Below are 57396 nucleotides of genomic sequence, written 5' to 3'. Positions count from 1 at the left end.
GGCAGCAGCACCACGAGGCCGGACATGCGCAGCCACTTGCGCTCGCCCGAGGAGATGAACTGGTCGAACACCACCTGCGCGCCGTTCGCGAAGTCGCCGAACTGGGCTTCCCAGAGCGTCAGCGCCTTCGGCTCGGCGAGCGAGTAGCCGTATTCGAACCCGAGCACGGCCTCTTCGGACAGCATCGAGTTGATGACCTCGTAGCGCTCCTGGCCCGGCTGGATATTGTTCAGCGGGATGTAGCGCTCCTCGGTCTCCTGATCGAACAGCACCGAATGGCGCTGGGAGAAGGTGCCGCGCTCCACGTCCTGGCCGACGAGGCGGACGGGATTGCTCTCGGTCAGCAGCGCGCCGAACGCCAGCGCCTCGCCGGTCGCCCAGTCGATGCCCTCGCCGGTCTCGATCATCTTGCGACGATTGTCGAGGAAGCGGCCGATGGTCTTGTGGATGTTGAAGCCTTCCGGCACCTGCGTCAGCGACAGGCCGATGCGCTTCAGTTCGTCCATGGCGACGCCGGTGCGGCCGCGGCGCGGATCGTCGCCGGTTTCGGCCTGGCGCATGCCCTGCCAGCGACCGTCGAGCCAGTCCGCCTTGTTCGGCGCATAGTGCTGGCCGGCGGCGAACTCCTCTTCCAGCTTCGCCTTCCACGCCGCCTTGGCCTCGTCGATCTCCGCAGCCGTCATCAGGCCCTCGGCGACGAGCTTGTCGGCGTAGATCTGCAGCGTGGTCGGATGGCTGCGGATCTTCTTGTACATCAGCGGCTGGGTGAAGCCCGGCTCGTCGCCCTCGTTGTGACCGAAGCGGCGATAGCAGAACATGTCGATCACGACGGGCTTGTGGAAGGCCTGCCGGAACTCCGTCGCGATCTTGGCGACATAGACCACCGCTTCCGGATCGTCGCCGTTCACGTGGAAGATCGGCGCCTCGATCATCTTGGCGACGTCCGACGGATAGGGCGAGGACCGCGAATAGCGCGGGTTGGTGGTGAAGCCGATCTGGTTGTTGATGATGACGTGGATCGAGCCGCCGGTGCGGTGGCCCTTCAGGCCGGACAGCCCGAGGCACTCGGCCACGACGCCCTGGCCGGCGAACGCGGCGTCGCCGTGGATCAGGAGCGGCAGGACGGCCGTGCGCGAGTGATCCTGGAGCTGGTCCTGCTTGGCGCGCGCCTTGCCGAGCACGACGGGATCGACGATCTCGAGATGCGACGGGTTCGCGGTGAGCGACAGGTGGACCTTGTTGGCATCGAACTCGCGGTCAGACGAGGCACCGAGATGGTACTTCACGTCGCCGGAGCCGGCCACGTCGTCGGGGGCGTAGGAGCCGCCCTTGAACTCGTGGAACACCGCGCGATGGGGCTTGGCCATCACGTTGGTGAGGATGTTGAGGCGGCCGCGATGGGCCATGCCGAGCACGATCTGCTTCAGGCCGAGCTGACCGCCGCGCTTGATGATCTGCTCGAGCGCCGGGACGACGGATTCGCCGCCGTCGAGGCCGAACCGCTTGGTGCCGGTGAACTTGAGATCGAGGAAGCGCTCGAAGCCTTCCGCCTCGATCAGCTTGTTCAGGATCGCCTTCTTGCCCTCGGGCGTGAAGGAAACCTGCTTGTCCGGTCCCTCGATGCGCGACTGGATCCACGCCTTCTCGGCCGGATCGGAGATGTGCATGAACTCGACGCCGATGGTCGAGCAATAGGTGCGCTTCAGGATGTCGAGCATTTCGCGCACGGTCGCGAACTCGAGGCCGAGCACGTTGTCGATGAAGATCTTGCGGTCGTAATCGGCCTCGGAGAAGCCGTAGGACGAGGGATGCAGCTCCTCGTGGTCGCCGGTGTCGAAGCCGAGCGGATCGAGGTCGGCAAACAGGTGGCCGCGCATCCGATACGCGCGGATCATCATGATCGCGCGGACGGAATCACGGGTCGAGCGCAGGATATCCGCCTCGGAGGGGGCGGGAACCGCGCCCTTGCTCTCCTTGACCGTCTTCTCGGCCTTGGCCTTGATCTTGTCGCCGAGCGACTTCTCGAGATAGGCCCAGTTGCCGTCGAGGACGGCGACCATCTCGCCGTTGGCCACGACCGGCCAGTCCTCGCGCTTCCAAGGCGCGCCCTGCGCCTCGCGCTTGACCACCGCGGGGTCTTCTTTCAGGGACGAGAAGAAATCACGCCATTCCGGATCGACAGAGGCGGGGTCGGTCTCGTAACGCCCGTAAAGGTCCTCGATATAGGCCGCGTTGCCGCCATAGAGGAACGAGGTCAGAGCGAACGCCTCGTTTGAATCCTGCCGTGCCATCGGTTTCGACCGGCGTCGGGCGCCGGCCTCCCTGCTGGTTGATTGACTGACGGATTGCCGACCGCGGTTAGCCGCGCCGCCGCTCCGCTCCCCCCGTTAGAGGGCTCCCGCACCGGGAAACCGCGGGGCGGCTTCCGGGCGGCGCGGGCCGCACGTGCATCTATATAGGACAAATTCCAACATGGCGCCGCCTTGTTGCCCGTGTCTTCTTCAAGACCCGTTCAAGTCAGCCATGCTTGAAACGAACAGCTCGCGAGGATGTTTCCATCCCCGCGAGCCGGAAATCTCAGCCCTTCAGGACTTCGACGAGGGTCTTGCCGAGGCGCGCCGGCGAGGGCGAGACGCGGATGCCCGCGGCTTCCATCGCGGCGATCTTGGATTCGGAACCGCCCGAACCGCCGGAGATGATGGCGCCGGCATGGCCCATGCGGCGGCCGGGAGGGGCGGTACGGCCGGCGATGAAGCCGACCATCGGCTTCTTGCGGCCGCGCTTGGCCTCGTCGGCGATGAACTGCGCCGCCTGCTCCTCGGCGTCGCCGCCGATCTCGCCGATCATCACGATCGACTCGGTCTTGTCGTCGGCGAGGAACAGCTCGAGGATGTCGATGAACTCGGTGCCCTTCACCGGGTCGCCGCCGATGCCGACCGCCGAGGTCTGGCCGAGGCCTTCCTGCGAGGTCTGGAACACCGCCTCGTAGGTCAGCGTGCCGGAGCGCGACACGATGCCGACCGAGCCCTGGCGGAAGATCGAGCCCGGCATGATGCCGATCTTGCACTCGCCCGCCGTCATCACGCCCGGGCAGTTCGGCCCGATCAGGCGCGACTTGGAGCCGACGAGGGCGCGCTTCACCTTCACCATGTCGAGCACCGGAATGCCCTCGGTGATGCAGACGATCAGCGGGATCTCAGCCGCGATCGCCTCGCAGATGGCATCGGCCGCGCCCGGAGGCGGCACGTAGATCACGCTGGCGTCGGCGCCGGTCGCCTCCTTGGCCTCGGCGACGGTGTCGAACACCGGCAGGCCGAGGTGGGTGGAACCGCCCTTGCCCGGCGACGTGCCGCCGACCATCTTGGTGCCGTAGGCGAGCGCCTGCTCGGAGTGGAACGTACCGGTCTTGCCGGTGAAACCCTGGGTGATGACCCGGGTGTTGCTGTCGATCAGAATGGACATCAGGCGTTCCCCTTCACGGCCTTCACGATCTTGGCCGCGGCGTCGTCGAGATCGTCGGCGGCGATGACGTTGAGCCCGGATTCGGAAATGATCTTCTTGCCGAGTTCGACATTGGTGCCCTCGAGGCGCACCACGAGGGGAACCTGCAGGCCGACGTCCTTCACCGCCGCGATCACGCCTTCCGCGATGATGTCGCAGCGCATGATGCCGCCGAAGATGTTGACCAGGATGCCCTTCACGTTCGGATCGGCGGTGATGATCTTGAACGCCGCCGTCACCTTCTCCTTGCTGGCGCCGCCGCCGACATCGAGGAAGTTCGCCGGCTCCTCGCCGTAGAGCTTGATGATGTCCATGGTGGCCATCGCGAGGCCGGCGCCGTTGACCATGCAGCCGATTGTGCCGTCGAGCGCGATATAGGAGAGGTCGTACTTGGAGGCCTCGATCTCCTTGGAGTCCTCCTCGGTCAGGTCGCGCAGCGCGACCATGTCCGGGTGGCGGTAGAGCGCGTTGGAGTCGAACGACACCTTGGCGTCGAGGCACTTGAGCTGGCCGTCGGTGGTGACGATCAGCGGATTGATCTCCAGCATCGCCATGTCCTTGCCGGTGAAGGCGGCGTAGAGCTGGGCGGCGAGGGTGCCGGCCTGCTTGGCGAGGTCGCCGGTCAGGCCGAGGGCCTTCGCGATGGTGCGGCCGTGATGGGGCATCAGGCCGGTCGCCGGGTCGACCGAGAAGGTCACGATCTTCTCGGGCGTGTCGTGGGCGACGGTCTCGATGTCCATGCCGCCTTCCGTCGAGACGACGAAGGCAACGCGTCCGGTGGCGCGGTCGACTAGCATCGAGAGGTAGAACTCCTTCTCGATGTCGGAGCCGTCCTCGATATAGAGGCGGTTGACCTGCTTGCCGGCGGGGCCGGTCTGCACGGTCACGAGGGTGGCGCCGAGCATCTGGCCGACGAAGGTCTTGACCTCGTCGATCGACTTGGCGAGGCGGACGCCGCCCTTCTCGCCGGCGCTGGCTTCCTTGAACTTGCCCTTGCCGCGGCCACCGGCGTGGATCTGCGACTTCACGACCCAAAGCGGGCCGCCGAGGCTGGTGGCGGCGGCTTCGGCCTCGTCGACCGAGAACACGGCGACGCCGCGCGAGACCGGCGCGCCGAATTCCTTCAGGATCGCCTTGGCCTGGTATTCATGAATGTTCATCGAGCGTCTCCGATTTCATGTCCGGGCGCTTCGGAGCAGGGCCTCTTTCGAAGGCCGTGCTCCGGCAACGGGGAGGCTCCGGGTGCTCAGGCGAGCGCCGGCTGGATGGCCTTGCAGGCGTCGATGAGGCCGGCGACCGAGGCGACCGACTTGTCGAACATCGCCTTCTCGGCCGCGTCGAGCTTGATTTCCATGATGCGTTCCACGCCGCCCGCGCCGATCACGATCGGAACGCCGACATAGGTGTCGCTCACGCCGTATTCGCCGGACAGGTAGGCCGCGGCCGGCAGGACGCGCTTCTTGTCCTTCAGGTAGGACTCGGCCATGGCGATGGCGGAGGCCGCCGGGGCATAGAAGGCCGAGCCGGTCTTGAGCAGGTTGACGATCTCGCCGCCGCCCTTGCGGGTGCGCTCGACGATTGCGTCGACCTTCTCCTGGGTGGTCCAGCCCATCTCGATCAGGTCCGGCAGCGGCACGCCGGCAACGGTCGAATAGCGCACCGACGGCACCATGTCGTCGCCGTGGCCGCCGAGCACGAAGGCGGTGATGTCCTTCACCGACACGCCGAATTCCTCGGAGAGGAAGTAGCGGAAGCGCGAGGAATCCAGCACGCCGGCCATGCCCACGACCTTGTTGGTCGGCAGGCCGGAGAACTTCTGCAGCGCCCACACCATCGCGTCGAGCGGGTTGGTGATGCAGATCACGAAGGCGTCGGGCGCATTGGCGGCGATGCCCTTGCCGACCTGCTCCATGACCTTGAGATTGATGCCGAGCAGGTCGTCGCGGCTCATGCCGGGCTTGCGCGGCACGCCGGCGGTGACGATCACGACGTCGGCTCCGGCGATGGCCTCGTAGGAATTCGCACCCGACAGCGCGGCGTCGAAGCCGTCGACCGGCGAGGACTCGGCAAGGTCGAGCGCCTTGCCCTGGGGAGTGCCTTCGGCGATGTCGAACAGGACGATGTCGCCGAGTTCCTTGAGGCCGGCCAGATGGGCAAGCGTGCCGCCGATCTGTCCCGAGCCGATCAATGCGATCTTGTTGCGCGCCATTTTAGGTGTTTCCCTTTACGTAAGCTGCAACCTAGAACCTTCGCTCCGGTGGTCGTCACTACCCCTTTTGCGGGGTAGGTTCAAGCCGACCGGCGCCGAATTCGCCGTTACCCGGGCGTTTCCGCGGGTACCTGCCGTGCACGTCATCCCTTGGTCTAATCCGGCGGCGAAGCGTGGCTGCGCTGCCGGGCGAAGGCCCCTGCGGACAGGAGCCGGCGGGGGCATGTTCCATGCGTTCGACTTCGTGTCGATGACGCGGCTGAAGCCGCGTCTCTCTCGGTCGTCCGCCGGTCTCCGCGGCCGGAACGCGTTTCGGCCGGCATCATGTCATCGGCGGTCCTTCGACGCTCGCGACATAGGCGGCCGAGCGCATCTCGATCAGCCGCGAAGCGGTGCGCTGGAACTCGAACGCCTCGGTCGAATCCGAGCCCGCGAACAGGGCCTGGGGCTCGGCCGCGGCCGAGAGCACGAGACGCACGTGGCCGTCATAGAGCGCATCGATCAGGATGATGAAGCGCTTGGCCTCGTTGCGGGTGTCGGGGCTCATCACCGGCACGCCGGAGAGCACCACGGTGTGGAACCGCCGGGCGATGGCGAGATAATCGTGGGCGCCGAGGGCGGCGACGCAGAGATCGCGGAAATGGAACCGGGCGACGCCGCCGACCGCCTCCGGCACGACGAGCTTGCGGCCGTCGACGTCGAGGGTTTCCGGCGCGCCGCGCGCCTTGCCGGTGAGGGCGAGGAACAGGCGGTCGAGCGCGACCTCGGCGGTGGAATCGAGCGGGGTGAAATAGAGCGGCCGGCCCGCCAGCTTCTCAAGCCGGTAGTCTTCCCGGGCGTCCAGACGGCAGACATCGACATGGCGCTTCAAAAGGGCGACGAAGCCCATGAAATGGCCGCGGTTGATGCCGTCGCGATAGAGATCGTCGGGGGCGACATTGGAGGTCGCGACCAGGACGACGCCGCGGGCGAACAGCTCGGTGAACAGCCGGCCGAGGATCATGGCGTCGGCGATGTCGGTGACGGCGAACTCGTCGAAGCACAGTACCCGGGCTTCGGCGGCGAGTTCCTCCGCTACCGGGGGAACCGGGTCGTCGCCCTTGAGCGTGCCCTCGGCGATGGCGGTTCGCACCTTGTAGATGCGGGCGTGGACGTCGGCCATGAAGCCGTGGAAGTGGATGCGCCGCTTGGCGGCGATCGGCAGGGCGTCGTGGAACAGGTCCATCAGCATGGTCTTGCCGCGGCCGACCTCGCCCCAGACATAGAGCCCTTTCACCGGCTCGGCGCCAGCGCCGGCCCGGTTGCGGCCGAACAGCCAGCCGAGCGCGCTTTTCTTGGTGGCGAGCCTCGCCTCGCCGAGGCGGTCGATCAGGGCGTCGAGCTTTTCCGCCACGGCGAGCTGGGCCGGGTCGCTGGCGATCTCGCCGGACGCGACCTTCGCCATGTAGCGGTCCTTGACGCCGGGCTTGCGGATGAGCCGCTCGGTCACGGGGAAACCTGTTCGGATGGCAGCGCCGGAGAGGCGCCGGGGACGATGCGGACGTGAGGCTCAAGCTCCGGCGGGTTTCCGGCCGGACGGAAATCCCCGGCCATCCGGAAAGCGCTTTGGAGCATGACGTTGCAGCCCGCATCGGGCGATCCGGGCGGGACATGCTCTAGACGATTTCGGGCGCCGGCGGAACCGCCTGCCGGCGGGTTCCAGCCCCGCGCGCAACGCCATGCCGCCGGAAAGGGCCGAAAGGCCCGGATCGGCGGCCTCAGCGCGCGCGGAAGCGCGGCAGCCGCACGAGGGGGCCGAGCTGGACAGTCACCAGGGCCAGGAACAGGAGCGTGCATCCCGCCCAGCCTGCCGTTGTGAGCCGCTCGCCGAGCAGGAGGGCGGCGAACAGCGCCGCGAACAGCGATTCCGCCATCAGGAGCACCGCGGCATCCGGTGCCGGCGTATATTGCTGGCCGATCGCCTGAAGCAGGAACGCGACGCCACCGGACAGGATGCCCGCATAGGCGAGTTCCGGCAGGATCGCCATCACGGCGTTCCAATCGATCGGCTCGAACACCGCGCCCGCGCCGAGCCCGATCGCCACGCAGACGAGCGACTGCCCGAGCGCGGCGGCCACCGGCCGGCCCGTCGCCCGCACATAGCGGTCCATCAGGATGATCTGGACCGCGAAGCAGAGCGCGGCGACGATGGTGAGGATGTCGCCGAGCATCAGTCCGTCGAGCCCGCCGCCCAGCAGCCAGGTGCCGGCGAGTGCCGAGAGGGCGGCCGGGATCACCAGAAAATGCGGCGGGCGGCGGAACACCACGAGTTCGAGGACCGGCACGAACAGCACGTAAAGCCCGGTGAGAAAGCCGACATGCGTGACGCTCGTCGTGACGACGGCGATCTGCTGCAGGAGCGTGCCCGCGGTGAACGACAGGCCGAGCGGAATGAGCGAGAGCCAGTTCCGCCGCGTCAGCGGCCGCGCCGCCCGCCGGCTTTCGATGAGGCCGAGCGGCAGCACCACCAGGAAGGCGGGAATGAAGCGCAGCCCCGTGAACCAGGCCGGCCCGACATGGGCCATGGCATTGGCCTGGGCGACGAAGGCGCCACCCCAGATGGCGGCGGCCAGGAGAAGCAGGGCATTGGCGGAAAGGCGCGACATGATGGCGGATGATCCGTTCGGTTCCGCCCCACGCGATGAAAAATTGGGCAGACGGCGCCTGCCATAGCATCGAACCGAACCCGCTTTGAAGAGGCGCCCTGTCCCTTCCGCGCTCGCGACCGGCGGGAAGGCACGATGGCAAGTGCGCGCGAGGCGTCGAGATCGTGGTGGTTTCGACACGCCGGTCATCGGCGGCGACGGCATCGTGACGCGGGCGGAGAGGCGCGCCAGCGCCGGATGCTCGCCGAATGCCGCCCGCTGCCGGCGCCGCGGCCGGCCTTCGTCCTGACGGTGCACCGGGCCGCGCCCGATCGGCCGTGACGGCAAATGTTGCGGCCGGATGGCAAACCCCGTCTTGCCAACGGCGTCCGCCTCGACGATATAGAGGACGGGAGGTTGGTGGTGGACGAGCCACTCGCCAACCGGGTCAGGTCCGGAAGGAAGCAGCCCCAACGAGATGCGGCACGGGTCATCGTGCCAGCCTCCCACCCTTCGATTCATGTCTGAAACGCTGACCGGGCTCGGTTGATGGACGGAGACGGCTCGAACCTTCTTGGCGATGCGGGTGCCGGCAGGTCACCTGCCCGGGAAGGGTCGCAAGCCTCTGCGAAGGACCAAGCCGCCGCGAAGGACGAAGCCGCGTACCCCGCGCTCGATGCCGCCGGCCTGTTCGTCGACGAGGACGGCATGCCGCCGCCCCCCTCCGCGACCGCCGCCGCCCCCTACCGCGTTCTCGCCCGTAAATATCGCCCGCGCTCGTTCGACGACCTCATCGGCCAGGAGCCGATGGTGCGCACGCTCTCGAACGCGTTCGAATCCGGCCGCATTCCGCAGGCCTGGATGCTGACCGGCGTGCGCGGCGTGGGCAAAACCACGACCGCCCGCATTCTCGCCCGCGCCCTCAACTATGTCGTGCCCGGCGCCATCGACCGCCCCACGGTCGACATGAAGGTGCCGGGGCTGCACTGCGACGCGATCATGGAGGGCCGCGACGTCGACGTCATCGAGATGGACGCGGCGTCCCACACCTCGATCAACGACATCCGCGAGATCACCGAGGCATCCCGCTACAAGCCGGTTTCCGCGCGCTACAAGGTCTATATCGTCGACGAGGTGCACATGCTCTCGACGGCGGCGTTCAACGGCCTGCTGAAGACGCTGGAAGAACCGCCCGAGCACGTGAAGTTCGTGTTCGCGACCACCGAGATCCGCAAGGTGCCGGTCACCGTGCTGTCGCGCTGCCAGCGGTTCGACCTGCGCCGCGTCGAGGCCGACGTGCTGGTGCGCCATCTCGCCGGCATCTCCGCCAAGGAAGGCGTCGAGGTCGAGGGCGAGGCGCTGGCGCTGATTGCGCGCGCGGCCGAGGGTTCGGTGCGCGACAGCCTGTCCCTGCTGGACCAGGCCATCGCCCACGGCGCCGGACGGGTGAATGTCGAGGAAGTCCGCGCGATGCTCGGCCTTGCCGACCGCGCCCGCGTCGTCGACCTGTTCGAGCATGTGCTGCGGGGCGACGCCGCCGCGGCGCTGAAGGAACTCGCCGCGCAATACGAGATCGGCGCCGATCCTTCTGTGGTGCTGTCGGACCTTGCGGCCTTCGTCCATCTCGTTACCCGGCTCAAGATCGTGCCCGAGGCGGCGAACGACGCCACGCTCACCGAGATCGAGCGCAAGCGCGGCACCGCGTTCGCCGCGCAGCTTTCGGTGGCGGTGCTGACGCGGGCGTGGCAGCTTCTCCTGAAGGGCATCCCCGAGGTGCAGGGTTCGCCCCGTCCGCTTGCGGCGGCCGAGATGGTGCTGGTGCGGCTCGCCTATGTCGCCGACCTGCCGACGCCGGAGGAAGCGATCCGCGCTTTCCGCGACGGCGGCGGGGCTGGAACCACGGCAGCGGGTTCGCCGTCGCCCTCACGGCCGGGTCCGTCCGGCGGTTCATCCGCGACCGCTGGCGGCGGCGGCGGGCCGGCGCCCGCGGACGCGGTCGGCGGCCGGTCGCTCGCGGCCAGCGGCGATGCCGGCGGCCGTCCTGCCCTGCGTATCGCGGCGCCGTCCCATGGCGCGGCCGCTCCCGCCGTGCCGAGCCCCGTTGCCGAACCCGCGCCGAAGCCGGCCGCGCCCGAAGCAGGCCCGTTCCGGTCGCTGGAAGACATCGCCGCCGCCTGTGCCGAGCGGCGCGACATCCGCCTCAAGTTCGCCGTCGAGCGGCAGATGCGGCTGGTGCGGCTGGAGCCGGGCCGGATCGAGTTCGAGCCGACGCCGGACGCCGCGCCCGATCTCGCCGGCGATCTCGGCCGCAAGCTGACCGACTGGACCGGCACGCGCTGGGTGGTGACGGTCACGCGCGGCGGCGGCGCGCGCACGCTGTACGAGGAACGCCAGCAGGCCGACGCGCAGCGGCGCTCCGATGCCGAGACCGATCCGCTGGTGCTGGCGGTGATGGCGCGGTTCCCGGGCGCGAAGATCGTCAATGTCAGCATCCGCAATGGCGAGGATGCGGCGGGCGGGTTCACCCCCGCACCGGTGGAAGACACCGACGGGTTCGAGGACGATCCGGTGCTGGCCGATCCCGGCGGCGCGGACGACCGGGCGTTCGACGACGATTTCGACTTCGACAGCCTGTAGCCCCCGCTCCCCGGGCCGGCGAACCCGCCGCACCCGACGGGCGCCGCATCCGCAAGGAAACGCGCCGCGAGGGTTGCGCCGGAGCCCCCGGCGGACGATATCTGCGGCTTGAGCCTTGTGCCCGCCGGTCGCGCCGACCTTGCCGGGCCCCCAAATCCCATCGAGAGGACCGAGACGGCCATGGACTTCCTGAAGATGATGACGAAGGCGAAGCAGCTTCAGGAGCGCATGGCGTCGCTCCAGGACGAGGTCGCCTCGGTCGAGGTCGAGGGAGCGTCCGGCGGCGGGCTCGTCAGGGTGACGCTCACCGGCAAGGGCGGGCTCAAGAGCATCTCGATCGACCCGTCGCTGATGAAGGCCGAGGAGACGGAGATCCTCGAGGACCTGATCGTCGCCGCCCACACAGAGGCCAAGACCAAGGCCGAACTGCTGCTGACCGAGCGCACCCAGGCGCTGATGGGCGATATCGGCCTGCCGCCCGGTTTCAAGCTGCCGTTCTGAGCCGGCTTATCTCGTCCTTTCCGCACGCATGTCGCTCTAGATTTCGAGGGCGTGCCGCTCTCAACATGAGTGTCTCATGGCCCCTCGCGCCGTCGCCGGTCCGGAAATCGAGCGCCTGATCCAGCTTCTGGCGAAGCTGCCGGGGCTCGGGCCGCGTTCGGCGCGCCGGGCGGCGCTCGCGCTCGTCAAGCGCCGCGAGCAGCTGATGGAGCCCCTATCGGCCGCGCTCGCGAGGGCGGTCGAGACGGTGCGCGTCTGCTCGGAATGCGGCAATGTCGACAGCTGCGATCCCTGCACCATCTGCACCGATTCGAAGCGCGACGCCTCGGTGATCGTGGTGGTCGAGGATGTGTCCGACCTCTGGGCGCTGGAGCGGGCGGAGGCGGTCAATGCGCGCTACCATGTGCTCGGCGGCACGCTTTCGGCGCTCGACGGCATCGGTCCGGAGGAGCTCAACATCGACGGCCTCGTCCGCCGGGCCTGCGATCCGCTGGTCACGGAGGTCATCATCGCGGTGAACGCGACCGTCGAGGGCCAGACCACGGCGCACTATCTGACCGATCAGCTTCGCGACGCGGGCGTCGCCGTGTCGCGCCTCGCCCATGGCGTGCCTGTCGGCGGCGAACTCGACTATCTCGACGAGGGCACGCTTTCCGCGGCGATCCGCCAGCGCCGGCCGTTCTGACAGCGGGACGGCGCCGTTCAGGCGGCGCGGGCGGCGAGCGCTTCCGGCATCGGGCCGCCGGTCGCCCAGTCGATCAGCTCGATCGTGTGGACGATGGGCGTGCCGGTGCCGAGGCCGATCTGCACCATGCAGCCGATATTGCCGGCGGCGATGACGTCGGCCCCGGTGCGGGCGATGTTCTTCACCTTGCGCTCGCGCAGCCGGCCGGAGATTTCCGGCTGGAGCAGGTTGTAGGTGCCGGCCGAGCCGCAGCAGATGTGGGATTCCGGCACGTCCTTCACCGTGAACCCGGCCTTGCGCAGCAGGGTCTTCGGCAGGTCCGTGATCTTCTGGCCATGCTGCATCGAGCAGGCGGAGTGATAGGCGACCACGGGGTTCGTCGCGCGCGGGGCGACGGCGAGGTCGAGCGTCGCCAGATATTCCGTCACGTCCTTCGCCAGCGCCGAGACACGGGCCGCCTTCGCCGCATAGGCCGGGTCCTCGCGCAGCATGAAGCCGTAGTCCTTGATGGTGGTGCCGCAGCCCGACGCGGTGATCAGGATGGCGTCCAGCCCGCCGGCCTCGATCTCGGCCGACCAGGCATCGATGTTGCGGCGGGCGAACGCCAGGCCATCGTGCTCGCGGCCCATGTGGTGCACGAGCGCGCCGCAGCAGCCTTCGCCGCGGGGGGTGACGATCTCGATGCCGTGGCGCACCAGCACGCGTCGCGCCGCGGCGTTGATGCCGGGGTTCAGCACCGGCTGGGCACAGCCCTCCAGAATGGCGACGCGACCCTTCGCACCTGTTGCCGGGCGCGCCGGTCCGCGTGGCTGCGGCCGGGGCAGCCGCTTCGGCGCGAGCGCCAGCATGGCCGAGAGCCGCGTGCCGACCGCGGGCACGGCGGCGGCGAGGCCCGAGAGCGGGCGGGCGAGCCGCGCGGCCATGAGCGCGAGGCGGAACCGGCCGGGATAGGGCAGGATCTTCGCGAGCGTCGCCCGCAGCAGACGGTCGGTGAACGGCCGCTCGTAGGTGTTCTCGATATGGGCACGGGCGTGATCGACGAGGTGCGTGTAATGCACGCCCGAGGGGCACGTCGTCATGCAGGACAGGCACGAGAGGCAGCGGTCGACGTGGCGCACCACCTCCTCCGTCGCCGGCCGGCCGGATTCCAGCATGTCCTTGATGAGGTAGATGCGGCCGCGCGGCGAGTCGAGCTCGTCGCCGAGCAGGAGATAGGTCGGGCAGGTCGCCGTGCAGAAGCCGCAATGAACGCAGGCCCTGAGGATGCGCTCGGACGCCGCCGTCTGCGGGTCGGCCAGCTGGTCCGCGGTGAAGTTGGTCTGCATCGTTCCGTCTCCGGCGGCGCGAGGCTGTCGCCCACACCAAAATTCACGGCTATAATTTGCCGGCTTATGAACCGCTGTACATCCGGCCGGGATTGAGAATTCCGGCCGGATCGAAGCTCGCCTTCAGCCCGCGTGTGATCGCCATCAGCGGCTCGGACAGGGGTTCGAACACGTCGACCGACGTCCGCACCGCGTCGGGCGCCCGCACCAGCGTGGCGTGGCCGCCGAAGCCGCGGATGGCGGCGCGGACGATTGCCGCGCCCGCATCGCCCTGTGACGGCACGGCAAGCCAGGCCAGGCCACCGCCCCAGTCGTAGAACCAGGTCGCGCCGTCGATCCCGTCGCGGATGGCGGCGAGGGCGGCCGGGGAACGCGTCGCCGGCAGCGACAGCCGCCACACCGCATGGGCCGCGTCCGCCGCGACCGGCTCGCCGTCGCGGATCGCGCGCCACAGGGGATCGGCCGTCTCCACCGGCAGCCGGTCGGGTTGGCCGTGGCCTGCCAGCAGCGCGGCGAGGCCCTTCGCGCGGTGTTCCACGGAATAGGAGACCGCCTCGATCCGCAGCAGCGTCAGCGCGCGGCCGCCGTTGACCGGGGCCGGCAGATGGGCGGCGGCCGATATCTCGAACGGCGAGCCGAGCGCCGCGCTCATCAGCGCCACGGCGGCTTCATCGTCGAGGCCGTGCCAGCCGAGCGTCAGGCGCGCCTCCGGCCGCGGCAGCACCTTGAACACCACCTCGGTCAGGAGCCCGAGGGTGCCGAGCGCCCCGGCGGAGAGCTTGACGAGATCGAGCCCGGTGACGTTCTTCATCACCCGCCCGCCGGATTTCACCACCTCGCCGCGGCCGTTGACGAAGCGCACGCCGATCAGATGGTCGCGCGCGGCGCCGGCCTGCACCCGGCGCGGGCCGGAGACGTTGCCGGCGGCGACGGCGCCGATGGTGGGTTCGCCCGCGGTGCCGTAAAGCGCGCGATGGTCCATCGGCTCGAACGGCAGCATCTGGCCACGTTCGGCGAGGGCGGCCTCGATTTCGGCGAGCGGCGTGCCGGCGCGGGCGCCGATCACCAGTTCGGCCGGCTCGTAGAGCGTGATGCCCGCGAGCGCGGTCGTGGCGAGCGTGTCGGCGGCCTGGACGGGACGGCCGAGCCCGGCGCGCGTTCCGCCGCCGGCAAGCGCCAGCGGGCGCCTGTCGCCCATGGCGTCGCGGATGATGGCCGCGGCCTCGTCTTCGGTGGCGGGCGTGAACAGCGTCATGGCGGCCTTGCTTCGGAATTCCTTGTCGCGACGGCTTGTCTGGACGATCAGGCGTGCGGTCGGCGTTCGATGGGCAACCGCCCTTCAAGCGGGAAGACCTTGGCCGGATTGAGCAGCCAGTCCTCGTCGAACACGGCGCGCACCCGCATCTGCTGGGCGAGGTCCGTGGGGTTGAACTGGACCGTCATCAGATCGCGCTTCTCGATGCCGACGCCGTGCTCGCCGGTGAGGCAGCCGCCGACCTCGACGCAGAGCTTGAGGATGTCCTCGCCGGCGCGCTCGGCCTTTTCCTGCTCCACCGGATCGTTGCAGTTGAACAGGATCAGGGGGTGGAGGTTGCCGTCGCCGGCATGGAACACGTTGGCAACGCGCAGCCCGTGGGAGGCGACGATCTCGCTCATCCGCTCCAGCACCAGCGGCAGCTGTCCGGTCGGGATGGTGCCGTCCATGCAGATATAGTCGGCGATGCGCCCGGTCGCGCCGAAGGCGGATTTGCGCCCCTTCCAGATCGCCGCCGTCTCCATCGCGGACTTCGATTCGCGGATGGTCTCGACGCCATGGGCGCGGGCGATTTCGACGATGCGGGCCAGCGTCGCATCCATCTCCGCCTCGGATCCCTCCACCTCGATGATGAGGAGGGCGCCGGCATCGAGGGGGTAGCCGGCGTTGGCGAAGGCCTCGCAGATCTCGATGGCGAGCTTGTCCATGAATTCCATGGCGACGGGAATGATGCCGGCGCCGATGATGGCGGCAACGCAGGCCCCGGCCTCCTCGCTGGTCCGGAAGCCGAACAGCACCGGCCGCGCCCCCTCCGGCGCCGGCAGGATGCGCACGGTCGCCTCCGTGACGATACCGAGCTGGCCTTCGGAGCCGATGACGAGGCCGAGCAGGTCGAGGCCGGGCGCGTCCATCGCCGGCCCGCCGATCTCCACCACCGTGCCGTCGACGAGCACCATGGTGACGCCGAGAACGTTGTTGGTGGTGACGCCGTATTTCAGGCAATGGGCGCCGCCGGAGTTCATGCCGATATTGCCGGCGATGGTGCAGGCGAGCTGGGACGACGGGTCCGGCGCGTAGAAGAACCCGTCCGGGGCCACCGCGCCGGTGATGGCGAGGTTGGTGACGCCCGCTTCGACCCGCATGGTGCGGTTGGGAAAATCGACGTCGAGGATGCGGTTGAGCTTGGCGACGCCGATCACGACGGCGTCTTCCTGGGGGATCGCACCGCCGGCGAGCGAGGTTCCGGCTCCGCGCGGCACGACCTTGATTCCTTCCCGGTGGCAGAAGGCCAGCACCGCGCTGACCTCGGCGGTGGAGCGCGGCAGGACGACGGCGAGCGGCATGCGGCGGTAGGCGGTCAGAGCGTCCGTTTCGAAGGCGCGGCGCTCGTTTTCGGTGGTGACGAGGCACTCCGGAGGCACCAGCCGGGATAGGCCGGCGACGATCTCGTCGCGGCGGGCGAGAATCGCGGAATCGGGCACCGGAAAGGCTATGGCGGTCATCGGCTTTCCTCCCGCCCGGCGCGCGAGGTCGCGTCGCACCGTGGCTGATGCCGGCGAGTGCCGGCGCGATCATTCCGGGCAGCTTCGTCGCGGCGCCGTGCGGCGATGCGTGCCTGCCCTGTCGTTGTTTTCTGTCCGCCCGATCGGGCCGTCGTCGCTGTCCGGGCGTCCGTGAGCCACAATGGCGAAAGCCGGTCCGCGCGGCCAGCCCCCTCGCCGTCGTTACACCTTTGCCGTGGCGGCAAGAACGGCCAGCGCTGCCGCGTCCCGGCGCCCTGTTGCGAGCAGGCGTTCCGTTTCTATTAGGCGCCCTGGGGCGATCAGGCGTTCTGCTGCACCAGCAGGCTCGCCGCGGCGAGGTCTTCGAGCGAGGCGCCGACCGATTTGAACACCGTGATCTCCGCGGGGTCGGTCCGGCCGGCCCGGGTGCCGCGGCAGAGTTCGAACAGGTCGACCTTGATGCGGGCCATGTCCAGCACGCCGGAGGCGAGCGGCTGGATCAGGTCGCCGGCCTCGCTCAGTGCGCCCTCGCGGGTGTCGACGGCCACGAAGGTGGCGCGCTCGAACACGGCATCATCAGCCTCGCGCATATCCGGCCGGAAGCCGCCGACGAGATCGACGTGGGTGCCGGGCGACAGCGCCGCGCCGGGAATGATGGGCGCGGTGGCGAGCGTCGCGGCGGTGACGATGTCGGCGCCGGCGACCGCGCGCTCGGGATCGGCGCCGACTTCCACGCAGAGCGGAAGGTGCGCGAAGCGCTGGACGAACCGCCGGGTGCGCTCGGGATCGCGCCCGACCACGCGCACCGCCTCGATCGGGAACAGCGCCGCGTAGGCTTCGATCAGATTCGCGGCGACGTTGCCGGTGCCGAACACGGTGAGCGTCGCGGAATCGGGACGGGCGAGAAAGGTCGCCGCCAGCACCGAGGCGGCCGCGGTGCGCCGCGGCGTGAGTTCGCCGCCGTCGATCTGCGCCAGCATCGCCCCGGTCGTGCCGTCGCTGAGAATGTAGGCGGCGGAGATCGCGCTGAGCCCGCGAGCGGCGTTGCCGGGAAAGACGTTGACGAACTTGACGCCGATCGGACCGCCTGGACGCCATGCCGGCATCAGCAGGAGTGTCGCCGGCGGGCCGTCAGCGGTCTCGATGGTGTAGTGCGGGCGCGGCGGGCTTTCGCAGCCGGTCACGAACATCTCGCGCAGCGCCGCGACGAGCGCGGGCCACGGCAGGCCGTTCCTGACTGCTTCAGCATCGAAAACCTTCATGTCTGCCTCGCTTCGCATGTCCGGCAGACCGAACGGCCGCGCCGCCGGAGAACCCGGTTCAATGAGGTTCGTTTTCGGGGCGCCTGCGATACGGGTCAAGGCCGCCGTCGGGCGGCCTTCGGCGTATGGCCGCTCATGTCGGACCCGGCATCGGCCGGCATCCGCGCGTAGAACAGCGGCGCCAGCATCGAGATCGCGGCGATGACGACGAAGGCGACCGAGAAATCCGGCAGGGCGAGTTGCTCTGCGGTGCGGCCGCCGAGCGCCACCGAGCCGGCGAGCGCGGCCGTGGCGGTGCAGACGCCGAGCGACAGCATGATCTGCTGCACGGTGGTGTAGAGGCTGGTGGCGGCGCTCATCCTGTCCGAGGGCAGGTCGGCATAGGCCACCGTGTTGCAGGCGGTGAAGATCAGCGACTGCAGGAAGCCGGCGATCACCAGCACCGCGTAGATCGCGGCAAGCGGCCAGTCCGGCCGGAAGGCGCCGATGAGGGCGATGGCGGCGCTCGAGAACACCGCGTTCCAGATCATGGACTGGCGGAAACCCCACTTCCGCAGGATCGGCCGGGCGACGATCTTCATCGACAGCGCACCGGCCGAACTCGCCAGCGTGACGAGGCCGCTTTCGACCGCGCTCATGCCGAAGCCGATCTGCATCATCAGCGGCAGCAGGAAGGGCAGGGCGCCCCCCGAAATGCGGGTGAGGGAACCGCCATAGACCGAGGCCGCGAAGGTGTTCACCTTCATCAGCCGGAGGTCGAGGATGGGATGGGGATGGCGGCGGGCGTGCATCACGTAGAGGATCGCGAAGATCACCGCGACGCCGATCAGGCAGAACGCGACCTCGTCAGAACCGGCGCGCCGGCTCAGGGTTTCCAGCCCGAACACCAGCGAGGCCAGCGACAGGCCGGACAGGACGAAGCCGAAGCTGTCGAACCGGCCGGGCGCGGGCCCCCTCACGTCCTCGATGAACGAGAACGCGCAGAGGATGCCGATGATCGCCAGCGGCAGGTTGGCGTAGAACGCCCAGTGCCAGGAGAGATAGGTGGCGAAGAAGCCGCCGACGACCGGGCCGACCATCGGGCCGACCAGTCCCGGCACCGTCATCCAGGCCATGGCGGCGACGAAGTCGCGCTTGTGGACGCTCTGCAGCAGCACGAGCCGGCCGACGGGCATCATCATGGCCCCGCCAATGCCCTGAACGAGCCGGGCGAACACCAGGACCCCGAGATTGCCCGACCACGCGCACATCAGCGAGCCGAGGGCGAACAGGCCCATCGCGGTCGCGAACACATTGCGCGAGCCGAACCGGTCGGCCACGAAGCCGCTTGCCGGAATGAACACCGCGAGCGCGATCAGATAGGACGTCAGCGCCACGCTCATGTGCAGGACAGAGACGCCGAAATCCTGCGCCATGCTCGGTAGCGCGGTGGTCAGGATCGTCGCGTCCAGATGCTCCATGAACAGAGCGCCGGCAATGATGACCGCCGTGATGCGGTAGCTGGGGCGTCTGCCGGCGCCGTGGGAAAACCCGTCTGCGGAATGGTCGACCATCGCGGCAACGCGCCTTCATACGCCCGCGCGGCATTGGCCGGCGCAGGGGGCCGCGGTGTGCTGTCGGCTTCGGGCGGGCACGACGCGGGGGAAGAGGAAGCGGAACAACAGGGCTGGCGCGGCAGATACGTCCTTTGCCGGCAGGCCACGGGCGTTATCGCGCCGGCCGCGTTCCACCGCAAGATTGGGCGCTGCATGGCAGCGCCGCCATCCGGCACAAGTTTGCATATGTCGCAAGTCCTTCGGCGCCCGCAGGGCGGCAGCGAAATGCCGCGCCCGCGGGCCGGCGATCGCCGCGCTTCCCGCGTGCATCGTCGCGCGACGTGATTAAAATGTTTGCAACGTTCGATGGCACGTCCCGCCGTCGCAGCGGCGGCGCCTCCCGATTGCCGTCCGCACCGCAGCCTTCCCCGCCGCGACACGAAAGCGGCAAGAAACTTGAATGGACCATGCCGGCCCCGGCTTGCTCGCGACCTGCGTTTGCGCGGGCTGCGGAGAAGGCCGGCTTCTTCATCCAGGAGTGATTCGACGATGTCGCTGCATCCGGTTTCGACGCTGAACGACGTGCAACAGGTCGGCGGCCAGGAGGAAGACAAGGCCCTTCGCGACACCATCCGCCGGCTGGGGCGGCTCCTGGGCGATACGGTGCGCGAACACCGCGGCGAGCGCATCTTCGATATCGTCGAGCACATCCGGCAGATGTCGGTGCGGTTCCATCGCGGCGACGACGAGACCGCGCGCGGCGAGCTGGAGGCGATGCTCTCCGGGCTGACGGCGGACGACGCGGTGCCGATCGTGCGCGCCTTCGCCTATTTCTCCCATCTCGCCAACATCGCCGAGGACCAGCACAACCAGCGCCGCCGGCGCGATCTGGCGCTGGCCGGCGCGTCGCCCGCGCGCGGCACGCTCGCCGAGGCGCTCGGCCGGGCGACGGCGGCGGGCCTCAAGCCGGACGAGCTGCGGGCCTTCTTCGATGCCGCCCTGATCAGCCCGGTGCTGACCGCGCATCCGACCGAGGTGCGCCGCAAGAGCACGCTCGACCGCGAGATGGAGATCGCGGCGCTGATCGCCGACGAGGGGCGCGTGCGGCTGACGCCGGACGAGGCGGCCGAGCGCGACGAGGCGCTGGAGCGGGCGGTGCTGACGCTGTGGCAGACCAACATGCTGCGCCAGACCAAGCTGACGGTGCTCGACGAGGTGGCGAACGGCGTCTCCTATTACGGCTCCACCTTCCTCAAGGCGTTGCCGAAGCTCTATGCGACGCTGGAGGACGCGCTTGCGACCCTCGACGGCAAGGATGCCGTGGTCGCGGGCGAGGAGATCGCCTCGTTCCTGCGGATGGGAAGCTGGATCGGCGGCGACCGCGACGGCAACCCCTTCGTTACCGCCGAGGTGCTGCGTCAGACGGTGAAGATGCATTCCCGGCGGGCGTTCCGGTTCTATCTCGACGAGCTGAACACGCTCGGCGGCGAACTCTCCATCGCCGAGGACGTGATCCCGGCGACGGCGGCCCTGATGGAGCTCGCGGCGGCCTCGCCGGATACCTCCGCCCACCGCCGCGGCGAGCCCTACCGGCTGGCGCTCAGCGGCATCTATGCGCGCGTCTACGCCACCGCCGACGCGCTCGACTGCCTCGACGGCGCCCGGCCGCCGGTGAGTGCTGCGCCGGCCTACCGCTCGGCGGAGGACTTCGCCGCCGACCTCGCCGTGATCGATGCCTCGCTCAAGGCCTACAACGCCAAGATCCTCGCCCGGGGGCGGCTGCGCACCCTGCGCCGCGCGCTCGACTGCTTCGGCTTCCACCTGACGAGCCTCGACCTCAGGCAGAACTCAGCCGTCCACGAGCGCACGGTGGCCGAGCTGTTCGAGGCGGTGGAGCCCGGAACCCGCTATCTCGATCTCGGCGAGGAGGAGCGCATCGCCATCCTCGTGGACGAACTCGGCACCGAGCGGCTGCTGAGTTCGCCGTTCGTCGACTATACCGACGAGACCCGGGGCGAGATGGAGATCTTCCGCGCCGCCGCCGCCGCCAAGGCCGCTTATGGCGACTGGGTCATCACCACCTGCATCATCTCCATGACGCAGGGCGTGTCGGATCTGCTCGAACTCGCGCTGCTTCTGAAAGAGGTGGGCATCGTCCGCCCCCGGGATGGGTCCGGCGTCCGCTCGGGCGTGCACCTCGTGCCGCTGTTCGAGACCATCGAGGACCTGCGCAATTCCGCGGGCGTGATGGACGCGCTCTTGTCGCTGCCGGCCTATCGCGAGCTGGTGCGCAGCCGCGGCGACGTGCAGGAGGTGATGCTCGGCTATTCCGACAGCAACAAGGACGGCGGCTTCGTCACGTCGGGCTGGGAACTCTACAAGGCCGAGATCGGGCTGATCGAGGTGTTCCGGCGCCATGGCGTGCGGCTGCGGCTGTTCCACGGCCGCGGCGGCTCGGTCGGCCGCGGCGGCGGCCCGAGCTTCGACGCGATCCTCGCCCAGCCGGGCGGGGCGGTGGACGGCCAGATCCGCATCACCGAGCAGGGCGAGATCATCTCCTCCAAATACGCCAATCCGGAGGTCGGCCGGGCGAATCTCGAGATCCTCGCCGCCGCCACCCTCGACGCCGCGCTGCTTCAGCCCAAGCACAGCGCGCCGGACGAGAGCTACCTGACGGCGATGGAAGAGATTTCGGACGCGGCGTTCCGCGCCTATCGCGGCCTCGTCTACGAGACGCCGGGATTCGAGACCTATTTCTGGGAATCGACCGTGATCTCCGAGATCGCCACCCTCAATATCGGCTCCCGGCCCGCGGCCCGGCGCAAGACCCGCCGCATCGAGGACCTGCGCGCCATTCCCTGGGTGTTCTCCTGGGCGCAGTGCCGGCTGATGCTGCCGGGCTGGTACGGCTTCGGCAGCGCGATCAACGCCTGGCTCGCCGCGAATCCCGAACGGGGCTACCCGTTCCTGAAGGCGATGTACCGGGAATGGCCGTTCTTCCGCACCCAGCTTTCCAACATGGACATGGTGCTCGCCAAGAGCAGCATCGCCATCGCCTCGCGCTATGCCGAGCTGGTGGAGGACGAGGAGCTGCGCGCCGCCATCTTCCCGCGCATCGAAGCGGAATGGCGCGCGTCCATCGAGGCCTTGAAGACCATCATGGGCCATACGAGGCTTCTTGAGGACAATCCGCTGCTGGAGCGCTCGATCCGCCACCGCTTCCCCTACATGGACCCGCTGAACCATGTGCAGGTGGAGCTTCTGAAGCAGCACCGGACCGAGGGCGAAACCAACGCCAACGTCTTGACGGGCATCCAGCTCACGATCAACGGTATCTCCGCCGGCCTGCGAAACAGCGGCTAGGAGCGCTTTCCGATCTGATGGAATCATCAGATCGACCAGAAATCGCTCCAGATTCAAAAGCTTGAGCATATCCTTGTCGTTCAGATCGCTCCGATCTGAACGGGATATGCTCTAAAGCGCTTTCCGATCGGGAGGAAAGCGCCCGCCCGTGAAGCCCGGCGTCTTTCCGTTAGCGCGGGCAGGCGTCGCAGCGCCGCGACCCTACCGGGCGGCTGTGACGGGCGAGGCCGGGCGCCCGCGTGGGCGTGCCGACCGGTGGTGCGAGAAGCGATGGTGAACGGTCTGAATCTGGCCCCGGAGGCTTCCGCGCCGGTCCTCGACGATCCCAAAACGGCGATGCGCCGGCGGGTGGCGGATTATGCCGTCGCGATCGCCGGCCCGGCGGTGGCGATCGCGGCTTCGAGCGTCCTCGGTGCCGCGGCCGTCGGCGGTGCAGTCTTCCTGTTCCTGGGCGTCGCCGTGGTGATCGCGGCGGGGCGTGGCGTCGGACCGGGGATCGTGGCCATCGCCGCCAGCCTCGTCGCCGGGCCGGCCTGGCTCTACCACGGCGTGGGGTTCACCGGCGCCGACACCGCCGTCGTCACCGCGTTCGTGATCGGCTGTGCCGCCGCGCTCAGGATCGCGCTGCGGCTCGAAGGCGAGCGCCGCATCGCGGCGGCGCGCACACGCACGCTGCTGGCACGCGAGGCCCATCTGCAGTCGATCCTCGACACCGTGCCCGAGGCCACGATCGTGATCGACGCCAAGGGCACGATGCGCTCGTTCTCGCCCGCCGCGGTGCGGCTGTTCGGCTACACGCCGGAGGAGGCGGTCGGCCGCAATGTCAGCCTGCTGATGCCGACGCCGAACCGGGAGAACCACGACAATTATCTCAGCCGCTATCTTGCGACCGGCGAACGCCGCATCATCGGCATCGGCCGCGTGGTCGCCGGCGAGCGCAAGGACGGCAGCACCTTCCCGATGGAACTCACCGTCGGCGAGATGCGCTCGCCGGACGGCCGGTTCTTCACCGGCTTCGTCCGCGATCTGACGGAGCGCCAGGAAACCGAGGCGCGGCTGCAGGAACTCCAGACCGAACTCGTCCACATGTCGCGGCTGACGGCGATGGGCGAGATGGCCTCCACCCTCGCCCACGAACTCAACCAGCCGCTGTCGGCGATCGCCAACTATCTCAAGGGCTCCCGCCGGATCCTGGAGAAGAGCCCAGACAGTCACGCCCCGATGCTGCGCGACGCGCTGGAGAAGGCCGCGGAACAGGCGCTGCGCGCCGGTCAGATCATCCGCCGCCTGCGAGAATTCGTCACGCGCGGCGAGAGCGAGCGCCGGGTGGAAGCGCTCGGCAAGCTGATCGAGGAGGCGAGCGCGCTCGCCCTCGTCGGCGCCAAGGAACTCGGAATCCGCGTGCGGTTCGTCTTCAACCCGGCGAGCGACCTCGTCATGGTCGACAAGGTACAGATCCAGCAGGTACTCCTCAACCTGATCCGCAATGCGGTGGAAGCAATGGCGGACAGCGAGAAGCGCGATCTTGTCGTCTACACCGCTCCGGCGGAGGAGGATATGATCGCCGTCAAGGTCGCGGACACCGGTCCCGGCCTTGCGGAGGAGGTCAGAGAGCAGTTGTTCCAGCCGTTCGTCACCACCAAGCGCCACGGCATGGGTGTCGGTCTTTCGATCTCGCGAACGATCATCGAAGCCCATGGCGGCCGGATATGGACGGAACCAAATCCGGGCGGGGGAACGGTCTTCAGCTTCACTCTGCGATCCGTGACGGCCGAGGATCTTGCCGATGAGTCTTGATGCGCAGGGCCGCGACGGCCACAGGCCCGGGGCGGGGCATTCCCCGCTCGTTCATGTCATCGACGACGACGATGCGGTGCGCGATTCGCTGTCCTTCCTGCTCGCGAGCGCCGGTTTCGCCGTTTCCGCCCACGAATCGGCGACCGCCTTCCTCGATGTGCTGCCGCGCCTGCCGGCGGACAGCGGCTGCATCATCACCGACGTGCGCATGCCCGGCCTCAGCGGCCTCGACCTCCTGCAGCGCCTGAAGGACGTCGGCCTCACCATCCCGGTCATTGTCGTCACCGGCCACGGCGACGTGCCGCTCGCGGTCGAAGCCATGAAAAGCGGGGCGTTCGACTTCTTCGAGAAGCCGTTCGACGACGACATCCTCCTGTCGGCGGTGGAAGCGGCGCTCGATCTCAACGAGCGCAACAGCCGCCGGCGCGTCGAGCAGGCGGAAATCGAGGTGCGGCTGTCCGCGCTGACCACCCGCGAGCGCCAGGTCCTGGAAGGGCTCGTCGTCGGGCAGGTCAACAAGACCATCGCCTTCGATCTCGGCATCTCGCCGCGAACCGTCGAGATCTACCGCGCCAACGTCATGACCAAGATGCAGGCGGCCAGCCTGTCGGATCTGGTGCGCATGGCGCTGACCGCCTCGATCATCCCGACCGACGATCTCTCGCGGAGCTGATGCGGGTCCGGCCCTCTCGCCCGCGGACGTCGCTCTCCTGGAATCGACCTTCGCTCCCTGTGCTGTTGAGTTAGATCAAGGCGGTACAATTCCCCTTGGGATGTGCTGAAGGCGACTTGCGAGCCGGGGGGGCATCGGCAGGCGGTGAAGGGGATCGAGGCGTGCATGAGTGGACGGCCATGAGCGCCGGCATCGAGGCCGATATCGCGGGGGGGCACGAACGGCGCCTGGTCGTCATCGTCGACGACGATCCCGCCGTCTGTCACTCGCTGCGGTTCGCGCTCGAGATCGAAGGCTACGAGGTGCGGCTCTACAACGACGCCGACGCCTTTCTCGCGGAGCACCCCCGCCCCGGCGACGGCTGTCTGGTGATCGATTATCACCTTCCCGGCATGAACGGCCTCGACCTCGTCGCTCACGCCCGGGCGATCCAGCCGGACGTCTGCGCCATCCTGATCACGACCGAACCGACCAGCCGCGTCCGGGCCCAGGCCGTAGCGGCCGGCGTGCCGATCGTGGAGAAGCCGTTGTTCGGCAATACGCTCGCCGAGGCTATCCGGCGCTCGTTTCCGGCCATGCCACCGCCCCTCGGCGCCTGAGGATCCGCCGCGCCGGCGGTGAAACGGCCGGTTAACCAACGCAACAGATCGCGGCGGCTCCGGCCGTGTCCGCTCGGGGAGGGCGCCTGCCGAAAGGTTGGCAATTGCCGCCGGCATGCTAGCGTGCGGGCATGAAAAGCGACCGCGACCCTGCCGACATGCCCACCCGCGTTCCCTCGCAGCCAGCGGAAGCCGGCGCAGAGGCCGCGTCCCAGACGCCCGGCCGCACTGCCCTGGTGGCCTTCAGCCGACGCGCGTTCGTCGCCGGCCTCCCGCTGCTGGCAGCCGCCTGCATCAGCCGACCTGCGAGCTACGACATCCGCACGGATCCGCGCTATATCGCGGCTTACGGACCGATGCCGAACGAGCGCTTCCCGATCCCGGCCGTCAACATCGCCCGGATCGAGCCGCAATTCCTGCGCCGCGTGGTGGACTTCACCGGCGACGAAGCGCCCGGCACCATCGTGATCGAGACCGAGCACCGCTTCCTCTATCTGGTGCTGGAGCCGGGCAAGGCGCTGCGCTACGGCATCGGCGTCGGCAAGGAGGGCATGGCGTTCCGCGGCCGTGCCGTGATCGGCCGCAAGGCCGAATGGCCGAACTGGACGCCGACCCGCAACATGATGGCCCTGAACCCGGACCTTCGCGCCTATGCCGGCGGCATGGGACCCGGTCTCGGCAATCCGCTCGGCGCCCGCGCGCTCTATCTCGCCCGGGGTGGCCGGGAGACCAACTACCGCATCCATGGCACCAACGAGCCCTGGACCATCGGCCACGCCGTTTCCTCCGGCTGCATCCGCATGATCAACCAGGACGTGATCGATCTCTACAATCGCGTTCCGGTGGGCACCAAGGTCGTGGTGCTCGAATAAGCCTTCGGCGGCCGGCGCCTTCGCGGCCCCGGTCGCGCCGTCTCAGTCCGCGAAGGCCGCGTGCGTCTCGCGCCGGGAGGAGCCGCGCATCGGCATCTCCTTCATGAGAATGAGGAACAGCAGCGAGCAGGCGAAGCCGAGCGCAGCGGCCGCGAACACGTGCGGAAACACCGACAGGAGTTCGCGCGGCGTCAGCGAGGCCGCGCTGACGCCCTCCGTTCCGCCGAGCGCCGCCCGCCCCGAATCGGCCAGCACGATCGCGCCGAACGCCGCCACGATGATGGCGCCGCCGAGCTGGCGGAAGAAGTTCATCAGCCCCGTGGCGGTGCCGAGCTGGTGAGGCTCGACCGCGTTCTGGACCGCGATCGTGGTGACCGGCAGCACGGTGCCGAGCCCGAGGCCGATGACAGCGGTGGTGACGCCGACGAGCCAGACCGGCATGACGGTCGCGAACGTGGCCATCATCGCCGTGGCAACGACCGCGAGCACGAGCCCGGCAATGGGAATGCGCTTGTACCGGGCGACCATCGTAATCGCGCGGCCGGCGATGGTGGCGCCCACCACGGTGGAGACCATCAGCGGCATCATCGCGAGACCGGAGCCGGAGGCGTTGAGGCCGAGGCCGATCTCGAAATAGACCGGCAGGTAGATGCTGAGGCCGATGAAGGTGCCCATGCCGAAGCAGGCGGCCGCCGTGCCCATGCACACCACGCCGTTGCGCAGAAGGGCGGCCGGGATCAGCGGCTCGTCCGCCCGCGCGAGCCTGACGGCGAACAGCACCGAGAACACCAGGGCGACGGCGAACGCCGACAGCACCGGCGCGGACGACCACGGCATCCGCACGCCGCCCCAGCTCAGCCCCAGCATCAGCGCGATGGTGGCGACCGTCATCAGGACGGCGCCGAGCACGTCGAGGCGGTGCGGGCGGTGGTTGATCGGAAGCTTCCGCAGCGCCTTGCCGGCGAGGAGATAGGCGGCCGCGCCGAGCGGCACGTTGATCCAGAAGATCACCGACCAGTGCAGGTGCTCCGACAGGAAGCCGCCGAGCACCGGGCCGGCGAGGCTCGAGGTCATGAACACGCCGGCGATATAGACCTGATAGCGCGCCCGCTCCTTCGGGGGCAGCACGTCGGCGATGATGGTCTGGGCGAGCGAGATCAGTCCGCCGCCGCCGAGACCCTGGACCGCGCGGGCGACGATCAGCACCAGCATGCTCGGAGCCACCGCGCAGGCGATGGAGCCGATAACGAAGGTGGCAATGCCGATAAGCAGCGCGGTCCGGCGCCCGTGGATGTCGCTGAACTTGCCGTAGAGCGGCGTCACCGCGGTCGCCGCCAGCAGGTACGCCGTCACCACCCACGGCATGTCGTCCATGTCGCCGAGAGAATGGCCGATCGTCGGCAGGGCCGTTGCCACGATTGTCTGGTCGAGCGCGGCCAGCAGCATCGCCAGCATGATCCCGATCAGGATCGACCGGATATCGGCGTGGGAAAGCTGCACGGGGGCACTTGCGGAGGGGCGGGATGCGGTCTGGGTCATGGTGTCTGAGCTTCAGGCAGTCTGAGCGACGTCGCGCGAGGGCATGTTTCCCCCGAGACGCTCCGCGGCATCAGGAACGGCTCGCCGGAACGGGCCGCTTCCGCCTCCGGCAAGACTGAGAAGGAGGTGAACGGCGCAGGTGGGCGGGGACGTCGATATGACGGCAAGATAATAACGGACGCGTATCAATGTGATGTCGGCGGCGATATTGTGTCCGTCGCGTGCGGCCGTCTTTCCGGGCCGATATCGGCGAGTTCGCGCCGGGCGAGGGGCAACTGAGACCCTCCGCCCGCCGTCTCACATGTTGGGATAGTTCGGCCCGCCGCCGCCTTCGGGCGGCGTCCACGTGATGTTGCGGGCGGGGTCCTTGATGTCGCAGGTCTTGCAGTGGACGCAGTTCTGGGCGTTCACCACGAAGCGCGGCCCGGTCCGCGCCGCCTCGTCCGCATAGACCACCTCGTAGACGCCGGCCGGGCAGTAGAGCCGGGCGGGCTCGCCATAGACCGGAAGATTGCGGTCGATCGGGATCGAGGGGTCGGCGAGAACGAGGTGCGAGGGCTGGTCTTCCTCGTGGTTGGTGTTCGACACGAACACCGAGGACAGCCGGTCGAACGTGAGCTTGCCGTCGGGCTTCGCGTAGGTCTTGCGGCGGCGCGCCGGCAGCTCGGCGAGCGGGATCAGCGTGTCGCTGTCCGGCTTGCCGTGCCGGAGCGTGCCGAACGGCGACCAGCCGGTCAGGGTCTGGCACCACATGTCGAGCCCGCCGAGCGCGATGCCGACGGCCGTTCCGAACCGCGACCACAGCGGCTTGACGTTGCGCACCGGCTTCAGGTCGCGTCCGATGTCCGACGTGCGCCACGCCGCCTCGTAGGCGTCGAGGGTATCGCCGCCGCGGCCTTCGGCGAGGGCGGTGAACGCCGTCTCCGCCGCCATCATGCCGGACAGCACGGCATTGTGGCTGCCCTTGATGCGGGGAACGTTGACGAAGCCGGCGGCACACCCGATCAGGGCTCCGCCCGGGAACACGAGCTTCGGCACCGACTGGAAGCCGCCCTCCGTGATGGCGCGCGCGCCGTAGGACAGGCGCTTGCCGCCTTCGAACGTGTCGCGGATCGCCGGATGGGTCTTGAAGCGCTGGAACTCGTCGAACGGCGAAAGAGTCGGGTTGTCGTAGTTGAGGTGGACGACGAAGCCGACCGACACCAGCCCGTCGCCGAAATGATAGAGGAACGAGCCGCCGCCGGTGCGGTTGTCGAGCGGCCAGCCGAAACTGTGCTGCACCAGGCCCGGCTTGAAGCGATCCGGCGCGACCTGCCAGAGCTCCTTGATGCCGATGCCGTATTTCTGCGGATCGCGTCCCTCGTCGAGCTTGAACCGGGCGACGAGCTGCTTGGTCAGCGAACCGCGCGCGCCCTCGGCGAACAGCACGTAGCGGCCGCGCAGTTCCATGCCGCGGGCGAATTCCGCCTTGTGGTGACCGTCCTTGGCGATGCCCATATCGCCGGTCGCGATGCCGACCACCTCTCCGCCCGCGCCATAGAGCACCTCGGCGGCCGGGAAGCCCGGATAGATCTCGACCCCCAGCGCCTCGGCCTGCGCGCCGAGATAGCGGGCGACCTCGCCGAGCGAGCCGATGAAATTGCCGTGGTTGTTCATCAGCGGCGGCATCAGGGCGTTGGGCAGCGGAATGCCGCCGGCCGGGCCGAGCCACAGGAACCGGTCCTCGCGCACCTCGGTCTTCAGCGGACGGTCGGGATCGCTGCGCCAGTCCGGCAGCAGGCGGTCGAGCCCGATGGGATCGATCACGGCGCCGGACAGGATGTGGGCGCCGACCTCGGACCCCTTCTCCACAACGACGACGGAGACCTCGCTTCCCGCGGCCTCGGCGAGCTGCTTCAGCCGGATCGCGGCCGCAAGCCCGGCCGGGCCGGCACCGACGATCACAACGTCGTAATCGGCGCTTTCGCGCGCCTCGAGCGCCTCACCGTTCGCCATTTTCTTCTGTCTTTTTGCACTGCGCGGGCCGCGCGCCCTGTGGGAAGCGGCACGATTTGCCGCCGGGGCCGGCCGATCCAGATTACAGCCGTTCCATATCCGACAATGCCGGCCGCGTCACCCTTTGCGGCGGGTCGCGGCGCGACCTTTTCAGCCGCCCGCGGCCGGGCCAGCCGCCTCCCGCGTCGCCAGCGGGTGGTGCTCGTTGACGAGCGCCTTCAGCCGTTCGTCGAGCACGTGGGTGTAGATTTCCGTGGTGGCGATATCGGCGTGGCCCAGCAGCGCCTGCACCACGCGCAGGTCGGCGCCGCCGGCCAGCAGGTGGCTCGCGAACGCATGGCGCAGCACGTGGGGCGAGACCTTGGCCGGTGGCACGCCCGCGGCCGAGGCGAGCCACTTCAGGTCGCGGCCGAAGCTCTGGCGCGTCAGGTGGCCGCTTTCGGACTCGGCCGGGAACAGCCACCGCCTGCCCGCGCCCGGCGCCGCGTCGCGCAGCGCAACATAGGCCGCGATCGCCGCCCGCGCCCGGTCGCTGAGCGGCACGATGCGCTCCTTGCCGCCCTTGCCGCGCACCGTCAGCATGGCGAGATCGGGCCGGGCGGCCGCGTTGGTGAGGCCGACGAGTTCGGACACGCGCAGGCCCGTGGCGTAGGCGACCTCGATCAGCGCGGCGAGGCGCGCCGCGACGAGCCGGCGGGCGGGCGGCCGCTCCGCGTTGCCGGCCTCGGCGGCGGCGACGGTCAGCATCGCCAGGACCTCTTCCGCGCTCAGGATCTTCGGCAGCGCCCGCCGCTTCTTCGGCGCCTCGGCGAGTGCCGTCGGATCGTCGCCGCGCACGCCCTCGCCATAGAGGAAGCGGTGGAACCGCCGCAGCGCCGAAAGCCGCCGGGCCTGGGTCGCCGTCGCGAGGCCCGCCACCGCGAGCGAGGCGAGATAGGCGGAGACGTCCTCGGCGCCGGCCTCCGAAAGGCCGCGCTTTCGCGCGGCGAGGAAGGCGCCGAAATCCTCGATGTCGCGCCGGTAGGCCGCCAGCGTGTTCGCTGCCGCGCCGCGCTCGGCGCTGAGCATTTCCAGGAAGGCTTCGAGGTGGTGGATGCCGCGCATGGGCCTCTCGCATCGATGCCGGCGCCGTTCTGCCGCCGTGCGGACCGCGGCCGCCGCGGAACAGCCGGCGGCGGCGATCGCGAACCCGAGATGTTCGTCCGGTCCGGCACAGTCGCCGGACACGCTATTCTGGCCCCGGCTTTGCTTACAGGCGGTGAACACCGGCGCTTGTCGTCCCGCAGGATCGTGTTAACTTGTGTTTCACGGCAGCATCGCGAAGGCGTCACGCACCCTTCACGAAGCGGTGCGGGCCGTGAAAGATGGCAGGATGCTTTCCGGAGGGATGGCACCGCGGCGAAGGTGGAGTTCTGGCGCAAGCCGAAGATCGAGAGCGGCAAGACCGCTGCTGGGAAGGAGGCCGAGATGTCCCGCGACACGACCAAACTGCCCGGAATCAGGCTGTTCGCCCGCAAGGGCGCGCCGGCAAACGGCATTTCCAAGCATAAGAGAAACGAACCGGCATTCGAGGCCGGCGACCTGGCCCACCGGCTGTCGATCCGGCTGGCATCATTTGCTGGCGCCTTCGCGTTCGTCGGCGGCACGGCGATCGCCTGCCCCTTCAACGACGCCGCCGCCTCGATCGACGACGCCTCCAGCCTCGTGCCCCCGGGCGTCAGCGACGTCGTCGGCCTCGTGGCGAGCGCCGCCGTTCCGCTGCCGGAATAGGCACCGGCGGAACCGGAGCTGAGGCCTGCCGAAAGAAGCGGCACCGGCAGCGCGTTGCCGTTGTCATGCCGCATCGTCCAGGGTCCGACCGGGACGCCGCGCCAACCGGAACAGAGGCGGGTGCAAGCTGGCGTCGTCTGTCGCGGCGGCCCTCGACGGGGCCGCGCCCCGTCCCACCGACACACGGCGGCGAGGCACCCACGGCAGCCCGCGTCGTCGTCCTGCCGCGTTGTCTTCCGCGACGATGCGCTCACCTTGAGAGCGGGCGTCCAGAAGGGGCATCGCGCTGAAGAATCGCGCCGCCGCCGATTCCCGCTTCATCCACGTCCCGCCAACCAGATCGCTCGAACGCGACGGATGCCCGGCGGCGAGGCACGACCACCGTCCGGCGACGCTGTCGTCCGGTGGCGTCGCGCCTAAGCTTTTGAAGTCACTCTCACTCCGGTGCGCGGCGGATGCCTTTCGGGGCGGCGGCAGCACGGGTGTTTCCCCCCGCCCGGCGCGCGATCGCGGGAGAATGCCGCGGCCGCCGCGAAAGGCCTTGTCGAGCCCCCTCCCGCTGTGTATGGTCCGCGCCGCCGTCGACCAGACAGCAAGGGCCTGAAACCGCTTCGGTTTCAGCCACCCCGTGGAGAGGTGCCAGAGTGGTCGATTGGGACGGTCTCGAAAACCGTTGTGCGTGCAAGCGTACCGTGGGTTCGAATCCCACCCTCTCCGCCATTCCCGCCGATTGATCTCTGAAAATCTCGTGCTTCGTCGGTCACGCCGTGCGGCATGGCGAGGCTGTTGATCCCCAGATCGAGCCTGTACTTCGATTGGCCGGCCACATCATTGCTGTGAGAGCGTATTCCGCTCAGATCGAGCCAGTCCTGAACGACGAGGATAGGCGCAAGGCGTTGAATCCGCCGCGAGCGCTTGTCGGACGGGTAAGTCCAGCCGATCGGAAATCGCTCCAGATCCAAAAGCTAGAGCATATCCTTACCGTTCAGATCGGTTCAATCTGAACGGGATATGCTCTAGCTAGCCGTTCCGACCCAGCCGCGGAAGGAAAAGGCGGCATAATATAGCTCCACGTCCGTAAAACCGGCGTCGCGCAGCATATTTTCTTCCCGGGCCGGCGTCAGCAATGGCAGGCGCTCTGTCATCATCCGGCCGGTGGCTGTCGCCTTGTCCCAATCGGGGCCCTCGCGATCGCTGAAGGCGGCCGAAAGCGCCATCCAGCGCTCCGGGGAAGGACTAGGCGGCGCATGCTGCGCGACCACAAGCCGGGTTCCCGGCGCAAGACGGCGCCGAATACCCGCCAACGTCTTCAGTCGCTCGTTCAAGTCGAGGTGATGCAGCGTGAAAAGGCACGTAGCGCCGTCGAACGGGCCTGCGGGTGCCTGATCGATGGTGCCCTGGAGCAGATCGACACGGCCCGCAAACGGCGTGAGCGCTTGGCGTGCAAGGTCCAGCATGGCAGGTGAAGGATCGACGCCGGTGAACCGCCAGCCCGGCTGCGCCTCGGCGATCGCTCGGGTTTCCAGGCCGCCTCCCGCGCCGACAACGAGCATATGCGCGTTTCCCGGCGCCCCTTCCGCAAGAAGCAGCATCACCATGCGATGGAGGTCGGCCAGCCCCGGTACCTTTCGAGGGGTATCGGCGGTGTAGGAGGCAACGGCGGCGGGGTTGAGAAAGGGCGCACGCTTGTGATCCATGATGGGCAGCCTCCGATTGTCCGGATATGTAACAGTCAAAGAGACATAATCGCGCCCATATCACGTATCAATAGGAGATACGAATGATCCGCAATGCTCCGGCCAGGGTGGCGGTATCCAACGCCGAGGCGCAATGAGGCTGCCCGATGAGCCGAGATACCCGCTTCTCCGACGTTCTCCACATCATGCTGCACATGGAGCAGGCGGAGGGATTGCTGACGTCGGATGTGCTGGCCCGGAGCATGGGAACCAATCCGGCCGTGTTCAGGCGCACAATGGCGGGGTTGCGCGAGGCGGGGCTGGTTCGTTCCGAGAGGGGGCACGGTGGGGGATGGCAACTCGCGCGCCCCTTGCGCGAGATCACCCTTCTGGATGTTTATGAGGCGCTTGGCCGGCCCCATCTTTTCGCCATCGGCAACCGCAGCCAGCATGCCGAATGCCTGATCGAGAAGAACGTCAACGCGGTGATGGTGGATACCATGGCCGAGGCCGCGACCCTTTTTGTCACGCGCTTCAAAGAGATCACGCTCGACCAGATTGCTCCGCGCCGCCCGGTGAATGCCTGCGCACATCAAGACGGATGACGCCGGCGACGCCGGGCCTCTCGAACAGGGGCTGACAGCAATCTCACAGGGCTATGGCGAACACATCGCCCTCTGGGCGCTCGCGGCCCCTCATGGCGACACGTTCCCCGGCCTCACCAGGGCGTTTCGCCGGCCGGCTCCACGAAGCGGCCGGAGACGGCATCGGTGCCGAGAAGCGCGTACTGCACCGGCAGGCGGGCGCCTTCCTCCGGGGTCATGTAGCCGTTGTGGCCGGTCAGATCGGTCTTCACATATCCCGGCGAGACCGCGTTCACGACGATCGGCGTGTCGCGCAATTCGGCGGCGAGCTGCACCGTGAGCATGTTCAGCGCGGCCTTCGAGGCGTTGTAGCCCATCAGACGCGCCGCGTAATAAGGCGATGTCGGGTCGCCGTTTACGGTCAGAGAGCCGAGTGTTGAGGCGAGATTGACGATGCGTCCCGCGGGAGACTCGCGCAGCAGCGGCAGCATCGCCTGAGTGACGGCGAGGGTGCCGATGAAGTTCGTTTCCATGATGTGCCGCACGGCCGCTGTCGACGCCGTGCTCGGCGGCCCGTCGGCGGCGTCCACGATCCCCGCATTGTTGACGAGGATATCGAGCCGGCCGTGCCTGTCGGCGATCCAGCGGGCGGCGGCCGCGATCGTCGCCTCGTCCTCAAGATCGATCTGAACGCTCTCGACCGGATGCCCCGCAGCCGACAGGTCCGCGGTGGCCCGCCGGCCGCGCGCGAGGTCGCGTGCGCCGACGATGACGGTGAGGCCGGCCTGGGCGAGCTGCCGGGCGATTTCCAGCCCGATGCCTTTGTTGGCACCGGTAACGAGCGCGATGCGTTCGACGTCGGCCATGGCGGTTCCTTTCAAACTTGGAGGGGGAGTGCCACCAATATATGAAGGATCATTCGCTTTGAGGATTCGCGTATGGCCGCGACGCCACCCCGCCACCTGAGTCCGCGGAAACGGCCGCGTCAGGCCCGCTCGGCCGCGACCCTGGAGGTCATTTTCGAGGCGACCGTTCAGGTTCTGCTGGCAGAGGGGATCCACAGGCTGACAACCACGCGCGTCGCGGAGCGGGCGGGCGTGTCGGTGGGCACGATGTACCAGTACTTCCCTCACAAGCAGGCGCTGCTCTACGCCCTGAACGAGCGCTACCTCGATGTGCTTGCGGTAAGGATCGAGAAGGCGTGCGAGGGCGAGCACGGCGCCCCGCTGGCGCGCATGATCGAAGCGCTGGTTTCGGCCTACTGGGATGCGAAGACCGAGCGAAGCGACGTGACGCGGGCGCTCTATCGTTCCGCCGTCGAACTCGACAACGCCACGCTGATCGAGGCCTTCGCCGCGCGCATGGACCGGGCGACAAGCGCGATGCTCGCTACCGCGCCCGATGCCGCCTTTGACGACCTCACCCTCGTCAACACGACGCTGCTGGCCGTGATCTTCGGCACGGTTCGCAATGTGTTCGAGCGCGGCCTGCCCGAGCCGCTGGAGAGCGGCCTCCGCCGGCAGCTCGTCACGATGTGCCTGGAATACCTGAAGGCGGTCAGGAGGCCAGTGGCGTGAATACCGGAATGAGAGCGCCCCGACCGGGGACGCCGCAGGCGGCGGTCGCCGCCGCCCGCGCGCCTTCCGTCATTGCAGCGGCAGGATGGTCATTCCGGTCTCGTGCGCCTTCGCGAGCACGGCGGGGATGTCCGGCTGCGAGGGCGCGGGCAGGGCGGTCTGGCCGTCGGGCAGCGGGGTGCCGATGCCGGTGAAGAAGGCATCGTGCATGTGGCCGGGCGCGTTCAGGATGAGGATGCGGGCCGGGCCGTCGCCGACGGCCTTGAAGGCGTGCACCGCGCCATCCGGAATGGGAACGAACTCGCCCGCCCGGGCGACCCACTCCCGCCCGTCGACGAGGAAGCCGACCGCACCGTCCACCACATAGAACGCCTCAGTCTCACCGGCATGGTGGTTCGGCGGGGCACCAGCGCCGACCGGCACCAGGCATTCGACGAAGCAGTACTTGCCGTCGACGTCGGACGGGAAGGCGTGGAAGTTCATGAGAATGTTGAGAACATTGTATTTTCGAGGGCGCTGCGACATGGCGGGCTTCTCCGGTTGCGGTCCTGATGGCATCGGTGATACCATAATCCCGTAATAAGACAATAGTCTCTTTAAGGGAAATGGCATGAAGCCCGGCCGCGAACGCAACGCCCAGAAGGAACGCACCCGCCTTGCCATTCTCGACGGTGCCCGCACGCTGCTGCGGCAGGGCCGGCCGGTGACGGTGGTCGACGCGGCGGAGGTCCATGGAATTTCGAAGGCGACGGCCTACCGCTATTTCTCCGACCCGGCGATGCTGGTGGCGGAAGCGGGGCTCGACATCTCGGTCAAGCCGTTCGACGAGGTGGTGGCCGGCTGCGGCAGCCTGCGCCAGCGGCTGAAGGCCATCAGCCTCTATTTCTTCGATCTCGTGCTCGAGAACGAAGCCGGCTTCCGCCAGTTCGTCGGCATGACGCTGACCGCCTGGAAGCCGGACGAAGGTCAGCGCCCGGCCTATCGTGGCGCGCGGCGCCTGACGATGTACCGCCGCGCGCTGGCAGAGGACGACGGCGGGCTGTCGCCGGGCGACCAGGACCGGCTGGTGCGCGCGCTCGCGATGTCGACGGGCACGGAGGCGCTTGTGGCGCTGGTCGACGTCGTCGGCGCGACGCCGGAACAGGCGCGCGACAGCGTCTGCGACGTCACCGACGCGATCCTGAACGCCTTCCTGCCAGCGGGATAAGCCGGCTCGCCGGCAGACGGCTCTGCAGCGTCGGTCGATCGTCGAGGCGCCCGCCGCTCTGGAAATTTACCCGGTCCGGCCTATGATAAGAAGGCGGTGCTCAAGTCAGTCGGTCCCTGGACCGCGCGTTATACTGGGTCTCCCCACGGCGGGTTGACGACCGCCTGAGCGCCGCTCCCCTGCCTCACCGCTGAGACCCAACCGGTGCCATGGGTCGCGGCACGGCCGCGTGAGAACACGGCATCACCGGCTGCACGGCACCGCCCCGGGTTGCGGTCCTCCCGGACGGTCCGGGCCGGGTGATGGCCGCAGGCCGCCGGGGTGCCGGCGGCCCGGGGAGTCCGGTTCAGCCCAGATTGACCCAGACCGATTTCGTCTGGGTGTATTGCGTCAGGGCTTCCAGGCACTTGTCGCGGCCGTTGCCGGTCTGCTTGAAGCCGCCCCAGATCGACGTCATGTCGCCGTGGTCGAAGCAGTTGACCCAGACGACGCCGGCTTCGATGTCGCGGGCGAAGATGTGCGCCTTGGAGACGTCGCGCGTCCAGATCGAGGCCGCGAGGCCGTAGATCGTGTCGTTGGCGATCTCGATCGCGTCGTCCATCCCCTTGACCGGGATGATGGTGGCGACGGGGCCGAAGATCTCCTCCCGGGCGATCTGCATGCCGTTGTCGACGCCGGTGAAGAGGGTCGGCTCCACATAGGCGCCGTCCGGCGCCGAGGCCAGCGTGCCGCCGCCGAAGCGCAGCGATGCCCCTTCCTTGCGGCCGATGTCGATATAGTTCAGCACGCGGGCCTGATGGGAGGCCGTGACGAGCGGGCCGATGGTGGTGGAGGGATCGAGCGGGTCGCCGAGCACGAAGTTCTCTTTCGTGCGGGCGGCGAAGCGCTCGACGAAATCGTCGTGGATGCTCTTCTCGACGAGAATCCGGGAGCCCGCGTTGCAGACCTCGCCCTGGTTTCCGTAGATGCCGTTGACGGCATAGGTGACGGCGGTGTCCAGGTCGTCGTAGTCGGAGAGGACGATCTGCGGGGTCTTGCCGCCGCATTCGGTGCTCACGCGCTTCATGTTCGACTGGCCGGCATAGATCATCAGAAGCTTGCCGACTTCGGTGGAGCCGGTGAAGGCGATCTTGTCGACGTCGTTGTGGAGCGCCAGCGCCTTGCCGACTTCCTCGCCGAGACCGTGGACGACGTTCAGAACGCCGGCCGGGCCGCCCGCTTCCATGAACAGTTCCGCGAGAAGGTTGGCAGAGAGCGGCGACTGCTCGGCGGGCTTGAGAACGACCGAATTGCCGGTGGCGAGCGCGGGGCCGAGCTTCCAGGCCGCCATCATCAGCGGGTAGTTCCACGGCACGATGATGCCGACGACGCCGAGCGGCTGGCGCAGGATATAGTGCAGCGCGCTGGCGGCGGTGCTGGTGACGGCGCCGTCGAACTTGTCGATGGTTTCGGAGAAGAACTTGAGGCTGGTGACCGATCCCGGAATGTCGATGTTCATCATGTCCATGACGGGCTTGCCCATGTCGAGGCTGTCGAGCACGGCAAATTCTTCGTCATGAGCCTGGATGAGGGCGGAGAACTTCTCCAGCACGGCCATGCGGGCGCGCGGGTCCATGCGCGACCAGGCGCCGGACCGGAAGGCCTTGCGGGCCACGGCGACGGCGCGGTTGACCTCCGTCTCGCCGCCGCGGGCGACCTCGGCGATGGTCTGGCCGGTGGCGGGGTTGATGCTCGGGAACGTGCGGCCGTCGGAGGAGGCGACATAGGCGCCATCGATGAAGTGCTCTGTGCGGAACTTCACCGCGGCGGCCTTGTTCCGCCAGAACTCGTGCGTGTAAGTCGAAGCGTCCATGATTTTTCTTCTCCTTTTGATGGATCAGACGTGCTTGCGCTCACGCAGAAGCGTGACCGACAGAATGATGAGGATGAAGGAGGCAGCGACGATCAGCGTGCCGATGGCGTTGATCTCGGGCGTGATGCCGCGCCGCAGGGTGGAATAGATGTAGATCGGCAGGGTGACTTCGCGCCCGGTGAGGAAATAGGTCACCGGGATCTCGTCGAACGAGAGCGTGAAGCAGAGCAGCGCCGAGCCGATGATCGAGCTGCGGATCGCCGGCAGCGTCACGCGGCGGAAGGTTTCGACCGGCGTCGCGCCGAGATCGGCCGAGGCCTCGAACTGCCGCCGGTTGATCTTGGCGAGCCGCGCCATCACCTGCGAGACGACGACGCCGAGAAGCGCGGTGGCATGGCCGATGATGACGGCGGTCAGGCTCTGGGGAATGCCGATCTGCCTGTAGAAGTTCAGCATCGCGATGCCGGTGACGATACCCGGCAGGCTGAGCGGAAGCAGGACGGCATTCTGGAACAGCCGCTTGCCCGGAAAGTCGTACCGGTCGAGCGCCAGCGCCGCGGTCACCCCGATCACCACGCTGAGCAGGGTGGCGAAGAGGGCGACGAACAGGCTGTTCCAGAGCGCCTTCAGCATCTGGCCGTTCGCCAGAAAGGCTTCGTACCAGTGCAGCGTGAAGCCGGCGAGCGGGAAGGAGGTGACCTTGCTGTCGTTGAAGGAGAAGATCACCAGGATGACGATCGGAACGTAGAGGAAAGCGAGCACGCCGAGGCTGACGCCCACCATGCCCTTCTGCCACCATCTGAGCGTGTGCATGGGCCCGTCCTCAGGTTACGTCGATCTTGCCGGCCGGATCGAGCCGGGTGGAAATCTGCAGCAGCACCAGCACCAGGATGAGCACGAGGGTCGCGAGCGCCGAGCCGAGCGGCCAGTTCAGAGCCGCGCCGAACTGGGTCTGCAGCAGGTTGGCGACCATCGTGCCGTCGGGGCCGCCCACCAGCACCGGCGCGACGAAGTCGCCGAAGGCGAGGCAGAAGGTCATGGTGGCGCCGGCGATGACGCCGCCGAGCGACAGCGGAAAGATCACCTTCCAGAACGTCATGAACGGGCCGACGCCGAGATCTTCCGACGCCTCGATGAGGCGCGGCGGAATATTGTCCAGCACCGTGAAGAGCGGCATCACCACGAACGGCACGAAGATATAGACCAGCGTGATGACCATCGCCGTCTGGTTGTAGAGGAAGATGTCGAGCGGAGCGTCGACGATGCCGGTGGAGACCAGCAGCGAATTGAGCGCCCCGTCCGTGCCGAGGATGATCTTCCAGGTATAGGCGCGCAGCAGGTAGGACACCCACAGCGGCACGATCACCAGCATGTAGAGCGCATTGCGCAGCGTGGCCGAGCGCACGGTGAACACCAGGAAATAGGCGAGCGGATAACCGAGGCAGAGCGCGCAGACCGTGACGATGAGCGCGATCTTCAGCGTGCGCAGGATGACGGCGGTGTATTGGGGATCGGAGAAGATCTGGATGTAGTTGCCGAACTGGAAATCCGGGTGGAACAGCGGAAACTGCCGGGTCCAGAAGCTGACCGAGACCATGATGCCGTAGGGCACGATCAGAAGCAGGATCGCCCAGGCCAGGGGAAGCGAGAACAGGGCCGCGAAGCCCGGAAAGGTCCGCCGCGTCAGCATCATCGCGCGTCTCCCGCGAAGGTCAGCACGTCGGCGGGATCGATGTGGAAGGCGATCCGGCTTCCCGGCGCGACACCCTTCGCGGAGGAGGCCGCCGAGCGCGGCAGTTCCGCAAACAGCGGCCGTTCGATGCCGTCCAGTGCCATTTCCAGCCGCAGCCGGTCGCCATGGAACAGGGTTTCCAGCACCGTGAAGGTGAGGGCGTTCGATCCCGGTGCAGGGTGCGTCTGGAACCGTTCCGGCCGGATGCCGAGGGTTACCCGGCCGTGCTTCGGTCCAACGGCGCGGTTGCCGTTCACAACAAGGCCGTTGGCGAGGCGGAAGGACGTCGAGGCGCCGTCACCGGCCACGATCTCGGCGTCGATGAGGTTGGTCGCCCCGATGAAATCGGCCACGTAGGGGCTGGCGGGATTGTCGTAGAGATCCGTCGGCGAGCCGATCTGGGCGATGCGGCCCTGGTTCATCACCACGATGCGGTCGGACAGCGCGAGCGCCTCGGTCTGGTCGTGGGTCACCATGACGAACGTGATGCCGAGCTCGCGGTGCAGGCGCTTCAGCTCCACCTGCATGCCCTCGCGCAGCTTCACGTCGAGCGCGGAGAGCGGTTCGTCGAGAAGCAGCACGCGCGGCCGGCGCACGATGGCGCGGGCCATGGCGACGCGCTGCCGCTGGCCGCCGGACAGGGCGCCCGGGCGGCGATCGGCCATGCCGTTCAGCCCGACCATCGTCAGCGCATCGGCGACGCGCTGCCTGCGTTCGCCGGCAGCCACCCGGTTGGCCTTGACGTTGAGGCCGTAGCCGATGTTCTCGGCAACGGTCATGTGGGGGAAGAGCGCATAGTCCTGAAACACGGTGTTGACCGGCCGGTGGTAGGGCGGACTTTCGGTCACGTCCCGGCCGTCGATGGTCACGCGCCCCGTGCTGACCTGTTCGAATCCGCCGATCAACCTGAGCGTGGTGGTCTTGCCGCAGCCGGAAGGCCCGAGCAGCGTCACGAACTCGCCTTCGGCGATGGCGAGATCGATCGCGTGCAGCGCCTTGAAGTCTCCATAGGTCTTGGTGACGCCGGAAAGCGCCACGATCGGGTTGGAGGTCATGCTTTTCCCACCGGTTGTCTGGACATCGTGGGAGATGCCCCCGCGCCCGTGGCGGGGGCATCTCCCTCGGCATGGATCAGGGCGCGGCTTTCACCGCGTTCCAGACTTCCAGATACTTGTCGAGACGCTTCGGCTGCTGCCACATGACGAGGCTCTTGACGAAGTCGATGTTGCCGACCTGCCGCTCCTTCTTCATCTCCGCGTCCATGCAGCCGTCGACGGCCTTGGGATTGACCGGGAAGTAGCCGGTCGAGGCCGCGATGCCGCACTGGCCGCCGGCAGAGTTCATGAAGGACATGAACTTGTAGGCGCACTCCTCGTTCGGGGTGTCCTTGACCAGCATCATCGAGTCCATCCAGCCCTCGGCCTTTTCCTTGGGCGTGAACTCGACCACCTCGAAGCCCTTCTTGAGGTTGTTGACGTCCTTGCTGGTCAGCCCGGTCCAGGCGTTGGAGACGAACACCTCCTGATTGGCCATCAGCTCCGTCAGTTCGCCGGCCGAAGACCAGTATTTGCGCACCAGGGGCTTCTGCTCGATGAGCTTCGCCTTCACCGCCTCAAGCTGCTCGTCGCTCAGATCGAAGACGTTGTCGTAGCCGAGATAGCGCGCCGTCCAGTAGATCGCCGACTTGTCGTCCCACATCGAGATCTTGCCCTTGTTGGCAGGATCGAACAGGACACCGATGGAATCCGGGGGCGTGGCGAACTTGTCGGGCCGGTAGATCAGCGATACCGATCCCCACACCAGCGGCACCGCCCAGGTCTCGCCGTCGGCGACGATGTCGCTGGACTTGGAGAACTCGGGATAGATGTCGCCGTAGCCTTCGACCTTCGCCGTGTCGATCGGCTGCACGAAGCCGGCCTGCCGCATCATCGACACCGTGTCGAGCGAGGGCGTGATGATGTCGTACACGCCGCCGCCCGCGGCGAGCTTGGCGGCGAAATCGTCGTTGGAGCCCACATAGGACGCTGTGACCTTGCAGCCGGAGCCCTCTTCGAACTTCGAAATGAAGGCGTCGGCCGCATAGCCCTCCCAGGTGAGAATATTGAGTTCGCCGGCCGATGCCGCGAAGGCCTGCGAGAGAAGGCCGAGACACGTGACGGCGGAAATGGCGACGTTGCAGAGTTTTCTCATTCTCGTTCCCCTTTCTTGGTTGGTCTTTATTTCTGCCGCCTCGTCTTCCTCACGAGCGTGGCAATATCGATTCCGAGCGCCTTGGCGGCGCTTCTCTTGCTTCCATGTTCTGCGATGGATTTCTCGAGAACCCAGGTTTCGAAAGCCTGGATCAGATCCTTGAAATTCCGGGGCGCGTCGTCCGGCCCGGCAGAGGCCGCCGCGGGCGGTGCGCCCAGCCCGCCGAGCGGCTCGGGCGCGCTGAAATGCTCGACGCGAGCCACCTCGCCGGCCGTCGCCCCGATCCGCTCCAGAACGTTCGTCAGTTCGCGGACGTTGCCCGGATAGGGATGGGCGCGCAGCACGGCGGAAAGCTCCGGGGAAAGCCGCAATTGCGGCTTGCGGCCGAGATTGAGGCTGCGCAGGTGCTGGTCGATCAGCGCATCGATCAGCTCCGGCTGCGCGCGCAGCGGCGGCAGCTCGAACGGCATGACGGCGAGCCGGTAGTAGAGATCCTTGCGGAACGTTCCGGCCGAGACCCGCTCGGCGAGGGTCTCGTTGGTGGCCGCGATGATGCGCAGGCGCACCTGCCGCCGCTGGGCGGAACCGAGGCGGCTGAAGGTCTGGCTCTCCAGAAAGGCCACCAGCCGCGCCTGGGCGGCGAGCGAGAGGTCGCTGACCTGATCGAGGAACAGCGTGCCGCCATCGGCCGCCTCGACATAGCCGAGCTTTCCGCGCGTGGAGGTGTCGAGCGCCGATCCGGGTTCGATGCCGAACATCTCGACATCGAACTGGGCATCTCCAAGCAGGCCGCAGCGCACATGCACGAAGGCGGCGCCGTCGTTGCCGCCTGCGATGAGGCGGGCGATCTCGCTCTTGCCGGTGCCGGTTTCGCCGGTCAGCAGCACCGTCGCTCCGCGCTGCAGGGCGATCTCCGCCTGGGCGATGATCCTGTCGATCGCCCCCGTCCGCACGAAGCTCGTGCGCGTGACGATGCCGGCTTCCGTCTCGAAGCGAAAATTGTCCGAGCCTTCGGCCCGCGTCGGCCTGCTCGCCTCGCGCATGGTGAGAAGCGCGCCGAAGGCCCCGCCATCGCCGGTGCGCAGGATGCTGAGGGTGGCGATCACGTTGCGCTGCGAGGTCAGCGTGCCGGAGATTTCGACACGCTTGAGCTGCTGCAGCGCCGTCGAAAGCTTCTGGATGACCGGACCGGCGGTCCTGGCGTGCTTGGCGAGTTCGGAGCCGACGAGGTCTCCGCGGGCGAGGTTGAGCAGCAGCTCGAGCTTGCCGTTCACCAGCTTGATCCGCCCGTCGGCCTCGATCAGGGCCGCGCCGTCCGGAAGCGCATCGAGGAAGGTGCCGAACTGGGGATCGTCGATGAAGCCGGGCCGTAGCCGGCGGTGGGACAGCGTGTTGATGTCGCTGGCATAGAACTTCATGACACCGCCTCCTCGACGAGGCGGCGCGTGCGCCGTCTGGCCTTGCGGCGGGCCGTCAGAACATAGCGGCTGATCTCTCCCGCGATGGGCGCGGAGCGGAAGCGCCAGCTGTCGCGGCTGTCGTCCGCGGCGATGACCACGAGGTCGAGTTCGCCGCCGTCCTCGTCGTCGAGCGCGGCGTGCTTCAGCTTCTCTGGGGCGCCGCGCGTCTCCACGAACTGCTGGAGCGGCCGGCCGAGAATCTGTTCGGCCCGCCGGCCCCAGGCGATCTCGGCCGCCGGATTGGCGGCGAGAACGACGCCTTCCTCCGACATGACGAGGATCGGGTCCGGCGTGGCGCTCAGAATATCCCGCATCGTATCCGCGCGATCGGAAAGCTGCTGCACACGCCGCGTGTAGGGACCGATATCGCGCGTGGTGCCCCAGAGCCTGATGAGGAGCCCGTCCTTGATGGCGGCGCGGAAATCGTTCTCCACCATCATCTCGCTGCCGTCGTGCCGCCGGTCCACGGCCGCCGCCTGGTCGAGCCGGTAGTTCGAGCGCACGAGTTCGCGGATCATCTGTCGGTTGATGTCCGTGTCCGGGAAGTAGCGGGCTACGGGCTGGGTATTGAAGTCGAGCCCTTCCGGCACGCGATAGAGCCGCGCCATGGCTTCGTTGCAGGCCCGCCAGCGGCTCTCGTTGGAAAAGACCCGGTCGACGATCTCCTCCTCGGCGAGCGAGATGTCGACCGGTTCGAGGAACTCGATGCACCAGCAGGCTTCGGTCGCGGCCCCGATCATCTGCGAGAGGATCTCGACCCGTTCGATCAGTTCCGGGCCGATGCCGAGTACCGTGGACGAGAGCACCTGCTTGACGACGGCGATGCCTCGCTCGCCATCCGGCACGATTGTCGCCAGCATCGGCACTTCGCTGTAGGCGTGAGCGTTGATCCACACCGTGAAGGCTTCGACCGCCGTCTCCTCCCCCGTGGCGATCGCCCGGATGAGCCGGGCCGACTCGCTGGCATAAATCCGCTCCAGCGGAACGGTCCGGATGCCGTCAGCCTCGATGCCGAGCAGGCGCAGCTCGTAGTCGCTGACAGCCGTCAGCCGCCCCTCGCGGTCTATCCAGTCGATCAACAAGGTCCCGAAAGCGGTTCGCATCACGGCCGGTCTCGTCATCTTCCATCCCCGCTGCCTGAAAACGCACGCAGCGGAGTTCCGCAAAACTGCATCAATCCAGCCACGCGATCGGGACTTTGCAATTGCAAATGTCGCGAGACGAGAAGAAAGGCGGGATTTGAGGAGGGATGTGCGCATAGTCGCATCGAATTGATGCTGATCTGCGCATTTCACATCGATTGTGGCCGCAGATGTGCGGGGTGAGGCTCCGCTATCGGCCTCCAGCGACGCCTGTGCAGCCTGCGGTGGGGCCTCCGCTGCCGTCGCCGCGTCCTCTGCGGAGGCGCTGAAATCGCCTTCGGATACTCTTGAAGGGGTGCGGGAGGGGGACTTTCTCTTCGCCGGACGAGTCCATCCGGTCGGAAATCGCTCTAAGTGCTGCGGATGAAGTCGATGAAGGCCCGCAGCGGTGCCGGGACAAGACGCCGGCCGGGATAGTAGAGGAACGGTCCGGAGAAGCTCTGCCACCAGGGCTCCAGCACGGGTTCCAGCACGCCGCTGTCGAGATGTGGCCGCAGCCAGTCCTCGAACAGGAAGATGATGCCCGTTCCGGCGATCGCCGCATCGACCGCGAGGTCGACGGCGGTGCCGAGGCTCACGAGCAGCGGCCCGGTCGGCTCGACCACCACCACCTCACCGTCGCGCTCGAACTCCCAGGCCGGCATCGCGCCGGAGAGAAAGCGGCCGCGCAGGCAGGCGTGACCCAGCAGATCGCGCGGATGCCCGGGCCGGCCGTGGCGGTCGAGATAGGCTGGTGCGGCCGCGGCCGCCATGCGCTGCACCCGCGGGCCGATCGGCACGGCGATCATGTCCTGTTCCAGCCGCTCGTCGTAGCGGATGCCGGCATCGCATCCCGCGGCGAGCACGTCGACGAAATTGTCGTCGGCGACGATCTCAAGCCGGATATCCGGGTACGCGGCGAGAAAGGGCGGCACGATGGCCGGCAGCGCAAGCCGGACGGCGCTGACCGGCACGTTCAGCCTGAGCGTTCCCATCGGCCGGTCGCGGAAGCCGTTGACGACATCGAGCGCCGTCTCGACCTCGCTCAGGGCCGGACCGAGCCGGTCGAGCAGGCGTTCGCCGGCCTCGGTCGGCACCACGCTGCGGGTGGTGCGGTTGAACAGGCGAACGCCGAGCTGCGCCTCAAGCCGGCTGACCGCCTCGCTCAGGCCCGACGCGCTGGCGCCGCTGAGCCGGGCGCCGTCGCGAAAGCCTCGCGCGCGGGCGACGGTCACGAAGGCGTTGAGGTCGCCGAGATCGATCTTCATTGTTCGCCCTTCCGAACGGCTCGTTCGGACCATGTGGAATTATCGCACGGCGCGGCAAGGCCTATCTCCCCGTCATCATCAGGGAGAGCGACATGACCACGATCGACGATGCCGGCACGTTCATCCTCGGCGACCGCACTGTGAGGCGGCTCGGCTATGGCGCCATGCAGCTGGCGGGACCCGGCGTGTTCGGTCCGCCGAAGGATCACGACGCCGCGCTCGCGGTGCTGCGCGAGGCGGTGGCGCTGGGGGTGAATCACATCGACACCAGCGACTTCTACGGCCCTCACGTCACCAACCGGCTGATCCGGGACGCGCTGGCGCCCTATCCGGACGATCTCGTCATCGTCACCAAGGTCGGCGCGCGGCGCGGGTCCGAGGGCTCGTGGGATCCCGCCTTTTCACCGGAAGACCTGACGGCGGCGGTGCACGACAATCTGCGCAATCTCGGGCGCGACGTGCTCGACGTCGTCAATCTCAGGATCATGTTCGATGTCCACGGCCCCGCGGAAGGCTCGATCGAGGCGCCGCTGTCGGTGCTCGCGGATCTGCAGCGGCGCGGGCTCATCCGCCACATCGGCCTCAGCAACGCCACTGCGGCGCAGATCGCAGAAGGCCGCCGCATCTGCGACATCGTCTGCGTGCAGAACGCCTACAATCTGGCGCACCGGGCGGACGACGGCCTGATCGACACCCTTGCCCGGGACGGCATCGCCTATGTCCCGTTCTTCCCGCTCGGCGGGTTCTCGCCGCTGCAGTCCTCGCTCCTGTCCGACGTCGCCCGGGGCCTCGGTGCCACGCCGATGCAGGTCGCGCTGGCGTGGCTGCTGCGCCGCTCCGCCAACATCCTGCTGATCCCGGGCACGTCGTCCGTCGCGCATCTGCGCGAAAATCTGGCGGCGGCGGACCTGGCGCTCTCCGACGAGACGATGGCCGTTCTCGACGGCGTGGCAGCCGGTGGCGGCGGGGCGTGAGGCCCGCGTTCACGACCGCGCGGCGAGTGGATGTCCGCGGTCAGACGGGCGAGGCGAGCGCGGCGATCGCTTCCTCGGCCGCGCGGATGCCGCTCAGCAGGGCGCCGTGGGCGGTCGAGAAGTCGCTCGGGTGCGTTGCTTCGCCGGCAAAGAACAGCCGACCGTCGAACGGGCGGGCGAGGTCGAGCCGGGCATCGGCGAAGCCCGGCAGGGCATGGCTGTAGGCGCCGCCGATGGTCGGGGTTCCCGTCCAGTCCGAGCCGATCAGCGGCTTGAGGTGCCGGCGGGCCTGCGCGCCGAACAGCCGCACGATCTGCTCGATGGCGCGGGCGAAGGCGGCGTCGGCACCGTCGGCCGAGGCCGCGCGTGCGCCGGCGCCGCCGAGGAAGCACTCGATCACCGGCCAGCCGAACGGGCGGATATAATAGGCGCCGGTCGCGGGATCGTGCGGATCGCCGATGACATGGCTTTCGGGCGCGAACGGGCCATCGCCGTCGACGATTTCGAGGAAGAGCTTTTCGTCGTTGCCGAGAGGAAGCCGCGTCGCGGCCTGCCGCCATGGATCGAGCGCGGCGGGAAGCGCGATGGCGCCGGACGCCAGCACACCGGTCGGGACCGTGAGAATCGCCGCGCGGGCGCGCACGGTGTCGGCGGCCGTCCGCAGCACGACGCGCCGTTGATCGAGGACGATGGCGTCGACGGGCGTGCCGAGCCGCAGCGCCACGGATGCCGGCAGGCTCGACGTCACGAGCGTGCCGTAGCCGGCCGGAACGCGCCAGTTGTCGGTGGTCGACGCCTCGTCATAGGCGGCATAGTCCCTCGCCGACACCCGTTCGAGTTCGTCGCCGCTGAGAAAGCCGCTGATCGCCTGCAGATAGGGGGTCCAGCGGGCACCGGGTTCGAGGGCGTCGGCGGCTCGGTCGCTCGCGGGCGGGTTTGATGCGAGCCGCTCGCTCCAGCGCGAAAGTTCGGCGCGCGCGGCTTCGCGGTCCGCTGTGGCAAAGCCGAGATCGCGATATTGCGTGCCCCAGGCCGGCGTTCGGCGGTCGACGGCGAAGCCGGCCTGTTCGGCGAGGCGCGTCCAGGGATTGCGGCCGGCGGAATGCAGCCAGCCGCAGCCGAGATCGAGCGGCAGGCCGGCCGCTTCGCGCGTCCAGGCGCGACCGCCGGCCCGCGGCAGCGCCTCCAGCACCAGCACCGAGAGCCCGCTTGCCGAAAGCCGCCGCGCCGCGCCCACGCCGGCCGCGCCGGCCCCGACGATGGCGATATCGAAATCGTCGTTCATGTCCGCCGTTCGTGAGCGCGCGATCCCGGGCGACGGTGCCGGGCCGCGCGGGTTGTCCCGATGAGCCTGCCGGGTCTTCTATCCGGAAAGGGTCCGGATGGAAAATCGGTTCCGGTCGCCCGGGCCTGCGACCGCTCAGGCCGTGCCCAGCGCCTTCCGCACCGCCGGGGCGACCACCGTGCCCAGCAGTTCGATCGAGCGCATCACCGCCTTGTGCGGCATCACCCCGATCGACATCTGCATCAGGAAGCGGTCGTGGCCGAACAGGTCGTGCTCGAACAGGATCTTATCGATCACCTGCTGCGGGCTGCCGAACACGAGGTGGTTCCGCGGGCCGGCCGAGGCCTTCGCCTGATCGAGCGACATCGGCGGCCAGCCGCGTTCCCGGCCGAGCCGGGCCATGCTGGAAAGGTATGGGGGGAAAAACGCGTCCGCCGCCGCCTCGAAGCTGTCGGCGACGAAACCGTGGGAATTGATGCCGACCTTGAGGGCATCCGGCGCGATGCCCGCCCGCCGGCCGGCCTCGCGATAGAGCTCGACGAGCGGCCTGAAGCGTTCCGGCGCGCCGCCGATGATGGCGATGGCGAGCGGAACGCCGAGGCTGCCGGCCCGCGCCACCGATTGCGGCGTGCCGCCCACGGCGATCCAGAGCGGAATCGCCCGCTCCGCGCGGGGATAGACGCCGAGACCGTCGATCGCCGGGCGGTGGGTGCCTTTCCAAGTCACCCGCTCCTGGGCGTTGATCCGCATCAGGAGGTCGAGCTTTTCGGTGAACAGCGTGTCGTAGTCGTCGAGATCGTAGCCGAACAGCGGGAAGGACTCGATGAAGGAGCCGCGTCCGGCCATGATCTCGGCGCGCCCGCCCGAGATGAGGTCGAGGGTGGAGAACTGCTGGTAGACCCGCACCGGATCGTCGGAACTCAGCACCGTCACGGCGCTCGCCAGCTTGATCCGCCGCGTTCGCGAGGCGGCGGCGGCGAGGGCGACCGCAGGCGCCGAGACGGCATAATCCGCGCGGTGGTGCTCGCCGAGACCGAACACGTCGAGCCCGACCTGATCGGCGAGCTCGATCTCTTCCATCAGGTTGCGCAGCCGTTCCCCGGCGGAAATGGTGGCGCCGTTCGCCGGGTCCGCGTTGAGGTCGGCGAACGTGTAGACGCCGATTTCCATGTCGTGCTCCTGCTGGCCAGCCGCCGCTCCGGGCGGCGGGGCACTCAAGCCCCGAAACAGGCCCGACGTGAAGAAGCCGGTTCGGCGACGGTCCGCCCCCATTTCGAAGACAATGCGGGCGCCGCGCGGGCTGCTCCGTCCCCGGCGGGGCGTGCGCACCGGCCGGGTGGACGGCGTGGAGGTTGGTCTCGTCGAGGCCGGCCCGCACGCCTTTATGGTCGATTTGGAGGATGATAAAGCCTTGGGGAGCCGGGCGGCCACCAGGTTCGCCCTACCAAGTTCGCCCCCATGCCCTGGCGATCCGGCTTCGCAGCGAACGCCTTTGTCGCGCCGCAGTCGGCGGGACGATGGGCGGCAACCCAGTTCCCGGCGCCGGCTTGCGGGCGCGAAAGGTGATCCCGTGACCAATGCGACCATGGAGAAACAGGCCGGCGGCGCGAAATCCGGCCTCGTCGTGGCGCTGCTCGTCGCGGGCACGTTCTTCATGGAGAATCTCGACGCCACGGTGATCGCCCCCGCGGTGCCGCAGATGGCGAAGAGCTTCGCCGTCGCGCCCGTCGACCTCAACACCGGCATCAGCGCCTACATGCTGACGCTCGGCGTGTTCATCCCGGTCAGCGGCTGGGTGGCCGATCGCTTCGGCGCCCGCAAGGTGTTCGCACTCGCCATTGCGGTCTTCACCATCGCCTCGCTGTTCTGCGGACTTGCGCGCACGCTGCCGGAATTCGTGGCGATGCGCATCCTCCAGGGCATCGGCGGGGCGATGATGGTGCCCGTCGGGCGGCTCGTGGTGCTGCGCGTCACGCCCAAGGAAAAGCTGATCGGCGCCATCGCCGCCCTCACATGGCCGGCGTTGGTGGCGCCGGTGCTGGGGCCTCCGCTCGGCGGCCTGATCGCCGATACGGTCGACTGGCGCTGGATCTTCTATCTCAACCTGCCGCTCGGGATCCTCGCCTTCGGGCTCGCCTGGGCGCTAGTGCCGGACACCCGGGGCGAGGGCGCGCAGCCGTTCGACTGGCCGGGCTTCGTTCTCGGCGGCGGATCCCTATTCTGCCTGCTCTATGCCGCCGATGCGATGGGCCAGCCGGTGATCGCCTGGGAAAAGGTCGCGATCTCGGCCGTCCTCGGGGCCGGGCTGATGATCGCGGCCGTCCGCCATCTGACGCGGACCAAGGAGCCGATGATCGAGCTGTCGAGCCTCAGGGTGCAGACCTTCGCCGTCACCATCTGGGGCGGTTCGCTGTTCCGCATGGGCGTGAGCGCGGTGCCGTTCCTGCTGCCGCTGATGTTCCAGATCGGCTACGGCTACGACGCGTTCGAGGCCGGCCTGATGCTGATGGCGGTGTTCGCCGGCAACCTCCTCATCAAGCCCCTGACCACGCCGGTGCTGCGCCGCTTCGGCTTCCGCCCGGTGCTGATCGTCAACGGCCTCATCAATGCCGCCGCCATCGGCGCCTGCGCCTTCCTCTCGCCGGCGGTGCCGCTGCCGGTGACGTGGGCCGTGCTGTTCGTCAGCGGCATGTCGCGATCGATGCAGTTCACCGCATTCAACACCATCGCCTTCGCCGACATTCCCCGCCCGGCAATGAGCGCCGCCAACACGCTGTTCTCGACCTCGTTCCAGCTCGCCATGGGCCTCGGCGTCGCGCTCGGGGCGGTCGCGTGGCGGCTCGGCGAGGCGCTCACCGGTCCCGCCGCGGCGGGAAGCGGCGGGCTGCCGTTCCACATCGCCTTCGTGGTGGTCGCGCTGGTGTCGCTTTCCAGCATCGCCGACAGCCTGAAGCTTCCCGCCGATGCCGGGCAGGCCGTCGCCAAGGCGGCGAAGTAACGCCGCGAGACAGGGCGGCGACGGCACGTTCCGACCGACGCACGACAGAGGAGACGCCCCATGGAAAAGAGACCGCTCGGCAAGGCCGGCTTCGACATCGCGCCGCTGGTGTTCGGTGGCAACGTGTTCGGCTGGACCATCGACGAGAAGACCAGCTTCGATGTGCTCGATGCCTTCGTCGATCACGGCTTCGACGCCATCGACACCGCCGACGTCTATTCCGCCTGGGCGCCGGGCAACAAGGGCGGCGAGTCCGAGACCATCATCGGCAATTGGCTCAAGGCGCGGCCGGCGGTGCGCGACAAGGTCGTGATCTTCACCAAGGTCGGGTCCGATCTCGGCACACCCGGCAGCAAGGGATTGTCGGAGCGCTGGATTCTGAAGGCGGTCGAGGACTCGCTGCGGCGGCTGGGCGTCGAGCGCATCGACCTCTATTTCTCCCACTGGCCCGACCCCGAGACGCCTTATGCGGAAACCCTCGGCGCCTACGACAAGCTGTTGAAGGCGGGCAAGGTCCGCGCCGTGGGCGCCTCCAACCTCGACGCCGGCCAACTCGGCGAGGCCCTCGCCGTGGCGCGGGCGGAGGGGCTGCCGGCCTACCGGGTGCTGCAGCCGGAATATAATCTCTACGACCGCACCTCCTATGACGGGGCGCTGCGCGATCTCTGCATCGCCGAAGGGCTGGGGGTCGTGACCTATTTCAGCCTCGCCTCGGGTTTCCTGTCGGCCAAGTATCGAACGAAGGCCGATCTCGCCCAGAGCCCCCGCGGCGAGGGTGTCGAGAAATATCTGACGCCTCGCGGCATGAAGATCCTCGATGCCCTGGAGGCGGTGGCTGCCGGCCGGGGGGCCTCGCCGGCCGAAATCGCCCTCGCGTGGCTGATCGCTCGCCCCGGCGTCACCGCGCCGATCGCGAGCGCGACCCGTGTTTCGCATGTCGAAAGTTTCGCCAGGGCTGCGGCGCTCAAGCTCTCCGGCGAGGACATCGCGCTCCTCGACGCCGCGAGTGCCTGACGTCAGGCATCGCCGTTCGAATGTGGCCGCGCGGACGATCCGCGCGGCCTTTCCATTGCGACGCGGTCTCTCCAGATGGCCGCGCTGCGCGAAAGGCGGCGGAACCGCGGCCACTGTTTCATGATCTGGTCACAATCCATCAAGACGACGTGATTGTTCAATCATCGGATACAATCTTGTGCGAGGACAGCGAATTCCCGTTGCGCGATCGGTCGTCTAGCTTTCAGGCGGCTCGCGAGACCGCCACGCCTCCCCCGTGGCTCCCGCGCGATTTCCGATCTCGAATCGCTGGATGAAAACCGCCATGAAGCGTACCGCCCTGTTCCTGATTGCCGCCCTCGCCGTGTCGCCCGCCTTCGCGGCCGGTCCGAGCACCGACGTGGCCGAGGCCCAAAGCGGCGCCTTCACCGTCGATCACAGCCACGCCAAGATCATCTTCTCGGTCAGCCATTTCGGCTTCTCGACCTATTACGGCCTGTTCAACGATTTCGACGCGAAGCTCAATTTCGATGCCAAGGACCCGGCGAAGTCGAAGCTCGACGTCACCGTGAAGATGGACAGCGTAAACACCACCAACCCGAAGCTCGACGAGCACCTGAAGTCGCCTGATTTCTTCGATGCCGCCAAGTTCCCGACCGCCACCTTCAAGGCGACCAAGATCGAGGTTACCGGCAAGACCACCGGCACGATCACCGGCGACCTGACGCTGCACGGCGTGACCAAGCCGGTCACCCTCGACGCCACCTTCAACGGGGCCGGCGAGAACGCCTTCAAGGTCTACGTGCTCGGCTTCAACGCCACCGGCACGATCAAGCGCTCGGATTTCGGCATCACGACCTATTCGCCGGCGCTCGGCGAGGACGTGACGCTGACCATCAGCGCGGAATTCAACCCGGCCAAGTGACGAGGTCCGGGCACTAGAGCATATCCCGTTCAGATCGAACCGATCTGAACGACAAGGATATGCTCGAACTTTTGAAGCTGGAGCGATTTCTTTCCGGTCGGATGATCTCGTCCGGTCGGAAAGCGCTCTGGGATCCTGTCGACTGGAGCGGAGCTGAGCCGATGTCCGGAATGGTTTCGACGAAGACACGATACGATGCGGTCGCGATCGCGCTGCACTGGCTGACGGTGCTCGCCATCCTGTCTCTGCTCGCCATGGGCTGGATCATGACGTCGGTCCCGCCCGGCTCCGCCACCCAGTTCATGCTGTTCCAGTTGCACAAGTCGGTCGGCATCACGGTGCTGGCGCTGACCGTGCTGCGTCTCGGCTGGCGCCTTGCCCACAAGGCGCCGGCCCTGCCGGACACCATGCCGCCGCTCGAGAAGCTCGCGGCCCATCTCGGCCATGTCGGGCTCTATTTCCTGCTGTTCGCCATGCCGCTGACGGGCTGGGCGCTGGTCTCCACCTCGCCGTTCAACATCCCGACGGTGCTTTACGGGCTCGTCCCGTTCCCGCACCTCGTCTTCCCCGCCGCTCTCGGCTCCAAGGCCGCGCTCAACGCGGATTTCGTCAACGCCCATTTCATCGGCGTCTGGCTGATCGTCGGGCTGGTGGCGGTCCATGCCGCGGCGGCGCTGCGCCACCATTTCGTCCTGAGGGACACGGTGCTGACGCGTATGCTACCGAGGTTCGGTCCTTCCCGCCCCGGCGTCGCAGAGCCCCGGTTCCGTCACGGAGAATCCCGATGATACGCCTGTCGCCCCGTCCGTTCCTCGCCGCCGCGCTGGCGGTTGCGACCCTCGCCTCCCCGGCCATGGCGGCGGACTGGGCCGTCGACCCGGCCAAGAGCACCATCGGCTTCGCCGGCAGCCAGTCCGAGACGAGCTTCAACGGCACGTTCGGCGCCTGGACGGCGGAGATCTCGTTCGATCCGGCCAAGCCCGAAGCCGGCCATGCCGTCGTCACCATCGACGTCTCCAGCGCGGCGACCGGGGATGGCCAGAAGGATGCGGCCCTGCCGGAATCCGACTGGTTCGACGCGGCGAAGTTTCCGAAGGCGGTGTTCGAGGCGAAGAGCTTCCGGCCCAAGGGCGGCGACGACTATGACGCCGTTGGCACGCTCACGATCCGGGACACCACGCGCGACGTGGTGCTGCCGATGAAGATCGCCATCAACGGCGACACCGCCCACGCCACCGGGAGCCTGAAGCTGGTGCGTACCGACTATGGCGTCGGCCAGGGATCCTGGGCGAACGGGACGTTCGTTGCGCTCGACGTCACCGTCAGCGTCGACGTGACCGCGACGCGGAAGAACTGAGCCGGCACAACCCGCATCGAAGCCAATGGCCGCCCGCCGGATGAACCGGCCGGGCGACCCCGGGCACAGAGCCGCGCGCGGTCAACGGGACGTGATCTCGCGCGGTTCGATCCGCCGGAACCGGCGCCGTCACCCGCTGGCGGGATCGCCGGCCCACCGGCTCCGGCTGCGGCCCTCGCGCGTCAGCAGCCCGCAGAAGAACAGGTCGATCGCGCGCTCGAAGGCTTCGCGCGGGCCGAGGCCTGTGCGCGCGAGCACGTCCGGGTCGTGGACGCCCTTGATGACCTGAAGCCAGTATTCGATCAGGAACGTCACGTCGATGTCGGGGCGCACCATGCCCTGCTCCTGGCCCATCGCCAGCACCCGCCCGAACAGCAGCGGAATGTTCTGCTCCTTGATCTCCTCGAACGCGCGATAGAGATGCGGCGCGAACCGCTGGAGGTCGTGGAGGAAGTCGCCGTTGACGGTGCCGAAGTGCCCGGCGATCAGCGCGAAGATGCGCTCGAGCTTGTCGGGAAAACCCACCGGCGCGGCGATGATGAGGCCGACCTCGCGGCGGATGGTGAGCTTCGTCGCCTCGAAGATCGCGAGCACGATCGCATCTTTCGAGGGAAAATGGACATAGAGCGTCTTCTTGCTCATGCCGAGCGCGTGGGCGAGACCGTCCATGGTCAGCCGGCTGTATCCCTCCCTCAGCGCCTTTTCCCGGGCGACCGCCAGAATGCGGCCTGCCGGCGTATCGTCGAGGTCGATCGGGGGAAGGACGAGCGGGTCGGTCACGATCCGGGACGATCTCCTGGGGCCGCCCTCGGGAAACCGCGCGACCGGACCGAACCGTCCGCGCGGCCGCGAAACACCCGGGCCGCGGCCGGCACGCCCGGGTGGAAGACGCGCCGGCCGAACGGATCACTCCCGCAAGCATTTGATGCAGCGGAAGAATCAACCGAAGGCATGGCTGTGCGTCACACGTTCTTCCTTAACACACGCCCGAGATAGTTGGCGAGCAGCGAAAGCGTGTCCGCGCCGCCGCGGGCCGCGACCACCTGATCCGGCCGCACCAGAACCCACCCCGGCCCCCGCAGGTGATAGCGCTCCCGCGCCTTGCCGCCGGGATCGCCGGCCGCCGGGATGCGGACGAGGAAGAGGTCCGGGCCGACGAAGGCGGTAATGTCCGCATCGAGCGCGAGCGGGCGGTCGTCGTCCTCGAACAGGATCAGCGTGTGGTGCGGACCGGCGAGCAGCGGCCAGAGCGTCGCGTCTCCGCCGCCTTCATCCCGGAAGGTCGCGTCGCGGGCGCGGGTGCCGGCGTCCGTTCGCTTCGGATGGCGCGGCGGCGCGCCGAGCGCCACCAGCGGGCCGTCGTGGTAGGCGATGCCGGTTTCCGAAAGCTCGACCTGCAGCATCTTCTGGGCCGCCGGGATCCGGCCGATCATGGATACCGCGATGTTGCGCAGCAGGCGCTGCATCTTGCCGTCGGCAAAGGCGACGTGGAGCTTCTGGGACGCGCCGGCGACGACGTCGCGGGCGACGGGGCGGCGCTCCGCCTCGTAGCTGTCCAGCAGGAGGTCGCCTTCGCCAAGCCCGCGCAGGGCATAGGCGAGCTTCCAGCCGAGATTGACGGCATCCTGGATGCCCGTGTTCATGCCCTGGCCGCCGGCCGGGCTGTGGATGTGGGCGGCGTCACCGGCGAGGAAGACCCGTCCGCTGCGATAGTGCGCGGCGAGCCGCTCGTTGGTCCGGAAGGCGGAAAGCCAACTCGGATCGTGAAGCCGCGCGCCGGGCGGGCCGTGGCGGTCCATCTGGTCCTGCAGTTCCTCGAGCGTGGGCGGGGTGTCGCCCTCTCCGTTCCGCACGGCGAAGATGCGCCAGACATCGCCCCCGAACGGGAACAGCGCGACCGTGCTGCCATTGTGCCACCAGATATAGATGCTGGCGCGGTCGAGATCGGTGCCGGTGATGCCGACGTCGCCGAGCAGGAAGGTCTGCGGTTCGGTATAGCCCTCGAACGCGATGCCGAGCGTGTTGCGCACGAAGCTGCGGGCGCCGTCGGCCCCCACCAGGTAGAGCGCGCGGGCATCCTCCTCGCGGCCGTCGGCGTGACGGAGCCGGGCCGTCACGCCTGCCTCGTCCTGCGCGAGGCCGACGAGCTCGACGCCGCGCTCCACCGCGATGCCCTCCGCCTCCGCCCGCGCGCCGAGGATCGCCTCGGTGCGCGATTGCGGCAGCAGCAGCGGGTAGGGATAGGGGCTGTCGATGCCCTCGCCGACGACGAGCCGGGAAAGCACCTTCTCGCCGTCACCGACCGTCAGGCTGCGCAGCCGCGTGCCGTCGGCCTCGAATGCGTCGACGACGCCCAGGCTCGCCAGCGCCTCGAGGCTGGCGCTCCAGACCGCGAGCGCCTTGGAAACGGTGGCCGGCGCCGGAGCCCGGTCGATCAGGCGCACCGGAATGCCCCAGCGCCGAAGCGTCAGGGCGAGGGTGAGGCCGGTCGGCCCGGCGCCGGCGATCAGGACGGGAACATTGGGAAGGCTCGCCATGATGACCCTCTCCGGT

47 protein-coding genes, 1 tRNA gene and 1 other RNA gene (1 of these 49 only partly in view) are annotated in these 57396 nt (G+C 68.2%); 20 read left to right on the top strand and 29 right to left on the bottom strand.

Annotated features, from left to right (window positions below; genetic code table 11):
* The 6 genes from BUF17_RS09395 to BUF17_RS09370 form a co-directional block, all read right to left on the bottom strand.
* A protein-coding gene (locus BUF17_RS09395) for a 2-oxoglutarate dehydrogenase E1 component (protein ID WP_073627877.1) crosses the window boundary here: on the bottom strand, positions 1–2291 show its 5' portion. 685 nt of this gene lie to the left of the window's left edge; only the first 2291 of its 2976 coding nucleotides appear in the window; its start codon is at positions 2289–2291; its stop codon lies beyond the left edge, outside the window.
* Between the two features lie 286 nt (positions 2292–2577).
* Entirely contained in the window at positions 2578–3462 is an 885-nt protein-coding gene (gene sucD, locus BUF17_RS09390; RefSeq protein WP_073627875.1) for a succinate--CoA ligase subunit alpha, read from the bottom strand.
* Positions 3462–4661 carry an ADP-forming succinate--CoA ligase subunit beta gene (gene sucC / locus BUF17_RS09385; protein WP_073627873.1) on the bottom strand — a complete coding sequence of 400 codons (1200 nt, stop codon included), beginning with the start codon at positions 4659–4661 and terminating at the stop codon, positions 3462–3464. Before sucC ends, sucD begins: the two co-directional genes overlap by 1 nt.
* 86 nt (positions 4662–4747) lie before the next feature.
* Complete coding sequence (mdh, locus tag BUF17_RS09380) at positions 4748–5710, bottom strand: malate dehydrogenase (protein WP_073627871.1); 963 nt, start codon at positions 5708–5710, stop codon at positions 4748–4750.
* 322 nt (positions 5711–6032) lie between these two features.
* Positions 6033–7154, bottom strand: coding sequence for a cell division protein ZapE (zapE, locus tag BUF17_RS09375; RefSeq protein WP_084564422.1), 1122 nt, complete (start codon positions 7152–7154; stop codon positions 6033–6035).
* A gap of 313 nt (positions 7155–7467) precedes the next feature.
* The gene (locus BUF17_RS09370) at positions 7468–8355 is read right to left on the bottom strand and encodes a DMT family transporter (RefSeq protein ID WP_073627867.1); all 888 of its coding nucleotides are present in this window, start codon (positions 8353–8355) and stop codon (positions 7468–7470) included.
* A 391-nt stretch (positions 8356–8746) separates the two neighbouring features.
* Between BUF17_RS09370 and ffs the strand changes: the two genes are divergently transcribed.
* From ffs to recR, 4 genes are all read left to right on the top strand, one after another.
* An RNA gene (gene ffs / locus BUF17_RS09365) (signal recognition particle sRNA small type) lies at positions 8747–8844 on the top strand.
* Positions 8845–9042: 198 nt separating this feature from the next.
* Positions 9043–10971, top strand: coding sequence for a DNA polymerase III subunit gamma/tau (locus BUF17_RS09360; protein WP_073628275.1), 1929 nt, complete (start codon positions 9043–9045; stop codon positions 10969–10971).
* A 180-nt stretch (positions 10972–11151) separates the two neighbouring features.
* Positions 11152–11472, top strand: a complete 321-nt coding sequence (locus BUF17_RS09355; RefSeq protein ID WP_073627865.1) for a YbaB/EbfC family nucleoid-associated protein — start codon at positions 11152–11154, stop codon at positions 11470–11472.
* Between the two features lie 76 nt (positions 11473–11548).
* Complete coding sequence (recR, locus tag BUF17_RS09350; RefSeq protein ID WP_073627864.1) at positions 11549–12157, top strand: recombination mediator RecR; 609 nt, start codon at positions 11549–11551, stop codon at positions 12155–12157.
* A gap of 17 nt (positions 12158–12174) precedes the next feature.
* Here recR and glcF read toward each other — a convergent pair whose 3' ends face one another.
* The 5 genes from glcF to BUF17_RS09325 all read right to left on the bottom strand — a co-directional run bounded on the left by glcF (position 12175) and on the right by BUF17_RS09325 (position 19054).
* Positions 12175–13482 (bottom strand): glycolate oxidase subunit GlcF, encoded by a 1308-nt coding sequence (gene glcF, locus BUF17_RS09345; RefSeq protein ID WP_073627863.1) that lies wholly within the window; start codon positions 13480–13482, stop codon positions 12175–12177.
* A gap of 64 nt (positions 13483–13546) precedes the next feature.
* Entirely contained in the window at positions 13547–14737 is a 1191-nt protein-coding gene (glcE, locus tag BUF17_RS09340; RefSeq protein ID WP_073627862.1) for a glycolate oxidase subunit GlcE, read from the bottom strand.
* Positions 14738–14784: 47 nt separating this feature from the next.
* Positions 14785–16239: an FAD-linked oxidase C-terminal domain-containing protein gene (locus BUF17_RS09335; protein ID WP_073627861.1), complete on the bottom strand. Its 1455-nt coding sequence runs from the start codon at positions 16237–16239 to the stop codon at positions 14785–14787.
* 320 nt (positions 16240–16559) lie between these two features.
* Complete coding sequence (lhpI, locus tag BUF17_RS09330) at positions 16560–17501, bottom strand: bifunctional Delta(1)-pyrroline-2-carboxylate/Delta(1)-piperideine-2-carboxylate reductase (protein ID WP_073627860.1); 942 nt, start codon at positions 17499–17501, stop codon at positions 16560–16562.
* A gap of 95 nt (positions 17502–17596) precedes the next feature.
* Positions 17597–19054 (bottom strand): MFS transporter, encoded by a 1458-nt coding sequence (locus BUF17_RS09325; RefSeq protein WP_073627859.1) that lies wholly within the window; start codon positions 19052–19054, stop codon positions 17597–17599.
* Between the two features lie 531 nt (positions 19055–19585).
* Between BUF17_RS09325 and ppc the strand changes: the two genes are divergently transcribed.
* The 5 genes from ppc (at position 19586) to BUF17_RS09300 (ending at position 26340) form a co-directional block, all read left to right on the top strand.
* Positions 19586–22399 carry a phosphoenolpyruvate carboxylase gene (gene ppc, locus BUF17_RS09320; protein WP_073627858.1) on the top strand — a complete coding sequence of 938 codons (2814 nt, stop codon included), beginning with the start codon at positions 19586–19588 and terminating at the stop codon, positions 22397–22399.
* Positions 22400–22669: 270 nt separating this feature from the next.
* Positions 22670–24196: a PAS domain-containing sensor histidine kinase gene (locus BUF17_RS09315; protein WP_084564326.1), complete on the top strand. Its 1527-nt coding sequence runs from the start codon at positions 22670–22672 to the stop codon at positions 24194–24196.
* Positions 24186–24869, top strand: a complete 684-nt coding sequence (gene fixJ / locus BUF17_RS09310) for a response regulator FixJ (protein WP_073627857.1) — start codon at positions 24186–24188, stop codon at positions 24867–24869. Before BUF17_RS09315 ends, fixJ begins: the two co-directional genes overlap by 11 nt.
* A gap of 179 nt (positions 24870–25048) precedes the next feature.
* Positions 25049–25468 carry a response regulator transcription factor gene (locus BUF17_RS09305; protein WP_073627856.1) on the top strand — a complete coding sequence of 140 codons (420 nt, stop codon included), beginning with the start codon at positions 25049–25051 and terminating at the stop codon, positions 25466–25468.
* A gap of 131 nt (positions 25469–25599) precedes the next feature.
* Entirely contained in the window at positions 25600–26340 is a 741-nt protein-coding gene (locus tag BUF17_RS09300; protein WP_244530825.1) for a L,D-transpeptidase, read from the top strand.
* A gap of 42 nt (positions 26341–26382) precedes the next feature.
* Here the strand turns inward: BUF17_RS09300 and BUF17_RS09295 are convergent, their stop codons facing one another.
* The 3 genes from BUF17_RS09295 to BUF17_RS09285 all read right to left on the bottom strand — a co-directional run bounded on the left by BUF17_RS09295 (position 26383) and on the right by BUF17_RS09285 (position 30978).
* Positions 26383–27879, bottom strand: a complete 1497-nt coding sequence (locus tag BUF17_RS09295) for an MDR family MFS transporter (RefSeq protein ID WP_073627855.1) — start codon at positions 27877–27879, stop codon at positions 26383–26385.
* 297 nt (positions 27880–28176) lie between these two features.
* A complete protein-coding gene (locus BUF17_RS09290) occupies positions 28177–29874 on the bottom strand; it encodes an electron transfer flavoprotein-ubiquinone oxidoreductase (protein WP_073627854.1) in 1698 nt (565 codons plus the stop codon).
* Positions 29875–30024: 150 nt separating this feature from the next.
* A complete protein-coding gene (locus BUF17_RS09285; RefSeq protein ID WP_073627853.1) occupies positions 30025–30978 on the bottom strand; it encodes a site-specific tyrosine recombinase XerD in 954 nt (317 codons plus the stop codon).
* Here BUF17_RS09285 and BUF17_RS22540 point away from each other — a divergent pair.
* Together BUF17_RS22540 and BUF17_RS09275 are read left to right on the top strand one after the other, a co-directional pair.
* Positions 30961–31644, top strand: a complete 684-nt coding sequence (locus BUF17_RS22540) for a hypothetical protein (RefSeq protein WP_139282479.1) — start codon at positions 30961–30963, stop codon at positions 31642–31644. The genes BUF17_RS09285 and BUF17_RS22540 overlap by 18 nt on opposite strands.
* Positions 31645–32274: 630 nt before the next feature.
* Positions 32275–32364, top strand: a tRNA-Ser gene (locus tag BUF17_RS09275).
* A 296-nt stretch (positions 32365–32660) separates the two neighbouring features.
* On the opposite strand, the gene BUF17_RS09270 is transcribed toward BUF17_RS09275, so the two are convergent.
* A complete protein-coding gene (locus BUF17_RS09270) occupies positions 32661–33341 on the bottom strand; it encodes a class I SAM-dependent methyltransferase (RefSeq protein WP_073627851.1) in 681 nt (226 codons plus the stop codon).
* A gap of 146 nt (positions 33342–33487) precedes the next feature.
* Between BUF17_RS09270 and BUF17_RS09265 the strand changes: the two genes are divergently transcribed.
* The gene (locus BUF17_RS09265) at positions 33488–33925 is read left to right on the top strand and encodes an Rrf2 family transcriptional regulator (RefSeq protein WP_073627850.1); all 438 of its coding nucleotides are present in this window, start codon (positions 33488–33490) and stop codon (positions 33923–33925) included.
* 113 nt (positions 33926–34038) lie between these two features.
* Here the strand turns inward: BUF17_RS09265 and BUF17_RS09260 are convergent, their stop codons facing one another.
* The gene (locus tag BUF17_RS09260) at positions 34039–34770 is read right to left on the bottom strand and encodes an SDR family oxidoreductase (protein WP_073627848.1); all 732 of its coding nucleotides are present in this window, start codon (positions 34768–34770) and stop codon (positions 34039–34041) included.
* A gap of 72 nt (positions 34771–34842) precedes the next feature.
* Here BUF17_RS09260 and BUF17_RS09255 point away from each other — a divergent pair, with 72 nt between their 5' ends.
* Positions 34843–35481: a TetR/AcrR family transcriptional regulator gene (locus BUF17_RS09255; protein ID WP_073627846.1), complete on the top strand. Its 639-nt coding sequence runs from the start codon at positions 34843–34845 to the stop codon at positions 35479–35481.
* Between the two features lie 69 nt (positions 35482–35550).
* Here the strand turns inward: BUF17_RS09255 and BUF17_RS09250 are convergent, their stop codons facing one another.
* A complete protein-coding gene (locus BUF17_RS09250; RefSeq protein WP_210215419.1) occupies positions 35551–36006 on the bottom strand; it encodes a cupin domain-containing protein in 456 nt (151 codons plus the stop codon).
* An 85-nt stretch (positions 36007–36091) separates the two neighbouring features.
* On the opposite strand from BUF17_RS09250, the gene BUF17_RS09245 reads away from it, so the two are divergent.
* On the top strand, positions 36092–36688 hold the full coding sequence (locus BUF17_RS09245; RefSeq protein WP_073627842.1) for a TetR/AcrR family transcriptional regulator: 597 nt from the start codon (positions 36092–36094) through the stop codon (positions 36686–36688).
* Between the two features lie 346 nt (positions 36689–37034).
* Here BUF17_RS09245 and BUF17_RS09240 read toward each other — a convergent pair whose 3' ends face one another.
* The 8 genes from BUF17_RS09240 to BUF17_RS09205 all read right to left on the bottom strand — a co-directional run bounded on the left by BUF17_RS09240 (position 37035) and on the right by BUF17_RS09205 (position 46311).
* Entirely contained in the window at positions 37035–38540 is a 1506-nt protein-coding gene (locus BUF17_RS09240; protein WP_073627840.1) for an aldehyde dehydrogenase, read from the bottom strand.
* Positions 38541–38564: 24 nt separating this feature from the next.
* Positions 38565–39353, bottom strand: a complete 789-nt coding sequence (locus BUF17_RS09235; protein ID WP_073627838.1) for an ABC transporter permease — start codon at positions 39351–39353, stop codon at positions 38565–38567.
* 10 nt (positions 39354–39363) lie between these two features.
* Positions 39364–40233 carry an ABC transporter permease gene (locus BUF17_RS09230; RefSeq protein WP_073627836.1) on the bottom strand — a complete coding sequence of 290 codons (870 nt, stop codon included), beginning with the start codon at positions 40231–40233 and terminating at the stop codon, positions 39364–39366.
* Positions 40230–41327: an ABC transporter ATP-binding protein gene (locus tag BUF17_RS09225; RefSeq protein WP_073627834.1), complete on the bottom strand. Its 1098-nt coding sequence runs from the start codon at positions 41325–41327 to the stop codon at positions 40230–40232. The genes BUF17_RS09230 and BUF17_RS09225 overlap by 4 nt, the downstream gene beginning before the upstream one ends.
* Before the next feature lie 76 nt (positions 41328–41403).
* Positions 41404–42462 carry an ABC transporter substrate-binding protein gene (locus tag BUF17_RS09220; protein ID WP_084564322.1) on the bottom strand — a complete coding sequence of 353 codons (1059 nt, stop codon included), beginning with the start codon at positions 42460–42462 and terminating at the stop codon, positions 41404–41406.
* Positions 42463–42488: 26 nt separating this feature from the next.
* The gene (locus BUF17_RS09215; RefSeq protein ID WP_073627832.1) at positions 42489–43880 is read right to left on the bottom strand and encodes a sigma 54-interacting transcriptional regulator; all 1392 of its coding nucleotides are present in this window, start codon (positions 43878–43880) and stop codon (positions 42489–42491) included.
* Positions 43877–45025 (bottom strand): PAS domain-containing protein, encoded by a 1149-nt coding sequence (locus BUF17_RS09210; protein ID WP_073627830.1) that lies wholly within the window; start codon positions 45023–45025, stop codon positions 43877–43879. The genes BUF17_RS09215 and BUF17_RS09210 overlap by 4 nt, the downstream gene beginning before the upstream one ends.
* A gap of 389 nt (positions 45026–45414) precedes the next feature.
* A complete protein-coding gene (locus tag BUF17_RS09205) occupies positions 45415–46311 on the bottom strand; it encodes a LysR family transcriptional regulator (RefSeq protein WP_073627828.1) in 897 nt (298 codons plus the stop codon).
* A 92-nt stretch (positions 46312–46403) separates the two neighbouring features.
* Between BUF17_RS09205 and BUF17_RS09200 the strand changes: the two genes are divergently transcribed.
* Positions 46404–47285 (top strand): aldo/keto reductase family oxidoreductase, encoded by an 882-nt coding sequence (locus BUF17_RS09200; protein ID WP_073628267.1) that lies wholly within the window; start codon positions 46404–46406, stop codon positions 47283–47285.
* A 40-nt stretch (positions 47286–47325) separates the two neighbouring features.
* On the opposite strand, the gene BUF17_RS09195 is transcribed toward BUF17_RS09200, so the two are convergent.
* Entirely contained in the window at positions 47326–48570 is a 1245-nt protein-coding gene (locus BUF17_RS09195) for a flavin monoamine oxidase family protein (RefSeq protein WP_073627826.1), read from the bottom strand.
* Between the two features lie 135 nt (positions 48571–48705).
* Complete coding sequence (locus tag BUF17_RS09190; protein WP_073627824.1) at positions 48706–49740, bottom strand: LLM class flavin-dependent oxidoreductase; 1035 nt, start codon at positions 49738–49740, stop codon at positions 48706–48708.
* 400 nt (positions 49741–50140) lie between these two features.
* On the opposite strand from BUF17_RS09190, the gene BUF17_RS09185 reads away from it, so the two are divergent.
* The 5 genes from BUF17_RS09185 (at position 50141) to BUF17_RS09165 (ending at position 54843) form a co-directional block, all read left to right on the top strand.
* The gene (locus BUF17_RS09185) at positions 50141–51568 is read left to right on the top strand and encodes an MFS transporter (RefSeq protein WP_244530824.1); all 1428 of its coding nucleotides are present in this window, start codon (positions 50141–50143) and stop codon (positions 51566–51568) included.
* 60 nt (positions 51569–51628) lie between these two features.
* Positions 51629–52582, top strand: coding sequence for an aldo/keto reductase (locus BUF17_RS09180; protein ID WP_073627822.1), 954 nt, complete (start codon positions 51629–51631; stop codon positions 52580–52582).
* A 304-nt stretch (positions 52583–52886) separates the two neighbouring features.
* Positions 52887–53486, top strand: coding sequence for a YceI family protein (locus BUF17_RS09175; RefSeq protein ID WP_073627820.1), 600 nt, complete (start codon positions 52887–52889; stop codon positions 53484–53486).
* 170 nt (positions 53487–53656) lie between these two features.
* A complete protein-coding gene (locus tag BUF17_RS09170; protein WP_342185889.1) occupies positions 53657–54274 on the top strand; it encodes a cytochrome b in 618 nt (205 codons plus the stop codon).
* Positions 54271–54843, top strand: coding sequence for a YceI family protein (locus BUF17_RS09165; protein ID WP_139282476.1), 573 nt, complete (start codon positions 54271–54273; stop codon positions 54841–54843). Before BUF17_RS09170 ends, BUF17_RS09165 begins: the two co-directional genes overlap by 4 nt.
* 129 nt (positions 54844–54972) lie before the next feature.
* On the opposite strand, the gene BUF17_RS09160 is transcribed toward BUF17_RS09165, so the two are convergent.
* Positions 54973–55623: a TetR/AcrR family transcriptional regulator gene (locus BUF17_RS09160; protein ID WP_073627816.1), complete on the bottom strand. Its 651-nt coding sequence runs from the start codon at positions 55621–55623 to the stop codon at positions 54973–54975.
* A gap of 182 nt (positions 55624–55805) precedes the next feature.
* Positions 55806–57380, bottom strand: coding sequence for an FAD-dependent monooxygenase (locus BUF17_RS09155; RefSeq protein WP_073627814.1), 1575 nt, complete (start codon positions 57378–57380; stop codon positions 55806–55808).
* Positions 57381–57396 lie beyond the last annotated feature (16 nt).

The sequence above is a fragment of the Pseudoxanthobacter soli DSM 19599 genome (assembly GCF_900148505.1).
GTDB lineage: Bacteria > Pseudomonadota > Alphaproteobacteria > Rhizobiales > Segnochrobactraceae > Pseudoxanthobacter > Pseudoxanthobacter soli.
This window is presented reverse-complemented; position numbering and strand designations above follow the sequence as displayed.

Excerpts from the sequence above, each read along its gene's own strand:
- sucD (WP_073627875.1), bottom strand. The coding sequence starts at position 3,462 with ATGTCCATTCTGATCGACAGCAACACCCGGGTCATCACCCAGGGTTTC.
- sucC (WP_073627873.1), bottom strand. The coding sequence starts at position 4,661 with ATGAACATTCATGAATACCAGGCCAAGGCGATCCTGAAGGAATTCGGC.
- mdh (WP_073627871.1), bottom strand. The coding sequence starts at position 5,710 with ATGGCGCGCAACAAGATCGCATTGATCGGCTCGGGACAGATCGGCGGC.
- zapE (WP_084564422.1), bottom strand. The coding sequence starts at position 7,154 with ATGGCGAAGGTCGCGTCCGGCGAGATCGCCAGCGACCCGGCCCAGCTC.
- BUF17_RS09370 (WP_073627867.1), bottom strand. The coding sequence starts at position 8,355 with ATGTCGCGCCTTTCCGCCAATGCCCTGCTTCTCCTGGCCGCCGCCATC.
- BUF17_RS09360 (WP_073628275.1), top strand. The coding sequence starts at position 9,043 with ATGCCGCCGCCCCCCTCCGCGACCGCCGCCGCCCCCTACCGCGTTCTC.
- BUF17_RS09355 (WP_073627865.1), top strand. The coding sequence starts at position 11,152 with ATGGACTTCCTGAAGATGATGACGAAGGCGAAGCAGCTTCAGGAGCGC.
- recR (WP_073627864.1), top strand. The coding sequence starts at position 11,549 with ATGGCCCCTCGCGCCGTCGCCGGTCCGGAAATCGAGCGCCTGATCCAG.
- glcF (WP_073627863.1), bottom strand. The coding sequence starts at position 13,482 with ATGCAGACCAACTTCACCGCGGACCAGCTGGCCGACCCGCAGACGGCG.
- glcE (WP_073627862.1), bottom strand. The coding sequence starts at position 14,737 with ATGACGCTGTTCACGCCCGCCACCGAAGACGAGGCCGCGGCCATCATC.
- BUF17_RS09335 (WP_073627861.1), bottom strand. The coding sequence starts at position 16,239 with ATGACCGCCATAGCCTTTCCGGTGCCCGATTCCGCGATTCTCGCCCGC.
- lhpI (WP_073627860.1), bottom strand. The coding sequence starts at position 17,501 with ATGAAGGTTTTCGATGCTGAAGCAGTCAGGAACGGCCTGCCGTGGCCC.
- BUF17_RS09325 (WP_073627859.1), bottom strand. The coding sequence starts at position 19,054 with ATGGTCGACCATTCCGCAGACGGGTTTTCCCACGGCGCCGGCAGACGC.
- ppc (WP_073627858.1), top strand. The coding sequence starts at position 19,586 with ATGTCGCTGCATCCGGTTTCGACGCTGAACGACGTGCAACAGGTCGGC.
- BUF17_RS09315 (WP_084564326.1), top strand. The coding sequence starts at position 22,670 with ATGGTGAACGGTCTGAATCTGGCCCCGGAGGCTTCCGCGCCGGTCCTC.
- fixJ (WP_073627857.1), top strand. The coding sequence starts at position 24,186 with ATGAGTCTTGATGCGCAGGGCCGCGACGGCCACAGGCCCGGGGCGGGG.
- BUF17_RS09305 (WP_073627856.1), top strand. The coding sequence starts at position 25,049 with ATGAGCGCCGGCATCGAGGCCGATATCGCGGGGGGGCACGAACGGCGC.
- BUF17_RS09300 (WP_244530825.1), top strand. The coding sequence starts at position 25,600 with ATGAAAAGCGACCGCGACCCTGCCGACATGCCCACCCGCGTTCCCTCG.
- BUF17_RS09295 (WP_073627855.1), bottom strand. The coding sequence starts at position 27,879 with ATGACCCAGACCGCATCCCGCCCCTCCGCAAGTGCCCCCGTGCAGCTT.
- BUF17_RS09290 (WP_073627854.1), bottom strand. The coding sequence starts at position 29,874 with ATGGCGAACGGTGAGGCGCTCGAGGCGCGCGAAAGCGCCGATTACGAC.
- BUF17_RS09285 (WP_073627853.1), bottom strand. The coding sequence starts at position 30,978 with ATGCGCGGCATCCACCACCTCGAAGCCTTCCTGGAAATGCTCAGCGCC.
- BUF17_RS09270 (WP_073627851.1), bottom strand. The coding sequence starts at position 33,341 with ATGGATCACAAGCGTGCGCCCTTTCTCAACCCCGCCGCCGTTGCCTCC.
- BUF17_RS09265 (WP_073627850.1), top strand. The coding sequence starts at position 33,488 with ATGAGCCGAGATACCCGCTTCTCCGACGTTCTCCACATCATGCTGCAC.
- BUF17_RS09260 (WP_073627848.1), bottom strand. The coding sequence starts at position 34,770 with ATGGCCGACGTCGAACGCATCGCGCTCGTTACCGGTGCCAACAAAGGC.
- BUF17_RS09255 (WP_073627846.1), top strand. The coding sequence starts at position 34,843 with ATGGCCGCGACGCCACCCCGCCACCTGAGTCCGCGGAAACGGCCGCGT.
- BUF17_RS09250 (WP_210215419.1), bottom strand. The coding sequence starts at position 36,006 with ATGTCGCAGCGCCCTCGAAAATACAATGTTCTCAACATTCTCATGAAC.
- BUF17_RS09245 (WP_073627842.1), top strand. The coding sequence starts at position 36,092 with ATGAAGCCCGGCCGCGAACGCAACGCCCAGAAGGAACGCACCCGCCTT.
- BUF17_RS09240 (WP_073627840.1), bottom strand. The coding sequence starts at position 38,540 with ATGGACGCTTCGACTTACACGCACGAGTTCTGGCGGAACAAGGCCGCC.
- BUF17_RS09235 (WP_073627838.1), bottom strand. The coding sequence starts at position 39,353 with ATGCACACGCTCAGATGGTGGCAGAAGGGCATGGTGGGCGTCAGCCTC.
- BUF17_RS09230 (WP_073627836.1), bottom strand. The coding sequence starts at position 40,233 with ATGATGCTGACGCGGCGGACCTTTCCGGGCTTCGCGGCCCTGTTCTCG.
- BUF17_RS09225 (WP_073627834.1), bottom strand. The coding sequence starts at position 41,327 with ATGACCTCCAACCCGATCGTGGCGCTTTCCGGCGTCACCAAGACCTAT.
- BUF17_RS09220 (WP_084564322.1), bottom strand. The coding sequence starts at position 42,462 with ATGAGAAAACTCTGCAACGTCGCCATTTCCGCCGTCACGTGTCTCGGC.
- BUF17_RS09215 (WP_073627832.1), bottom strand. The coding sequence starts at position 43,880 with ATGAAGTTCTATGCCAGCGACATCAACACGCTGTCCCACCGCCGGCTA.
- BUF17_RS09210 (WP_073627830.1), bottom strand. The coding sequence starts at position 45,025 with ATGCGAACCGCTTTCGGGACCTTGTTGATCGACTGGATAGACCGCGAG.
- BUF17_RS09205 (WP_073627828.1), bottom strand. The coding sequence starts at position 46,311 with ATGAAGATCGATCTCGGCGACCTCAACGCCTTCGTGACCGTCGCCCGC.
- BUF17_RS09200 (WP_073628267.1), top strand. The coding sequence starts at position 46,404 with ATGACCACGATCGACGATGCCGGCACGTTCATCCTCGGCGACCGCACT.
- BUF17_RS09195 (WP_073627826.1), bottom strand. The coding sequence starts at position 48,570 with ATGAACGACGATTTCGATATCGCCATCGTCGGGGCCGGCGCGGCCGGC.
- BUF17_RS09190 (WP_073627824.1), bottom strand. The coding sequence starts at position 49,740 with ATGGAAATCGGCGTCTACACGTTCGCCGACCTCAACGCGGACCCGGCG.
- BUF17_RS09180 (WP_073627822.1), top strand. The coding sequence starts at position 51,629 with ATGGAAAAGAGACCGCTCGGCAAGGCCGGCTTCGACATCGCGCCGCTG.
- BUF17_RS09175 (WP_073627820.1), top strand. The coding sequence starts at position 52,887 with ATGAAGCGTACCGCCCTGTTCCTGATTGCCGCCCTCGCCGTGTCGCCC.
- BUF17_RS09170 (WP_342185889.1), top strand. The coding sequence starts at position 53,657 with ATGGTTTCGACGAAGACACGATACGATGCGGTCGCGATCGCGCTGCAC.
- BUF17_RS09165 (WP_139282476.1), top strand. The coding sequence starts at position 54,271 with ATGATACGCCTGTCGCCCCGTCCGTTCCTCGCCGCCGCGCTGGCGGTT.
- BUF17_RS09155 (WP_073627814.1), bottom strand. The coding sequence starts at position 57,380 with ATGGCGAGCCTTCCCAATGTTCCCGTCCTGATCGCCGGCGCCGGGCCG.